The organism is Nocardioides sp. JCM 18998 (assembly GCF_055391535.1).
Genome location: NZ_AP043886.1, coordinates 789,993 through 846,014 on the forward strand (window position 1 = coordinate 789,993; position 56,022 = coordinate 846,014).

The following is a 56,022-nucleotide window of genomic DNA, read 5'->3' on the forward strand; positions in this document are numbered from 1 at the left end:
CAACGAGAACCGCGGCGCCGGCGGCCCGCTCAAGGTCGGCGTCCGCACCTACGACGACGACCTCTCGCCGTTGCTGATGGAGGCCGCCGGCGGCCTGGGCAGCAAGCGCGTCGCGGACATCAACGACTCCGACGAGGAGCGGATCGGCTACACCCCCGCGACCATCCGCCGCGGCAAGCGGCAGAGTGCCAACCGGGCGTTCCTGCAGCCGGCCCTCAAGCGACCCAACCTCACGCTGCGGATGCACACCGAGATCACCAAGATCATCATCGAGAACGGCACCGCCGTCGGCGTCTCGGGCACCTCCGAGGGTGCTCGCGTGGAGTTCCGCGCCACCAAGGAGGTGATCGTCTCCAGCGGCAGCCTCGGCTCGCCGAAGCTGCTCCAGCTCTCCGGCATCGGCCCCTCGCAGGTGCTCAAGGAGGCCGGCGTCGACGTCGTCGTCGACTCCCCCAACATCGGTGAGGGCCTGCGCGAGCACCGCTGCATCTCGATCCAGTTCCGGATCAAGAGCGATCTCGGCCAGAACAAGCTGATCTACAACAGCGCCCACCAGAACTGGGAGGGCATGAAGTACCTCGTCACGCGCAAGGGCCCGATCGCCACGCCGGCGTACGAGATGCTGTGGTTCCTCAAGGCCACCGCCGAGTCCCAGCGACCCGACGCCCAGGTCCTGGTCACCCCGATGTCGATGGGCGTGGGGATCACCAAGTTCGACGTCGAGCGTCGTCCCGGCTTCCAGATGCTCGGCTTCGCGCTGCGACCCGACAGCCTCGGCTCGGTGCACATCACCTCCGCGGACCCCAACGTCCCGCAGCGACTGGTGCCGAGCTACCTCGAGACCGAGCACGACCGGAAGGTGTCCCTGGGGATGTTCGCCAAGATGCGCGAGCTGGCCCAGCAGTCCCCGATCGCCGACGAGATCGTCATCGAGACCGTGCCCGGGCCGCTCATCCAGAGCGACGACGCGGTGATGGCGCACGCCGCGATGTTCGGCGGCCCCGGCTACCACGCTTCGGGCGCGGTCAAGATGGGCCCGAACGACGACGACCCGGTCGACAGCGAGTGCCGGGTGCGCGGCGTCGACAACCTCCGGGTCATCGACGTGTCGGTGCTGCCGCGGATGGTGTCGGGCAACCTCAACGCCCCGATGATGTCGATGGCGTGGCGTGCCGCCGAGATGATCATCGCCGGCCGCTGATCTGCTCCCCGCAGCGGGGACGAAAGAACCGGGCCGCCCGATCGGGCGGCCCGGTTCTTCGTTGTTCGGGGACGTCGGAGACGAGGAGCTCAGTCGATCTCCACCGCGACGGTGGTGATCGCCTTGGTGCCGGCGATGACGTCGTTGCGGTAGCCGACGAACTTCGCCGGGGCGCCGAAGGAGACGACGCCGACGAGGTTGCCGCCCTTCCTGTAGCCGATCACGGTGCCCTTCACCGGGCCTCCCTCGAGGCCCTCCCCGTCGAGCGTGACGACCTCGTCGGCGATGTCCGTACGGCCGAGCATCTGGAGCTTGAGGCCGAACTGGTCCGACCAGACGTACGGCGGCGCCAGCGTCGGCGTGTCCTTGAGCAGGATGTCGGAGGCGACCATCTGGGCCTGGTCGCTGGCGTTGGTCCAGTGCTCGTTGCGGGCGTAGCCGCGACGCGGCTGGTCCCACCACGAGGTGGAGTCGCCGAGCGCCCAGACCATCGGGAGGGGAGGCACCCGACCGGTGCCGCCGGCGAGGATGCCGTCGCCGACCGGGAGCTCGGTGCCGCGCAGCCAGTGCACGTCGGGGACCGAGCCGATCGAGACGAGGATGGTGTCGGCGCTCAGCTTCTCGCCGCCCTCCAGCTCGACCGTGGTGGCGTCCAGGAAGCCGACGACCTTCGTGTCCGTGCGCAGATCCACGCCCGCGTCGCGGAACAGGCGCGCGACGAGCTCGCCGCCCTGCGTGCCGATCTGTCGCTCGCACGGCTGCGCCAGCGCCTCGACGACCGTGACCTCGACGTCAGCGGCGCGGGCCGCGGTCGCGACCTCGGCTGCGATGAAGCCGCCGCCGACGATGAGCAGGCGCGAGCCGGCGACGAGCCGCTCCTTGATCGCGAGCGCATCGGCGACGGTGCGCAACGTGAGCACGCCGTCCGGCTGGCCCGGCAGGGTGCGGGGCACCGCGCCGGTGGCGATGATGGTGGCGTCGGTGCGCAGCTCGGCGCCGTCGCTCAGGTGCACGGTCCACACCCCGAGCCCGACCGCTGACACGCCGAGGCGCAGGTCGACGTCGAGCTCCTTGAGGGCGGCCTCGTCGCGGAACGTCACCCGCTCGGCCTCCCATGCACCGGTGAGGACCTGCTTCGACAGCGGCGGGCGGTCGTACGGGAGCGCGTCCTCCTTGCCGATCAGGGTGAGCGTCCCGGTGTAACCCTGGGCGCGCAGCTGCTCGCAGGCACGGAGCCCTGCGAGCCCGGCCCCGATGACGGCGATCGACTTGGGAACGATGTGAGCCACTGTCTCTTCCTTACTGCTTCTGCTGCTTCATGGGTTAGAGCGAGATCCCGACGAGCTTCACGTCGAGGTACTCGTCGATGCCTTCGGCACCACCTTCACGCCCCAACCCGCTGGCGCCGGTGCCTCCGAAGGGCGCCTGGGCGCCGGTGGGATTGATGTCGTTGATGCCGACGATGCCGAAGTGGAGCGCCTCGGAGACGCGCACGGCGCGGCTCAGGTCGGTGGTGTAGACGTAGGACGCCAGGCCGTACTCGGTGTCGTTCGCCCGCGCGACGACCTCGTCCTCGGTGTCGAACGGGATGATCGCCGCGACGGGACCGAAGGTCTCCTCGCGATAGATCGTCATCGACTCGTCGACGTCGGCGAGCACGGTCGGGGCGAAGAAGAACCCGCGGTCGAGGCCATCCTCGGTCAGCCGCCGGCCGCCCTCGAGAAGACGGGCCCCACGGGCGACGGCGTCGTCGACCTGGCGCTGGACCTTGTCCAGCGAGGGCTGGTCGATGAGCGGGCCGATGCTGACCGTGGGCTGGTCGCCCTTGCCGGCGAGGAGCGCTGACGTACGGGCCGCGAGCACCTCGCTGAAGCGCTCGACGATGCTGCGCTGCACGTAGATGCGGTTGGGGCTGATGCAGGCCTGTCCGGTGTTGAGGAACTTGACCAGCGAGGCGCCCTTCGCGGCGTGCTCGGGATCGGCGTCGTCGAACACGATCATCGGGGCGTGGCCGCCGAGCTCGAGGGAGACCCGCTTCATCGTCGCCGCGGCCCGGGCCGCGAGCTCCTTGCCGACCTCGGTCGATCCGGTGAAGGTCAGCTTGCGCACCCGTACGTCGTCGAGCAGCCGGTCCCCCACCTCGGCGGGGCGGCTGGTGGTGACCAGGTTGGCGACGCCGGGCGGAAGACCGGCGTCCTCGAGCACCTTGAAGATCGCGGCCGCGCACAGCGGGGTCTGCTCCGCCGGCTTGAGCACGATCGTGCACCCGGCCGCGATCGCGGGCGCGACCTTCCGCGTGATCATCGACATCGGGTAGTTCCACGGGGTGATGCCGGCGACGATGCCGACCGGCTGCCGGAGCACGAGGAACCGGTGCCCGTCGCGGTTGGACGGGATCGTCTGGCCGTAGACCCGCTTCGCCTCCTCGGCGAACCAGGCCAGGAAGTCGGCCGCGTAGCGGACCTCGTTGCGCGCCGCCTTGAGCGGCTTGCCCTGTTCCAGCGTCATCAGCCGGGCGAGCTCCTCGGCCCGCTCCAGCATCAGCCGGTGCGCGCTCCAGAGCACCTCGGCTCGGCGGTACGCGGTCTCCTGACCCCAGCCCCCCAGCGCGTCGGCCGCGGCCGCGATGGCCCGGTCGGTCTCGGCCGCCCCGGCGTCCGCCGCGCGCCCGATGGCCGCGCCGGTCGCCGGATCGGTGACGTCGAAGGTGGCACCGCCGTCAGCGGCGTGCCACTTGCCGTCGATGAAGAGCGTCTCGGAGCCGATCGACTCCAGTGACATCGCGTCCATCGCCGGTCATCGCTCTTCGTTGCGCAGCAGGATCGCGCCGCTGGGGGTCAGGCCGCCGCTGCTCACGACGGCGATCCGGGCATCGGTGACCTGACGCTCCCCGCCGTCGCCCCGCATCTGCACGACCGCCTCGTGGAAGAGGCCCATGCCGTGGGTGCGGCCGGCGGAGAGCTGGCCGCCGTGCGGATTGAGCGGGAGGATCCCGTCGAGGGCGATGTTCTTGCCGCCGTCCAGGAAGTGCTTGGCCTCACCGATCTCGCAGAAGCCGAGCGCCTCGATCCAGGAGAGGCAGTTGAAGCTGAAGCCGTCGTAGAGGAGCGCGACGTCGACGTCGGCCGGCTTGAGCTCGGTGCGTGACCACATGTGGGCCGCCGGACCGATCGTCTGCGGCTCGTGCCACGAGGTGCTCTGCATCCACTCGACCGGCTCGATCAGCTGGGTGCCGAAGGCCTCGAAGTAGACCGGCTTGTTCGGGGCGTCCTTGGCGTGGTCCTTGGCGGAGATGACCACCGCGATCGCGCCGTCGCACGGGACGTCGTTGTCCAGCAGGCCGAACGGCGTGGTGATCATCCGGGCGCTCAGGTAGTCGTCCATGGTGATCGGGTCGCGGTAGATGGCGTGGGGGTTGCGCCCGGCCATGGTCCGCTGGTTGATCGCGATCCAGCCGAGCGTCTCCCGGGTCGCGCCGTAGCGCTCGAAGTAGCGGTTCGCGTGCTGCGCGAGGATGTGCGAGGCACCGGTGGCACCGGCCGGCACGCCCCACGCGGAGTCGTGCGCCGAGGCGCCACCGCCCATCGTGATCTTGCCCTCGCGCATCAGGGTCTCGTTGCTCGACTGCCACAGCGTGCGGAAGCAGAGCACGTGCTTGACCAGCCCGGAGGAGACCGCCATCGCCGCCCCGATGATCGAGCCGCCGGGGCCGAAGGTCTCGCCGCCGCCGTTGAACCAGGTCGGCTTGATCCGGAGGGCCGCCTCGAGAGCGGTGACACCGCCCTCGCCCATGCCGTACTCCAGGCCGCCGCCGGGGTACGTCGAGTAGCCGTCGATGTCCTCGGGGGTGAGGCCGGCGTCGGCGATCGCCTGGAGGCAGGCCTCCACCGTGAGCGAGAGCGGGTCGACCATCTGGCGACGGGCGACCTTCGACATCCCGATCCCGGAGACGAAGGAGTCGTGCTCGTACCGCTTGCCGGTCGCCGGCGGCCGTACCAGCGAGCGGATCCGCTCCGGCGTGAGCTCGTCCTCCGGGAGTTCCTGGCGATCCCCCGGCACCGGGTGGAAGGTCGGGACGAACTTCCCGTCGTCGGTCGGTGCCATCGTGACCTCGACCGGCATCCCGTGCTCGACCCCCTCCGGGTCGATGTCCGTGATCAGGCCCTGCACCTTGACGTACGGCGCCTCCTCGAGCGAGACAGTTCCGGTGACGTACGGCGGCTGCGGCAGCCCGGGCATGGAGAAGTGCACGTTCACGCTGTAGCCGAACAGGATGCCCCGTCCGGAGACCACCTCGGGCACGACGTTCGTGCTGCGGCACTTGTCGCAGATGGGCTTCGGCGGATGGATGTAGTGGCTGCAGTCCTGACAGCGCTTGATCCGCAGGTTGCCGTCCCCGCCGTCGTCGAAGAAGTACTCGTTGCCGGGGGCGACGAAGGGCGTACGGACGTGCAACTCGGTCACGGGGATCTCCTGGTCATGGGGCTGCCGGGGCAGGTGGATGGGGCTCAACCGACCTCGGCGACGCGCGCGTTGCGCGTGACGGGCTCGGCGAGACGCTGCTCGTCGATCACCTTCTGCATCTGCGCCATCGTCTCCTCGAGGTTCGGTCCGAGACGCTTGCCCGGCGTGAACGTCGCCTTGAGGTTCTTCATGCCGTTGATGACGCCGGTGGTGTCGTAGTAGACGGCGCTCTCGGGGTCGACCTTGAAGTCGGGCAGCCGGGTCAGCACCTCGTGCAGCATCGCCTTGAAGACCGAGCGGGCGACGTTGGAGCCGATGCAGCGGTGGATGCCGAGGCCGAAGCTGGCGTGCCGGTTGCCGGTGCGGTCGAGGATGATCTCGTTGGGGTTGTCGAAGACCTCCGGATCACGGTTGGCCATCGCCCACGACAGCCACAGCCGCTCGCCCTCCTTGAACTGCACCCCGTCGATCTCCGCGTCCTGCGAGATCGTGCGACCGTCGCCGGGCGCCGGGGTGACGTAGCGGAGGAACTCCTCGGTCGCGGAGTCGATCAGGTCGTCCCACTCCTCGATCAGGCGCTGACGCTGGTCGGGGTTCGCCGAGAGCCAGTCGAGCGCGTGGGCGGTGAGCGCGGTGGTGGTGTCGAAGCCGCCGCCGATCAGGAGGCCGATGTTGCCCAGCACCTCGGTGTCCTCGGCGGTGCCGCCCTCGACCTGTGCCTGCAGCATGGCATCGACCAGACCGGGGTTGCCGGTCTCCTTGACCCAGGCGTACAGGCGGAGCAACGAGCTCGTCATCTCGCCGAGGCTCGCCTGGAGCCGCGTGCGGGCCTCGACGTCGTCGGGCTTGGTGTAGACCTGTGCGTGGGTCGGCTCGACGAACGGCACGTAGTCGGCCAGGGGCCAGCCGAGCAGGCCCATCGTCATGATCGCGGGGACGATGTTGGCCAGGTCGTCGACGAAGTCGACCTCGCCCGACTCGATGAACTCGTCGACCGTCGCGCGGACGATCTCGTCCAGGACCGGCTTCCACCGAGCCACCGCCGCGGGCGAGAGGTAGGCGTTGAGCGCCTTGCGCCAGTCCTGCTGGCGCGGCGGGTCCATCGCGAGGAAGCTGGGCGCGGCGTAGCCCTGCCGGTACTCCTTCGGCGGCGGCGGGATGGAGATGCCCTCGTAGCCGCGGCGCACGCCGAACGGGTCGTCGTCGCTCGAGAGCACGTCGGCGCGACGGGCCAGGTCGAACAGCGCCTGGTTGCCGGCGATGAACCAGTAGCCGCCGTGCGTGTCGTTCCAGGCGATCGGGCACCTGGCCTGCATCTGGGCGGCGTTGGCCTCGAAGTCGATCCGGTAGCCCGAGTCGTGCCGGTTCATGCTGAACAGCAGAGCCTTCTTCTGGATGTCCTCGGCGCTCTCGGCTTCTTGGGTGCTCATGTCCTACTCCTTGATGACGGGGTGTCCGAGCCGCTCAGCGACCGAGCTCGGCGACGCCCTTGTGGCGGGTGACGGGCTCGGCGATCCGCTGCTCGTCGATGACCTTCTGCATCGCGGCGATGGTCTCCTGGAGGCCGGGGCCGAGTCGCTTGCCCGGGGTGAAGGTGGCCGGCAGGTGCTTCATGCCGTTGATCACGCCGGTGGTGTCGTAGTGGACCGCGCCGGTGGACTCACAGCTGAAGTCGGGCATCCGCTCCAGCACGTGGCGCAGCATCGTCTTGAACACCGCGCGCGCGACGTTCGAGCCGATGCAGCGGTGAATGCCCAGCCCGAAGCTGGCGTGCCGGTTGCCGGTACGGTCCAGCACGATCTCGTTCGGGTCGTCGAAGACCTCCGGGTCGCGGTTGGCCATCGCCCACGACAGCCAGACCCGGTCGCCCTCCTTGAACTGCACGCCGTCGATCTCGACGTCCTGCGAGATCGTGCGACCGTCGCCCTGGGCGGGCGTGTAGAACCGCAGGAACTCCTCGGTCGCCGAGTCGACCAGGGTGTCGTACTCCTCGATCAGCCGTTCGCGCTGCTCCGGGTGCTCGGAGAGCCACTCCAGCGCATGCGCGGTCAACGCCGTCGTCGTGTCGAAGCCACCACCGACGAGCAGGCCGACGACACCGAGGATCTCCATGTCGTCCGGTGCCGGCTGGTCGCCGAGCTCGACCTTGACCAGCGCGTCGATCAGGCCGGGCGTCTCCTTCTCGCGGATCGCGGCGAGCGACTTGTACATCTCCATGCCCATCGCGATCTGGGTCTCACGGACGCGTGCGATGTCCGGGTCGTCGGGCGAGGTGTAGATGCTGGCGTGGGTCGGCTCGACGTACGGCTCGTACTCGTCGAGCGGGACGCCGAGAAGGCCCATCGTCATGATGGCCGGCACGATGTTGGCCAGGTCGTCGACGAAGTCGATCGAGCCCGATTCGATCTTCTCGTCGATGCAGGAACGGGTCAGCTCGTCGGCGATGGGCTGCCAGCGTGCGACCGCTGCCGGCGAGAGGTAGGCGTTGAGCGCCTGGCGGTAGTGCTGCTGGCGCGGCGGGTCCATCTCCAGGAAGCCCCCGACCGTGCCGCCCCGTGTCTCGAGCGGCGGAGCCGGGATGCTGATCCCGAGGTAGCCCTGACGCTCGCCGTTGATGTCGGCGTCGTTGGACAGGACGTCCGAGCGACGCGCGACGTTGAAGAGCTGCTGGTTGCCCGCGACGAACCAGTAGCCGTCGTGGGTGTCGTTCCAGGCGATCGGGCACTTGGACTGGATCGTCCGGGTGTTCTCGACGAAGTCGACGCGGTAGCCCGAGTCGTGGCGGTTCATCGAGAACAGCAGCGCCTTCTTCTGGATGTCCTCGGCGCTCTCGGCGGCGTGGGTCGTCATGTCGTACTCCTGGTGACGGTGGGGTTCGCGACCGCTCGGCGGTCGATCTCGGCGACGCTCATGTGGCGGGGTACGGGCTCGGCGACCCGCTGTTCGTCGATCACCGGGTGCATCGCGGCGATCGTGGCCTGGAGGCTCGAGCCCAGGCGCTCAGAAGATGGTGATGGCCTGCTCGGGGCAGGAGCGCGCGGCCTCCAGGGCCGATGCCTCGAGCTCGGGCGGGACGTCCTCGGAGATGGGGCTGGAGTGGCCGTCCTCGTCGTTGAGCTGGAACACCTTCGGCGCGGCCATCGCGCAGAGGGTGTGACCCTGGCAGATGGAGCCGTCGACCTTGACCTTCATGGATGAGCCTCTTTCTCGGTACGGATGGCTGTGACGCGCGTCACGCTCAGGGGACCTGGCTGGACGCTACTCAAGTCCTATCGAACAGTCAATGATCTAACTGGATAAAAGGTTCGACCTTATTAAATACATCACTCAGTGCAGAATCCGACGTCGCCGTGGACTGCATCGGTCTTCCCTCATGATCGAGCAATTAGTTATATTCTTCAACTGTTGATTTGCTCGCTCGACGAATAGGAGCCGACCGTGAGCCAGGACCTCGCCGATCTCCCCGCGCTCGACGACGGCGAGCTCAGCCACCGCGAGATCATGCTGGCGATGTCGGGGACCATGCTCGGCATGTTCGTCGCGCTGCTGTCCGGCGCGATCGTGATCAACGCGCTGCCGCGGATCGTCCCGGAGCTCGGCGGCAGCCAGACCGGCTACACGTGGGTCATCGTCGCGAGCTTCCTCACCCTGACCACGTTCAACCCGGTCTGGGGCAAGCTCGCCGACCTGTTCAACGTGCGCCAGCTGGTCACCATCGCGCTGGCCATCTACGTCCTCGGCGGGGTGCTGGGCACGACGGCGCAGAACATCCCGATGCTGATCGGCGCCCGAGCCGTCATCGGCCTCGGCATGGGCGGCATCAGCACCCTGGGGCAGGTCGTCATCGCCCGCCTCGCTCCCCCGCGGCTGCGCGGCAAGTACGCGGGCTACTCCGGCATCTCCTACGCCCTGGGCACCGTCTGCGGGCCGCTCGTCGGCGGCATCATCGCCGACTCGCCCCTCGGGTGGCGCGGCTGCTTCTGGGTCCCGCTCCCCCTCGCCCTGGTCGCCGTGCTGCTCGCCCGCCGCACGCTGAAGATCGAGCACGTCCGGCGCGAGGCGCGCATCGACTACCTCGGCGGCACCCTGCTCATCACCGGCATCGGGCTGCTGCTCGTGCTGCTCTCGCTGGGCGGGGAGAAGTTCCCCTGGGCCTCCGGCACCTCGTTCGCCCTCGCCGGCGGGTCGGCCGTGCTGCTCGCGGCGCTCGTCGTCGTCGAGCTGCGGATCGCCCCGGAGCCGATCATCCAGCTGCGCTTCTTCCGCAAGCGGACCATCTCCCTGATGGTGCTGTCCGCGGGCCTGATCGGCATCGCGCCCTACAGCGCGACCGTCTACCTCTCGGAGTACTACCAGTACGCCCACGGACTGACCCCGACGCAGGCCGGCCTGCTGACCATCCCGATGATCCTAGGCATCACCGGCACCGGCGTCGTCTCCGGGCGGATCGTCGCCCGTACGGGCAGGTGGAAGCCGGTCGCGCTGACCGGTCTCACCGTCCTCATCACCGGGATGCTGCTCATCGGCACCGCCGATCGGCACACCGCCGTCGGCCTGGTCTCCGGGTTCAGCTTCGTGCTCGGCGTCGGGATGGGCTCGACGACGCAGAACATGGTGCTCGCGGTGCAGAACGTCGTCGCGGACTCGGTGGTCGGCTCGGCGACCTCGCTGGTCTTCTTCGCCCAGTCACTGGGCGGCACCGTCGGCATCACCATCCTCGGGGCCACCCTCAGCCGCCGCGTCGCGGCGAAGCTGCCCGAGCTGGGCGGGAGCCTGCCCGACCCGGCCCACCTGCCCGAGGCCATCCGCGAGACCTACCAGGTGGTGATGGGGCACAGCATCACCCACCTCTTCGCCCTGATGGCGCCGCAGGCGCTGCTCGCCGTCGGGCTGTGCCTGCTGACCGCCGGCACCCGGATGCGCACCAGCCGGGCGCTCGACGAGGCCGCCTGAGTCGACGACAGCACGAAGGGGCCGGTCATCCGACCGGCCCCTTCGTGCTGTCGCAGCGGCTCAGCCCGCGACGTGCCGCGCGGCCGCGTACCCGAAGATGATCGTGTTCGCGATGCTCGCGCCCGGGCCGGGGTAGGTCCGGCCCATCACGGTCGCGGTGATGTTGCCGGTCGCGTACAGCCCCGGGATCGGCTGATCGTCCTCGCCGAGCACGCGGGCGTGCTCGTCGGTGATGACGCCACCGCAGGTGCCCACGTCGGCCGGGATGATCTTGGCCGCGTAGAAGGGTCCCTGCAGGATCGGGCCGACCGCCGGGTTGGGGACCTTGCCGTTGGGGTCGCCCATGCACCGGTTGTACGCCGACTCACCACGGTGGAACTGCGGGTCCTTGCCGTTCACCGCATCCTTGTTCCAGGTCGCGACGGTCTCGGCGAGCACGGCCGGCGGGACGTCGATCTGGGCGGCGAGGGCCTCGATGGTGTCGGCGCGCTTGAGCGCACCGCTCTCGATCACGCCGGGCGGCAGCGCACCGGGCTTGCCCTTCCCGTTGACGTACCGCTTGCGGTAGTCGTCGTCATGGATCAGCCAGGCGGTGCCGTCGCTCTGGGCGAACATGCCCTTGGCCACCTCGACCATCGAGTTCGCCTCGTTGACGAAGCGACGCCCGCTGTTGGTGACGAGGATCGTGTTGGGCCGCTGACGGCCCTGGCCGACGGTGGTCGCGGCCAGCTCGGGGAGCGTGTTGGGCAGCCACCAGGCCTCGTCGAGCAGGTCCGTCTTCGCACCGAGCGCGATCGCCTGCTCCAGGACCTCGCCGGTGTCGCCGGGGTTCGAGACGGAGTACGTCGCGTCGGCCGGCTGGGTGTTCTCGCTGAACTTGCGGCGCATCTCCCCGTTCCGGCTGAAGCCGCCGGCGGCGAGCAGCACGCCCCGGTTGGCCCGGATGCGGACCGGGCGACCGTCCTTGATCGCCACGATGCCCACGACCCGTCCGCCCTCGACGACGAGCTCCTTGACCGGCGTCTCGAGCCAGATCGGGATCTGCTGGCGCTGGGCGATCTGCACGAGATTGGCGATCAGCGCCGAGCCGTTGGTGAGCAGGCGCTTGCGCCGCACCTTGCCCCAGACGGTGCGCATGCCGATCCGCATGGCGACGACGAAGGCGCGCAACGAGCGATTGACGTACTGCACCGAGCGGAGCTCGTTGGTGTAGACCGTCATGCCGATCATGCTGGCGATGCCGGGCAGCATCCGGTCGGCGTAGTCCGGGATCTGCCGGGCATCGAACGGCCTGCACTCGACCGAGCGGCCGCGGTCGACGCCGCCCTCGAGGCTGCTGTAGTAGTCGGAGTATCCCTCGGCGCGGATGAAGCGCACGCCCTTCGCCCGCAGCACGTCGATGACCTCGCTGCCGAGCCGGATATAGGTCTCGCGGCGGGCACGGGAGGAGTACGGGCCGACGTCGCCGATCACGGAGTCGAAGTACGCCATGCCGTTCTCGAACGAGTCCTTGACGCCGTCCTCGCGCATGAGCGGGTTGTTCGGCACCCACAGCACGCCGCCGGACATCGAGGTCGATCCGCCGACGTGCGGCATCTTCTCGACGACGAGCGTCGAGAGCCCGGCATCGCTTCCCGCGATGGCCGCCGTCAGCCCGCCACCGCCGCTGCCGACGGAGATGAGGTCGACGGTCTGGTCCCACTCGGACATACAAGCCCTCCCATATAAAGGCAGATGATTTGAACAATATGCCACATCGCAACGGATGCGAGAATGGCCTCATGGCAGGCGCGAAGGGACGGTCGGGGCGACCGGCGACCACCTCACACGACGAGATCGCCGCGACGGCCGTGGCGCTGTTCCAGGCGAAGGGCTACGCCGCGACCTCGATCACCGACATCGCCGCCGGAGTCGGCATCGCGCGCCGCACCTTCTTCTCCTACTTCGCCTCGAAGTCCGACGCGTACTGGTGGGACGACGACAAGAGCTACGCGGCCGCCGAGGCCGCGCTCACGGCACTGCCCGCCGACGACACGACCCCACCCCTGCAGCAGGTCATCGACACCGCGATGAAGGCGCCCTCCTGGCTGAACACGACCAAGGAGGCCACCCGTGCGCGCTACCAGATGATCGAGGAGAACCCCGAGCTCCAGCCCGGGGCACTGCGCTCACAGCAGCGCTGGAGCAAGCTCATCACCGACCACCTGCGCCGACGCATCGGCACCACCACGGCCGACCTGCTGCCGGCGGTGATCGCAGCCGCGCTGATCGGCGTCGCCCAGGCGGTGGTGGTGCGCTGGGCGTACAGCGACGACGAGAGGCCGCTGCCCGAGATCTTCGACGACAACGTCGGCATCGTGCGACGCGCCTTCGAGGAGTCGGTCAGCGACCACCTCATCCACTGACACGGGGGCTGCTCAGGTGGCCGCGCCCGCGATCTTGAGGTCGAGGATCTGCTCCTCGGAGAGCCCGAACTCGGCGAGGATCTCGTCGGTGTGCTCCGCGAAGAGCGGCGCACGGCTGGTCGGCAGCGGGGTGTGGTCGAACATGATCGGGTTGGTCACCAGCCGACGCTCGACGCCGTCGGCGTCCGTCACCGTCTGGATCTGACCGTTGGCGATCAGGTCGGCGTCGCTGGCCATGTCCCAGCCGTCCTGGACCGGCGCCCACTGGCCGTTGAGCTCCTGCAGGATCGCGACCCACTCCTCGAACGTCTTGGTCGCGAACTGCGCCTCGAGGAGGTCCCGCGCCTCGACCGCGTTGGCCATGATGTTGTCGGCGGAGCTGAACCGCTCGTCGTCGATCAGCTCGGGCAGGCCGATGGTCTTGCAGGTCTCGGCCCAGTAGGCGCCCGGCTGCAGCATCATCAGCGTGATCCAGCGCTCGTCCTGGGTCCGGTAGGTCCCGGTGAGCGGGTTGCCGCCCTCGCGCTTCATCGGCCCCTTCGGCAGGTGGCCGCCGACCATCATCGCGAGGTTGATGTTGAACTGCGTCGCCCAGGCGCCGAGGCCGAGCAGGGAGACGTCGACAGTAGTGGCCTCGCCGGTGCGCTCGCGGTGGAAGAGCGCCGTGACGATGGCGCCGGCGATGGTGAGGCCGCCGATGTTGTCGCCGTACGCGCCGCCGGGCTGGTTGGCCAGGTACGGCGAGTCGGACGGGGTCGCACCCTCGGCGCTGCCGCCGCGGGCCCAGAACGCGCTGCCGTCGTAGCCGCCCTTGCGGGCGTCCGGGCCGAGCGGGCCGAAGGCGCTGCCGACGGTGTAGATGATGTTCGGGTTGACCGCGCGGATGTCCTCGAGCGTGATGCCGAGCTTCTCCCGGGCGGCCGGGGTGAAGTTGGTCAGGAACACGTCACAGGACTTCGCCATCTCGAGCAACGCCGCGCGGCCCTCGGGCTTCTCCAGCGCGAGGCCGACGCTGCGCTTGCCGCGGTTCGGACCCTCCATGATCGGCACGAAGGAGGAGCCCTCCGAGGCGCCGGCGAGACCGAGCACCGTCAGCAGGCCGCGCTGAGCGTCGCCCTTCTCCGCGTGCTCGACCTTGATGACGTCCGCGCCCCACTCGGCGAGGACCGCGCCGGCGACCGGCACGAACGTGAACTGCGCGACCTCGAGGACGCGGATGCCTTCCATGGGGCGGACCACGGCATTACTCCTTCATGCTGCGGCGGGAGCGACGACCGCTCCGGCCTGGATGTGACGCAGGCAACATAACGTGATGAAACCATCGAACGGAAGAGAAGGGTCCAATCATTTCACTGATTGATCACATCTGACCGAGCGGGATGCGGATGTTCTTCACCTGGAGGAACTCGTGCAGGCCCTCGAGCCCGCCCGCGCGGCCGACGCCGCTCTGCTTGTAGCCGCCGTACGGGCTCTGCGGCTGCATGTCGCTGTAGGTGTTGACCCAGACCGAGCCGGCCTCCAGGCCCTTCGCCATCCGGTGCGCCCGGCCGAGGTCCTGGGTGAACACGAACGCGTTGAGGCCGTAGTCGGAGTCGTTGGCGAGCGCGAGCGCCTCGGCCTCGTCCGCGAACGGGATCACCGAGACGACCGGGCCGAAGGTCTCGACCTGCGCCAGCGGCGAGGTGTTGTCGACCCGGGAGAAGACCGTGGGCTCGATGAAGTAGCCCTCCGCGAGCTCGCCGCCGAGCCGCCTGCCGCCGAGCACCAGCTCGCCGTACCGGCGATCGACGGCCTCGTCGATGACGCCCATGATCCGATCCACCGCCGCCTGGTTGACCACCGGGCCGACCAGGGTCGCCGGATCCCACGGGTCGCCCACCTTCGCGGCGGCGACGACCGCCAGCATCCTCTCCAGGAACGGGTCGTAGACGCTCTCCTGGACGAGGATCCTGCTGCCGCAGGCGCAGCTCTGCCCGGACTGGGTCAACGGACCCTGGAACGCCGCGATCTGGGCCGCGACGTCGAGATCGGCGTCGGCGAAGATCACGTTGGCGTTCTTGCCGCCGAGCTCGGTGGCGACCGGCGTCAGGTTGTCGGCGGCCGCGTGGATGATCCGGCGCGCTGTCGCCCCGCCACCCGTGAAGTGGATCTTGTCCACCCCGCGGTGGCGCACCATCAGCTCGCTGCCCTGGGGCCCGGCGGGCAGGACGTTGACCAGCCCGGCGGGCAGGCCGGCGCGCAGCGCCAGCTGCCCGAAGTGGTACGGCGCGAACGGCGTGAGCTCCGGCGGCTTGATCAGCACGGCGTTGCCGGCCGCGAGCGCCGCGCACGCGTTGATCCCGACCGGCACCATCGGGCCGTTCCACGGGAGGATGGTGAGCACCACCCCGTACGGCTCGTGGTCGACCAGGTTGACCACCTGATCGTTGGGATAGGGCGACACCGGACCGGTCGAGCCTGTCGACTTGTCCACGAAGCCGGCGAAGTAGCGCAGGTAGCGCTCGGTGAGCATCGACGTCGCCGCGAAGCTGATCGGCACCGCGTAGTCGTGCACCGAGAGCCGGCCGAACTCGCCGAACTCCTCGCCGATGAGGTCGGCGAGGTCGAGCAGGCGGTCGCGGCGTCTCTCCGGCGCCCACGACATCCACTCGCGCTGGGCGTCGTGCGCGGTGCGCACGGCGAGGTCGATCTCCGCCTGTCCGGCGAGCGGGATCGTCGCGTCGACCCGGCCGGTGCCCGCGAAGACGTGGTCGTACGTGCCGCCCGTGGTGGCCGCGAGGGTGTCGCCGCCGATCAGGACCGTGCTCGTGGGCAGCTCGCCGCCCACGGCGGCCGCGGTGTCGAGGTCGGGTGCGGTCATGGTGTCCTCAGTCCTCCCGCCGGGGGTAGACCGGCTCGCGGTAGGTGACGTCGCGATCGGGCGCGAGCGCGAAGCCGCCGTCGAGGGGGAAGTTGACGCCGGTGATGTACCAGGCCTCGTCCGAGACCAGCCACGCCACCGCGTTGGCGACGTCGGACGCCTCGAGCATGTCGAAGGGAAGGGCGTTCTCCATGCCGGCGATCGCCGTCTTCCCGCCCTGGCGGGCGTACTCCACGATCGCCCGCATCGAGGGGTTGTCCGTCATCCCGCTGTTGACGGCCGTCGGGTGGATCGTGTTGACCCGGATCCGCTCCGGCGCGAGCTCGAGCGCGAAGTTCTGGCACAGCGCGACCAGTGCTCGCTTGGAGGCGGCGTACGCGTTGCCGGCGCCGCCGATGCTGGCGGTGGCGCGCAGGCCGGCGGTGGAGCTGGTCAGGATGATCGATCCGCCGCGACCGCCCTCCCGGATCCGGTCGGTGGCCACCCGCAGGGTGTAGTAGGCACCGGACAGGTTGGTGTCGAGGACGTCGCGCCACTCCTGGACGACGTCCTCCTCCTGCGCCATCCGCACGATCCCGGCGTTGGCGATGACGATGTCGAGCCGGTCGAACTCGGCGTACGCCTCCTCGAAGGCGGTCTTGAGCGCGTCGTAGTCGCGGACGTCGGCCTTCTTGACGACCATCCGCCGCCCCTCCTTCTCCACGAGGCGCTGGGTCTCGAGGAGGTCCTCCCAGGTCGCGTTGGAGTAGGTCATGGTGGCGACGTCCTCGCAGATGTCGACGCCGATGATGTCGGCGCCGTCCTGGGCGAGACGGATGCAGTGGGCGCGGCCCTGGCCACGGGCGGCGCCGGTGACGAAGGCGACCTTGCCCTCGAGTCCCTTGCTCATCTTGGTGAACCCTTCTGTCGGTTGTCCGGTGGTGGTGAGGAGGTGGTCAGCTGTCGGCTGGCACGGGAGACAGGTGTTCGCGCAGCGCTGACATCCAGCCGCGCCCGTCCTGGATCCGCTCCCAGGCGTCCTCGGCGAAGCGCTGGGTCTGGGCGGCCAGCTCCATCCCGGAGTAGGCGGCGATCGTCGCGATGACGTCGCCCATCTGGTCGCGGTCGAGGTGGCCCGACTGGAGCGCCGACCCGACGTGGTTGAGCATCGGGACGTACGCCTGCTCGACCATCACGCACGGCAGCGTGATGAAGCGGCGCTCGCGCGCGCCGAGGCCCGGCCGGCGCCAGAGGTGTCCGAAGACGAAGCCCACGATGCCGGAGTTGCGGTAGTAGGTGTTCGTGTCCGGTGCCGGGATGAGGTTGACCTCGAGGAACGTCTCGCGACCGGCGTCGAGACGCTCGTCCCAGTCGACCAGGCCCAGGTGCGCGTCGGCGGGGTCCAGCGTGGGCAGCGCCTCGAGGGCCTCGCCACGCTCGGCGCGGAGCCGGTCGTACGCCGCGAGGATCGCGCTCTCGATGGTGGAGGCCTTCGGCCAGCCGCAGTAGATCGCGAAGTGCAGGACCCACTCGAGCAGCTCCTGGACGGTGAGGTCGCCGCTGGCGAGCGCCGCGTAGGCGTGGTCGTCCATCTGCTGGAGGTCCTGCGCCCAGGCGACGCAGACCAGGGTCACGAGCCGGCGCTCGCGCCGGGTGATGTGCGTGCCGTTCCACACGGTGGTGAAGGCGTAGCGCTCGGCCGGCGTCAGCGCGTCCGGCGGCTCGGTGGCCATCACGGCCCGGTAGGTGTCACGGGCGAGTTCGTCGGTCACGATCACTCCATTCGTGGGCGAGGTGCCTTGCTTGGAGTTGCGATCATGCACGAACCGTACGTCTATGTACGTTTAATTGTGAGATTGATCATATAACTTGTTAGCGGAACGAGATCAGCTCTCCGGGAGGCGGAAGAGCGCCATCCGCAGCAGCCGGGCGACCCGATCGAAGCTGTTCGGCAGGCCGCGCTCGATGTCGGCCGCCGTCGAGGTGTCGGCCATGTGGAGCGTGAGCATGATGTCCGCGACGGTGACGCCCGGACGGACGATGCCGGCCTCGCGGCCGGGTCCGAGCAACGACTCGAACGCCGCGATCGTGCGGTCCGAGAGGTCACGGAACTCCTCGGCGCCGACACCGAGCATCACGCGGGTGATCCCGAGGTGCTCGGTCGTGCTGCGCAGGACCGCGTCGTAGAACGCGACGATGCCGTCGGGCCGCCCCGCGAGCGCGCGGGCCTGCTCCTCGTGCCGCAGCACGTTGTCCTCGTAGACCGCTGCGGCGAGCTCCTCGCGGGTGGCGAAGTTGCGGTAGAGGGTCGTCCGGCTCACGCCGGCGGCCCGGGCGATCTCGTCGAAGGCCGCGTCGGGGCCCTGCGCGGCGAAGACCCGCCGGGCCGCGTCGAGCAGGTTGGCGCGGTTCTTGGCCGCGTCCCGGCGCTGGGCCGGTCGGCGTGCCAGCGTCCCGAGCGGCTCACCCACGGCTGCCATCTGGTCCTCCTCGTCTCGGGGGAGAACTCTAGAGCGCCGCCGGCGTCCAGTACGGCGCGCTGGTGTCGTACGCGAGCTTGGCGAACTCCTCGATGGAGTAGGCGTCCGCGCGCTCGCCCAGGAGGACCTCGACGCTGACCGAGCCGTTCCAGCCGGTCGCCAGGATCGTGTCGGCGAAGGCGGCGAGGTCGAGCTCGCCCTCCCCCGGCCAGGCGCGGCGGGTCATGGTCTCGGTCGCGTAGTCGTCGGAGATCGCCGGCAGCGCGTCGTCGAACTGGACGATCCCGAGGAGCTCCGGCTTCAGGTCGCGCAGCATCTCGAGGGTGCTGCCCGCCCGGTAGAAGTGGTAGCTGTCCACCATCAGCAGGGCACGGTCCTCACCGACCGCCTCGACGACCCCGAGCCCGTCGTCGATCGTGTTGATCACGGCGGGGCTGACCTCGAGGCAGCACGGGACGCCGAGGATCTCCGACACCCGGCCGATGCGATCGCAGCTCTCCTCGCTGATCGCCGTCCACAGCAGGGTCAGCACGGAGCCGGCGCCGGTGGCCCGCACGTACGGCGCCATCGCGCGCGCCTGGGCGAGGACGGTGTCCTCGTGCCGGGTGACGATCATCGAGGTGAAGTCGGAGCAGAGGAGGCCGTGCCGGTCGATCGTCGCGGCGACCGTGTCCGGGTCGACGTGACCCATCTGCTGCATGCCGAGCGTGACACCGTCGAACCCGGCCGACGCGACCGCTGCACAGTAGCGATCGAGGTCGGCCGGGCCGGTGATGTCGAACGCCGCGCTCGGGGCGAACGTGATCGGCATCAGGTGACGGCGTTCGCCAGCTTGAGGTCGATCAGCTCCTCGTCGGAGTAGCCGAGCTCGGCCAGGATCTCGTCGGTGTGCTCGGCGAAGGCCGGTCCTCGCTTGATCTGCGGGGCGGTCTCGTCGAACTGGACGGGGTTGAGCACCAGCTCACGCGGGTTGCCGTCGATGTCCTCGACCTGGGCGATGAGACCATTGGCGCGGACCTGCGGGTCCATGCCGGCCTCGTACGCGTTCTGGATGATCGCCCACTGTCCCTGGGCGCCCTTCATCCGGGTGCGGAACTCCTCGAGCGGGATCGTCGCGACGACCGCGGCGATCTCCTCGGCCGCCGCCCAGGCGTTCTCCATCACCTTCTCGGTGGTGTCGAAGCGCTCGTCGCTCAGCAGGTGGTCGGCGCCGATCCGCTGGCAGAAGTCGACCCAGTAGCGGCCCGGCTGGAGCATGCCCAGCTGGACCCAGCGACCGTCGCTGGTCCTGTACGGACCGCCCGAGAGCGGGTTGCGCGCCGAGCCGAACCTGCCCTCCGGGACGTACTTCGGCAGCGGGGCGTCGTTGAGCAGCGCCAGGTTGATGCCGAACTGCATCGCCCACACGCCGACCGAGAGCAGCGAGACGTCGACCACCGACGGCTCGCCGGTCGCGGATCGGGCGTAGAGCGCGGCGGCGATGCCGCCCGCGATCGTCTGACCGCCGATGTTGTCCCCGTACGCGCCCGTCGGCATGCCGATGAGGCGGTCGTAGTCGGACGGGGTGACGGCGTCGGCGCTGCCGGCCCGGGCCCAGTAGGCGGTCTGGTCGTACCCGCCGTTGGGACCCTCGTCGCCCTTGACGCCCATACCGGTGCCGCGGACGTAGATGACCTGCGGGTTGATCGCACGGACGTCCTCGAGCTCGATCCGCAGTGCCTTGCGGGTCGGCTCGCGGAAGTTGGTGACGAAGACGTCGGCCTCGGCGATGAGGCGCGTCAGCACCTCGTACCCGCCCTCGCTCTGGAGGTCGAGGCCGATCGAGCGCTTGCCGCGGTTGGGTCCCTCCATGATCGGGAAGAACTTCTGCGGCACGCCACCCTGGTCCAGGCCCAGGATGGAGACCAGGCCCCGCTGGGAGTCACCGGTCTCGTGGTGCTCGACCTTGACGACGTCGGCCCCCCAGTCGGCGAGGACGGCGCCCGAGGCCGGCGTGAAGGTGAACTGCGCCAGCTCGACGACCTTGACGCCCTTCATCGGTTGGTGCGGCATGGCGGCGCTGCCTCAGTGGCCGGCGGGGCGGGCGCCGGCGGGCAGGAAGCCCTCCGGCACGCCGATGGTCTTGGACTCCATGTACTCGGCGAAGCCCTCGTTGCCGTTGCGACGACCGAGGCCCGACTGCTTGGTGCCGCCGAACGGGCTGGTGAGCCCGAAGTAGCCGCCACCGTTGACGGTCGCCGAGCCGGTGTTGATCTGCTTGGCGATGTCGAAGGCGCGCTGCGGGTCGCCGGCGGTGACCTGGCCGGAGAGGCCGTAGATGGAGTCGTTCGCGATGGCGATCGCCTCCTCCTCCGTGTCGTACGGCGTGACCGAGAGGACCGGTCCGAAGACCTCGTTGAGGTAGAGGTCGGTGCCGGGCCGGACGTCGGCGAAGAGCGTGGGGCGGGTGTACCAGCCGGTCTCGAGGCCTTCGGGCTTGCCGACGCCGCCGGTGATCAGGCGGGCGCCGTCGTCGATGGCCTGCTGGATCATGCCCTGGACCTTGTTCCACTGGACGCCGGCGACCTGCGGGCCGGAGAGCCGGGTCGGGTCCCACGGGTTGCCGACCGGGAACTGCTCGAAGGCGGCCTTGAGGATCTCCAGGCCCTCCTCGTAGCGGCTGCGCGGCAGGAGCAGGCGGCTCGGGAGCACGCAGCTCTGGCCGGACTGGATGCAGGTGATCATGGCCGCGCCCGGCAGGAAGGTCGCGAAGTCGGCGTCCTCGGTGAGGATGTGGGCGGACTTGCCGCCGAGTTCGAGGACGGTCTTCTTCACGGTCGGGGCGGCGGCCTCGAGGATGCGGCGACCGGTCGCGGTCGAGCCGGTGAAGGAGATCATGTCGACGCGGGGGTCGCGGCTCAGCGCCGCGCCGACCTCGTTGTCGTTCGACGACACGACCTGGAAGATCCCGGCCGGGATGTCGGTCTCCTCGGCGATGATCCGGCCGTACGTGGTGCCGGAGTACGGCGTGAGCTGGGCCGGCTTGAGCACGACAGCGTTGCCCGCCATCAGCGCCGGGACGGTCTCGGCGATGTTGAGGTAGAGCGGGGTGTTCCAGGGGGTGATCGAGCCGACGACGCCGATCGGCGACCACTGCGTGAGCCGGCGCGACTTCATCCCGTAGCCCTCGTGCAGGCCGGTGTCCTCGAGGTAGTTCCAGCCCTTGCCCTTCTCGGCCCAGAAGGCCGGCTCGAGCAGCGGGGAGTCGATCTGCGCCATCGTGATGCTGACCGGGCAGCCGACCTCGCTGATGACGACGCGGCGAAGCTCCTCGCGGTGCCGGTCGAGCGCCTCGCTGAGCTGCATGAGGCAGTGGTGGCGGAAGTCGGCGTCCTCGCGCCACTGGCGGTTGGTGTCGAAGGCGTTGCGCGCGATGCCGATGGCGCGCTCCATGTCCGCCACCGTGCCGTCGGCCACCGTGCCGATGATCTCCTCGGTGGCCGGGTCCTCGACGTCGAACGTACGGCCGCCCTCGGCCTCGACGAGCTCGCCACCGATGAGCATCCGCTCCTCGCCGGCGAGAACACCACTCTCGTTCTGTACTGCGGTCATGCCGTGTGCTCCTTCGGGGATGGTGGGGTCCGGCCGCGCGGCGCGGGAGGGTCAGTCGGACGCGGGGAGGGGCTTGGCTTCCTTGATGACGAGGTCGTTGCCGGCGATGGTCAGCGGACCGGGGCCCGGCTTGACCACGAGGATCTCGATGCCCGAGGCCTCCTCGACGTAGCGCTTGCCGATGGCGTAGGACGCCTCGCCGGCCGGGCCGGGGGTCGCGTCGGTGCTCATCGGCTCGCCGGCGGCGAGCAGGTCCGCGTCGTGGGCGGGGGCGGTCACGACGACGACCTCGAGCGAGGAGGTCGAGGTCTTGAGGCGGGCTCCGGCAGTCAGGCTCACGTTCTTCTCCCTGTAGTGATCGGGTGTGACGAGGGTAATATATGAAATCGAAAGATTCAACTGATTATACTTAGTCGAGACGGAGTGTCCGAGGTGACGGCGATTCCCGGTGGCAGCACGATGCTCGACCCGACCCCGCGCGGAGCGCGACGGCGGACGACGACCCTGCTCGTCGTGCCCCGAGGCACCTGGAGCGCCGGCCAGACGATCACCGCGATCGGCCGCGACCTGGCCCTCGACGAGGATGGCACTCCACGCAGCGACCGGGAGCGGTTCGCGTTCGACGTCGACCCGGACGGCCGCGTCGTTCCGCTCCCCGAGGGTCACACCGTGCCCGAGGAGCTGCGGGGCGCGCCGGCCCAGCGGGGCCTGCGCAAGAGGCTGGCCCAGCTGCGCGCGGCCCGGAGCGACGGCGGGCTCGGCATCCTCGGCGCGCCGTACGGCCTCTACGAGACGATGCTCGACGACGTCGTCGGCACCTCGCTCGCCAGCGGCTACGGCCGGCTCTACGAGGGCTCGATCCGCGCCGACGACGAGGCGACGGGCACGGGGCGAAGCGCGGAGCCGCTCGCCGCGATGATGCAGATGACCTGCGTCGGCTTCAGCACGATGCATCGGCGCGGCGAGGAGTTCGACGTCCAGCGCTACTTCGAGGCCAAGCCGCCGAGCGTCGAGTTCGTCCCCGGCGACGAGCTCGCGTGGCACCAGGACCTCCCGATGCCGCCGAGCTCCTTCCGCCGGCGCCGGATGCTGCAGGTCTCCCCCGGCGAGGCCGGCCGGATCGCGGTGACGGGCTACTTCCGCGACACCTTCATGCGGCCCGACGGCATCGAGATGGTGGTGCACGAGTACGGCCTGACGGCGACGGTCTCGGGCGAGCCACCGGTGCTCGAGCGGGTGGAGGCCGTCCCCGGCAACCTCCCACTGGACCACTGCCCGCTGGCCGCGGACTCGGCCCTGAGGCTGACCGGTCTTCCCCTGACCGAGGTCGAGGCGACGGTCCGGCGCGACGTCGCGGGCCCGAGCGGGTGCACCCACCTGAACGACGAGCTGCGCTCGCTGCGCCTGGTCCGCGCGCTGCTGTGACGTCTCGCCGGCGGACGGACTAGTCGAGGCTCGCCAGGAAGTCGCGGACGGCGACGGTGAACCGGTCGTTGTCGTCGCCGGCGACCATGTGGCCGGCCTTCGCGACGACGGCGATCTGTGCGTGCGGGATCGCCTCGAGGAGCTCGTCGATCCCCTGGTCGCTGACGATGTCGGAGTCCTCGCCACGCACGATCAGGGTCGGGACGGTGATCCGCCGCGCCGCCTCCTCCAGCGGCTCGCCGGGGATCGGCGGCAGCTCGCTGATGTCGGTGGTGCGCGGCGTCATCGCGGGGTCCCAGTGCCAGTAGAACCGTCCGTCCTCGCGCTGCCGGACGTTCTTGCGCAGCCCGGAGATGTCCTTCGGCCGCGGACGCCCCTTGTACGCGGCCACTGCGTCCGCGACGTCCTCGAGCGTGTCGAAGCCGTCGACGTGTCGCATCATGAAGTCCCGGATCCGGGCCGCTCCGGCGACCTCGACCCGGGGCACCACGTCCACGAGGACCAGCGCGCGTCCCCACTGCGGCTCCTGCGCCTGGACCATCAGCGAGGTCAGGCCGCCGAGCGAGGCACCCACGTAGACGATGCCGGGGCCGATCCGCTCGGCCACGCGCACGATGTCGCGGACGTTGCCCTCCGGGCCGTAGTCGGCCTGCGGGTCCCAGTCGCTGTCGCCGTGCCCCCGCAGGTCGAGGGACCAGGTGGACCATCCCATCGCGGAGAGGACCTCTGCGGAGTGCCCCCAGGAGTGCCGGGTCTGGCCGCCGCCGTGCAGGAGCAGGACCTTCTTCGTCGGCTCGCCGGGGTAGAAGTCACCGCGGACGGTGAGCTTGTCGGCAGCGAACTCGACGGGCCGGTGGGTTGCAGCGGTCATCAGATGCGCACGTACCCTCCGTCGACCGACAGGGTCTGGCCGGTGACCCACTCCGCGGCCGGGGAGGCGAAGTACGCGACCGCCGCCGCCACGTCCGAGGGCTCGCCGAGCCGCTTGACGGCGTACTTGCTGGCGAGCTTGGCCGCCATCTCGTCACTCATCCCCGGCATCCTGATCGTGCTGAGGCTGATCGAGTTGCAGGTGACGCCGAAGCGGCCGACCTCGCCGGCGACCGAGCGCATGATCGCCGCGGCGGCAGCCTTGGAGCCGGCGTACATCGCCAGATTGGGGTCGCCGACCCGGGCCGAGTCGGAGACGATCGTGACGATGCGTCCCCAGCCCTGCTCGATCATCGCGGGGAGCGCCGCGCGGGTCATGAAGGCGACGCCGTAGACGTTGATGTCGACGAACTGTCGCCAGCTCTCGGTGGTCTCCTGGACGAAGGACGACAAGCCCATGCCCTGCGGCGGGATGCCGGCGTTGTTGACCAGGACACCGACGGCGCCGAGCTCGTTCGCCCGGGCGAAGATCTCCCGCACGGTCGCCTCGTCGGTGATGTCGCCCGCCGCGGCGACGGCCTTGCCGCCGGCCTCGGTGACGGCCGCGACCGCCTCGGCGGCACGCTCGGCGTTGATGTCGTTGATCGCGACGGCTGCGCCGCGTGCGGCGAGCTCGAGCGCGATGCCGAGGCCGACCCCGCGTCCGGCGCCGGTGATGAGGGCGACCCTGCCCGCGAGATCCTGGTCCGTCATGTCTCTGGACGTTAAGACGACGACACTTCTGTGTCAATGATTGAAATATATGCCCCATGCGCGACGATGACTCCATGAGCGAGCCCACCGACGAGATGATCCAGGTCGCACTCGAGCTGTTCGACGCCGCCCGAGCAGGACAGACGACCCGCGTGCTGGCGTACGTGGATGCCGGTGTCCCGGTGGACCTCACCGATCACCAGGGCAACACCCTGCTCATGCTCGCCGCCTACCACGGCCACGCCGAGCTGGTCGACGGCCTCGCCGAGCGTGGCGCGGACGTCGACCGCGCCAATGACCGCGACCAGGTCGCCCTGGCCGGTGCGCTGTTCAAGGGGTACGACGACGTCATCGCCACCCTCCTGCAGCGCGGCGCGAGCCTCGACGCCGGCACGCCGACGCCGCGCGAGGCCGCGACGATGTTCAATCGCGTCCTGCCGGAGGGCTGAGAACGGCGCCATCGTTGACACCTGCGACTTTCGGGATAAAGATCTGACTTATTAGACTTTTCTCGGAGTGCGCAGAGAGGCGAACACGATGGCGTACGGAGAGGCCACGGACGGGCTGACCCACGAGGACGAGCTGCGGCTGGGGAGGATCCAGGCCTGGCGCGCCGAGAACCCCCGCGCGGCGTTCGCCGCCGCACGGGCCAAGGGCCCGGTGCTGACCGGCGAGAGCCAGCAGAGCGCCGTCGAGGTGCTCGACCGCGAGCACATCGAGTGGGTGCTGCGCAATCCGCAGATCTTCTCCAGCGCCGTCCCGATCATGGGCAGTGCCGAGCCGGTCATCCCGGTCGGCACGGACGCTCCGCTGCACACCGAGTACCGCCGCCTCCTCGACCCGGCCCTGTCACCGCGCAGGATGGCCGCCCTGCAGCCGTCGGTCGCCGAGCACACCAACCGCCTGATCGACGAGATCATCGACCAGGGCGCCGTCGACTTCTCGCAGCACATCGCGGTGCCGATCCCCTGCCTCACCTTCCTCGACCTGCTCGGCGTCTCGCACGACGAGCTCGACAGGCTCCTCTACTGGAAGGACGTGATGATCGCCGCCCGGCGGATCGCACCGACCATCGAGGAGCGGATGCGGATCGCGGGCGAGGAGGCGCCGAAGATCTATGCCTACCTCTACGCGCTCGTCGACGAGCGTCGCAACGGCCCGACCGGCGGCGAGGACCTCATCTCGCGCCTGATCGAGACCAGCATCGAGGGTGAGGACGGCGCCCGGACGCTCTCGGACAACGAGATCGCCCGCTGCCTGTTCCAGCTGATCGCAGCCGGCCTCGACACGGTGACGATCACGCTCGAGTGCGTCCTCAACCACCTCGCCTCCCACCCGGAGGACCTGCGGATGGTCGTCGAGGACCCCGACACGATCGACAACCTCATCGAGGAGCTGCTGCGCTGGGAGACCCCGGTGCAGTCGACGGCCCCGCGCCGGGCGACGGTCGACACCGAGATCGCCGGCTGCCCGATCAAGGCCGGCACGATCGTCTCCGCCGTGATCGCGGCCGGCAACCTCGACCCGGCCATCCCGGGCCAGGACGTCGTGGACGTGCGCCGCGGCGACAAGCGCCACCTCGCCTTCGGCGGCGGCCCGCACCGCTGTCTCGGCTCGCACCTCGCCCGGATGGAGCTGCGCACCGTCGTGCGCGAGTGGGTCCGGCGGATCCCGGAGTTCGGCTACCCCGAGGGCTACACCCCGGAGTGGAACGCCTCGCCGATGCGCGGCATCGAGAGCCTGCGGCTCAGCTGGACCCCCAGCACCACCCGTACCGCATCCAGCATGGAGGTCACCGCATGAAGGTCAGCATCGACACCTCGCTCTGCGCCGGCCACGGCCGCTGCTACGAGATCGCCCCGAGCATCTTCGAGGACGACGACGCCGGCTACGGCACGGTGAGGTCGGCCGAGATCGGCGAGGCCGACGTAGCGCTCGCCCGGCAGGCGCAGATGGCCTGTCCGGAGCAGGCCATTGTGCTGATCGACTGAGGGCACAGGCCATCCCATGACCGCCGAGCCGCTCAGCCTGGCACGCGTCCGGGTGCCCAAGACGGCGGAGGTCGTCGCCCACAACCTGCGCTCACAGATCGTCCGCGGGGAGATCCCGGAGGGCTCGCCGCTGCCCAGCGAGGCCCTGCTGATGGAGCGGTTCGGCATCTCGCGGCCCTCGCTGCGCGAAGCGTTCCGCATCCTGGAGTCCGAGCGGCTCATCGAGGTGCGCCGCGGCTCGCGCGGCGGCGCCCGCGCCGCCCGACCGGACATCGGCGTCGCGGCCCGTCACCTCGGCGTGATCATGCAGTTCGACCGGGTCGCGCTGAGCGACGTCTTCACCGCTCGCGCGATGATCGAGCCGCTCGGCTTCCGCCTGCTCGCGGAGCACCCGGACCGCAAGGCCGTCACCCGCGAGCTCCGGACGTTCCTCGACGCGCTGGACGAGCAGAGCGACAACACCCGGTTCCTCGAGATGTTCATGGAGTTCTTCCAGCTGGTCTTCGCCCGGACGGGCAACCGGCCGATGGAGCTGATGTACGGCGCCCTGTCGGAGGTGATCGGCACCGAGCTGCTCGACGCCGTCCCGGTGGCCGAGGCGCCCGATCCGATCACGGAGAGGCCGCGCGCTCCGATCCGCGCGCTGCTGAAGGTGCTGAGCCTGGTCGACCAGGGCAGCGGCGCCAAGGCCGCGGAGTACTGGACGGCCCAGATGCTCAGCGTCTCCGAGAGCGTCTTCCAGCGCCACCAGAGCCGCACCCTCGTCGAGGTCACCGACAGCTACTGATCACTCCTCGCGGCGATCAGTGCACGAGGCGATCAGTGCACGAGGACGTCGCGCGGCGCGGGCGCGGCCCGCCCGCGCAGGAACAGCGAGACCACGCTCATCAGCGCGGTCAGCACCAGCCCGCAGAAGAGCGCGCTGTGGATGCCGTCGCCCAGGGCGATGTCGTCGGCCGCGCCCGCGCGCAGGCTGCTCAGCTCGCTGCGGGTCATCACGGTGATGAAGAGCGCCGTGCCGGCAGCGCCGGCGAGCTGCTGGAGCGCGTTGAGGATGGCACTGCCGTGGCTGTAGAGGTCCTCGGGCAACGAGCCCATCGCGAACGTGATGCACGGCGTGAAGAGCAGGCCGAGGGCGAGGCTGAGGATCACGTGCGCGGCGACGACGTACCACGCCGCGGTGTGCGGACCCACGCGCAGCAGCATCGCGACCGAGCCGCAGAGCATCACCGAGGCCGGGACGACGAGCAGCTGCGGACCGTGCCGGTCGTAGAAGCGGCCCGCGCCGGGCGCGACCAGACCCATCACCAGGCCACCCGGCAGGAGCATCAGTCCGGTGGTGAGCGAGCCGAGGTGCAGCACCTCCTGGACATAGAGCGGCACCAGGATCAGCACGCCGAAGAGCGCCGCCATCGCGAGCAGCAGCACGACCAGGCAGAGCACGAAGCTGCGCTGCTTCAACGGCCGCAGATCGAGGAAGGCCTCGCCGCGTCCCTGCAGCCGCAGCTGGCGCCACACGAAGAGCACCGCGCCGACCAGGCCGACGGCGGTCGGGACGATCGGCGGGATCGGAACATCGCCCTGCGCGGCCTCGCCGATGCTGGCCAGACCGTAGACGAGGCCGCCGAAGGCGACCAGCGAGAGCACGAAGGAGACCAGGTCGAACCTGCTGCCCGCGGGCTCGGCCAGGTTGCGCACCCGGAGCAGGCCGACGACGAGTGCGGCGACGGCGAACGGCAGCACGCACAGGTAGATCAGTCGCCACGAGGCGAAGGAGAGGATGAGGCCCGAGAACGTCGGCCCGACCGCCGGCGCCACCGCGATCACGATCGAGACGAACCCCATCGTCCGCCCGCGCCGCTCCTCGGGGACGAACGTCATGATCGTCGTGGTGAGCAGAGGCAGGATGACGGCGGTGCCACACGCCTGGAGCACGCGCGCGACCAGCAGCACGGCGAAGGACGGCGCCGCTGCGGCCGTCGCGGTGCCGAGGGTGAACACCACCAGCGCCGCGATGAACACCGTGCGGGTGCTGAACCTGTCCAGGATGAAGCCGGTGGCCGGGATGACCACCGCCATCGTCAGCAGGTAGACGGTGGTGAGCCACTGCGCGGTCGCGGCGCCCACGTCGAACGCCGCCATGATGTGCGGCAGCGCGACGCCCATGACGGTCTCGTTGAGGATCATCACGAAGGCCGCGCCGAGCAGGACCCCGAGGACGACGCCGACCCGCTGGTCGACCTCGGGCTCGAGCGCCGCGGCCTCCGGGGTCAGCTCCGCCGCGTCCACCTACTTGCCGGCCTGCGGGCGGTACGTGGTGGCGAGCAGCCCGCCGGTCGCCACCACGGCGACGACGAGGGTGATCCAGAAGCCCGACCAGCCGTAGAGGTCCAGGCCGAAGGCGTGGAAGTCGTACGCGTTGTCGATCGAGACCTTCCCGGCCGGGAAGGTGCCCAGCGCCAGGGCGAAGACGCCGAGGGCGAGCACGTACTCGCAGCCCTCCTTGAAGATGAAGAATCCGTTCTTGCGGTGGTAGAGCAGGCCTGCCACCAGCATCACGCTCAGCACCGCAGCCGCGGCGAGCGGCGTCAGGAGGCCGAGGATCAGCAGCACGCCGGCGCCGATCTCGGTCACCACCGACGCCCAGGCCTGCAGCACGCCATGTCGGAGGCCGAGGCTCTCGAACCATCCGGCGGTGCCGGCGATCCTCCCGCCGCGCCAGCCGTGGTTGTAGCCGTGCGCGATCATGATGCCGCCCACGGTCACCCGCAGCAGCAGCTGGACAAGGTCATATGACTCCACGTCGCTCCCTTCGGTCCTACTCGTCTCACATGGCCTCGTAGACCATCAGCGTCGGCTTGTTCTCGCCGTGGTCGAGCGCCTCGGACTCCTGCAGGGTGGGCAGCGCCTCGGCGAGCTCGGCCATCACCTCGAGGGCGGGCTTCGAGAGCTCCCAGACGGTCACGTACGGCCTGAGGCCCGGCGTGCCCTCGACGTTGCGGTAGCGCGTGGCCGCGGCGAACCCGTCCACCTTCTCGAGGAGCTCGGGGATGTGCACCTCGGACTGCCACGCGTTGAACTCGTCCTCACGTCCGGCCACCGGCGCGGTGAAGACGAGCAGCTTGGCGCTCATCGCGCCGCCTCCGTCGCGGCGTCCCGCGACGACGTCGCGGCTCGGCCGGGCGCATGCGGGTCCATGGTCTACCTCCGTCATCGGCGTGCGGCTCAGCACTCGTACAGGATAATAAACTAGATAATATGTCTTCTACAACGATGACGGAGGTCTGCATGACCGAGAAGCCGCCGGTGGTCCTGGTCCACGGCATGGGCAGCAACTTCGAGCACAACTGGCGCCGGCACGGCTGGGTCGAGATGCTCGAGGAGACCGGACGACGCGTCGTCGGCTTCGACATGCCGGGGCATGGCGCCTCCCCCGTGCTCGCGGAGACCGGCGACACCGGTGCCGGGCGACTGGCGCGCCTGTGCGAGAGCCTCGCCGCGGGGCCGGCCGGCGTCGACATCGTCGCGTTCTCGGCCGGCTCCGTCCTGGCCCTGACCACCGTCACGCTGCGCCCCGAGCTCTTCCGGCGCGTGGCATTGCTCGGCCTGGCCGACACCCAGCTGAACATCTCGTTGGAGTCGATGCGGGCCGGCGCCCGCGACGTCTCCTCACCGGTGATGCGTACGGTCCTGGTCGCCGCGCAGCGCGCCGGCAACGACCCCGACACGGTGCTCGACTGGGCACAGCGCTCGGACGCGCCGCCCTCGTTCACGGATCTGGCACGGGTCAGCGCGCCGGTTCTGCTGGTGCTCGGCGAGCAGGACTTCCTCGGAAGCCCCGCGCAGCTGCTCGCCACGCTTCCTCAGGCGCGGTTGGTGACGCTGCCCGACACCGACCACTTCGCCACGACCTCGCGGGCCGAGGCGAAGTGGGCGGTGCGGGACTTCCTCGTCTCCTAGCGCGGCCGGGACCGGACGCCTACGCGTCCGCCGACTCCTCGTCGGCCGCCGCGGAGAAGCGACCCATGTACTCGTCGGACTGGGTCCGGCGGCCGTACGTCGTCGAGTGGTGCACGAAGGTGTCGACGCGCTTCCAGAGGAGCTCGCGCGTCGCCGCGAAGTTGTGCATGTGCGCGGCCTCGGGAAGCAGGAAGGTGTCCACACCCTTGGCGGAGGTGAACACCGCGGCCTCCTCGTCCAGGCTGCCGGTGACATCGCGCTCGCCGGCGGCGACCAGGACGAAGCCCGTGATCTCGCCGGCCCTGCTCGTCGCGACCTCGAGCAGCTCCAGGACGCAGCTCGGCACCGTCCGACTGGCCCACGGCGCATCGCCGTTGCGCACCGGCACTCCGATCGCCACGTCGATCCCGGCGAGGGTCTCCAGGTCGGTCGCCGAGGCCGCCGGATCGACCGCGGGGATCTCTCCCCAGTGGAAGACGTACGCGAAGTCGGCCTCGGCGACGTCGGTGGTCGAGCCGCCGGAGCGGAGCGGGAATCGCGTGCCCGCCATGCTGGCGCCCAGCAGCGCGATGCCCTTGAACGTGTCGTGCTCGGCCTGGGTCGCGACGAGCAGGTGACCGCCCAGGGACTGCCCGGCGCCGACCGTGGCGCCGAAGGCCACCGGACCGAGGCCCGACAGCAGCGTCCCGGCCCGCAGCCCCTCGGCGATGTAGTCCACGGCGCCGTTCAGCGCCGCCGTGGCCGCCGCCACCGAGGCGTCGTCCGGCACGCTGCTCTCGCCGACGCCCAGGGGATCGATCGCCACCACGATGTTCCCGCGTCCCGCGTGATACATCGCCTGGCTCCCCCCTGCCACCGGCAGGTTGAAGTAGCCGCGGCTGTAGCCGCCGCCCGGGAGCAGGACCAGCATGTTGGAGCCCGACGCCAGCGCCAGCGGCGGCGGCAGGAAGACGGTGGCGGCGATCTCCCACGCCTGACCCGCGGGGCCGGGCGTAGGGATTCGGATCTCGTGGATCTCGATGGGCATCAGGCACTCCTCGACAGAAGGGTTCGGTGATCGGACTGCGCAGTTGTCGCCCAGCACACATTGCCAAGGGCGCGCATATGGGTAATCGTATTAATGATTGAACTAAGGCACAACAACGAGGAGGATGTCATGGTCGAGGCCGTCATCGTCGACGCCGTCCGCACGGCTGTCGGGAGAGGGAAGCCCGATGCGGGCTGGCTCTCCCAGATCCATCCCGCCGATCTCCTCGCCGACGCACTCGCCGGCCTGGTCGCCCGTACGGGCGTCGACCCGGCGCTCATCGACGACGTGGTGATCGGCACCGCCGCCCAGATCGGCCCGCAGACCGCCAACATCGGGCGTACGGCGGTGCTCTCGGCCGGATTCCCGGTGAGCGTTCCGGGCGTGACCCTGGACCGCGCCTGCGGCTCCTCGCAGCAGGCGGTCCACTTCGCCGCGCAGGGCATCCTCTCCGGGACGCAGGACGTCGTGGTCGCCGGCGGGGTGGAGTCGATGAGCTGGTGCCCGATCGGCTCGGGGGCAGCCGGCCGCTCGCCGTTCGGCGCGAAGTACTACGAGCGCTTCCCGCAGGACAAGCCGCACTCACAGGGCATCGCCGCCGAGATGATGGCGGTGCGATGGGGCGTCACCCGGCAGGACGCGGACGAGTACTCCGTGCGCTCGCACCAGCTGGCCCACCAGGCCACCGAGGCCGGGCTGCTCGCCCGCGAGATCATCCCGGTCAAGGCTCCGCAGGCCGACGGGTCGGTGCTCGAGGTGACCACCGACCAGGGCATCCGGCCCGGCACCACCACCGAGGTCCTGGCCGGCCTCAAGCCCGCCTTCTGGGTGCCGGACTACCCCGACGAGCTGCCCTGGCTGGTCACGGCGGGCAACTCCTCGCAGATCAGTGACGCCGCCACGGCGGCGCTGCTGATGTCGGACGCCAAGGCCGCCGAGCTGGGCATCGCACCCCGTGCGCGGATCCACGCCCTCGGCCTGGCCGGCGACGACCCGGTCGCGATGCTGACCGGCATCATCCCGGCCACCCGCAAGGCGCTCGCGCGCGCCGGGATGACCGTCGACGACATCGACGTCTTCGAGGTCAACGAGGCCTTCGCCTCGGTCGTGCTCGCCTTCCAGCGCGCGTTCGACATCCCGATCGAGAAGATCAACGTGCACGGCGGGGCGATCGCGATCGGGCACCCGATCGGCGCGTCGGGCACGCGCCTGTTCGCCTCGCTGCTCAACGCCCTCGAGGCCAAGGACGGGCAGTACGGCCTTCAGGTGATGTGCGAGGCCGGCGGCCTCTCGAACGCCACCATCGTGGAGCGGCTGAGCTGACCCTCCCCGTCGCGAGGCCCGTCACGAGGCCCGTCACGTGGTCCGCCATGAGGCCCGCCATGAGGAACGGGCCCGCGGCGTCTCACACCAGAGACGCCGCGGGCACCGCCACGTCCGGGACGGCATCGCGGCGCAGCCCGCGGATCGCCGCCGCGATCTCGGCCCCGACCGCGGCGGCGAGCGCGGGCGTGGTGTCGCCCGCCGGCTCGGGGACGACGTGCTGGACGGCGCCGTCGGCGAGCAGGTCGACGGCTCGTACGCGCTGTCGCTCCGCCATCTCGGCGGCGTGATCCGTGTCGCCGTAGACGATGACGCTCGCACCCTCGGCCGGGAGCGGGGTGAGCCAGGCCTGCTCGGTCGCGATCACCCGCTGGGCGGCGAGCAGCGCGAGCGCGCCGCCCCCGCAGCCCTGGCCGAGGATGACCGCGACGGTCGGCACGCTCATGGTGGCCATCTCCCCGAGACAGCGGGCGATCTCGCCGGCCATCGCGTGCTCCTCGGCGTGCGCCGACAGCTCGGCGCCGGGGGTGTCGATCACCGTGACCAGCGGAAGACCCAGCTCCTGCGCGAGCGCCATCGCCCGACGGGCCTGGCGCAGCGCGGCCGGCCCCATCGGCGATCCGGGGCCCTGGCGGGTCCGGTCCTGGCCGATGAGCACGCACGGCTCGCCGTCCACCCGGGTCAGCACGGTGAGCACCGACGCGTCCGACTCACCCGTGTCCGTGCCGGAGAGACGCACCGTGGAGTCGGCGGCATGCCGCAGCAGGTCGCGGACCCCGAGGCGGGACTCGGCCCGGGTCGCGTTGATGGCGTCCCAGGCCGAGCGGCCCTGGTCGAGCTCGCCGACGCGACGGTGCAGCACGCTCGCAACGGGCGCGTCGAGCAGCACCGCGAGCGCCTTGTCGACCACCGCGGGCAGCTCCTCGGCGGCCACCACGGCGTCGATCACGCCCTTGCCCGCGAGGTTCTCGGCGATCTGCACGCCCTCGGGGAACGGGCGTCCCTCCAGCGCCTCGTAGACCTTGGGCCCCAGGAAGCCGACCAGGGCACCGGGCTCGGCGACGGTGACATGTCCGAGCGAGCCCCACGAGGCGAAGACCCCGCCGGTGGTGGGATGACGCAGGTGGACGAGATACGGCAGCCCGGCGCCGCGGTGCGCCATCACGGCCCGTGAGATCTCCATCATCTGCACGAACGCCGGGGTGCCCTCCTGCATCCGGGTGCCGCCCGAGGAGGTGCTCGCCAGGACGGGCAGCCCGAGGGCGGTGGCGCGCCGGATCGCCGCGACGATCCGGCCGGCCGCGGCCTTGCCGATCGAGCCGGCCAGGAAGCCGAACTCGTTGACCACCACCACGACGGGGCGGCCGTGGACCAGCCCGCGTCCGGTGAGGACCGACTCGTCGGTTCCCGCCTTCGCGGCGGCAGCGGCGAGCTCCTCGACGTAGGCCGGCGACAGGCCGGCGGTGTCGACCGGGGTGTCCCAGGACTCGAAGGAGCCGGCGTCGAGCACCAGCGCGATCAGCTCCCGAGCGGTCCAGCGTCGTCCCATGGCGTTGCCTCCTGATGCATGCTGGTCGACCGGTCCCCACCGGATGCACATATGGTTCAATGAGCATACTGTATAATGATCATCACGCGAACACCTGCGAACGAAGGACCGCCACCGTGGATTTGTTGACACTTCTCGAAATGACGGCCGGGGGCATGGGCGATCGCGTCCTGCTCGGCAGCCGCAAGGACGGTCTCACCGGCCAGGAGCTGCGCGACCGCGCGGCGGCCGCCGGTGCCTTCTTCACGGACAAGGGCGCCGAGAAGATCCTCTACGTCGGTGGCAACGGCCCGGACTTCGCGATCTCGCTGTTCGGCGCCGCCGCGGCACACAAGCCGTTCCTCCCGCTGAACTACCGGCTCTCCGACGCTCAGCTGGGCGAGATCCTGGCCCGGCACACCGGCCTGCTCATCGCCGACGACGTCGAGCGCGCGCGCCGGCTCGCGCCGGACACGACCGAGGTGATCAGCAACCAGGACATCCTCGCGATCGCGCCCGACCCCGACGCCCCGATCATCCCGGCCGAGACCGAGGACATCGCCGTGCTGCTGATGACCTCGGGCACGACCGCGGCGCCGAAGAGCGCCGTCCTGCGCCACCACCACCTGACGTCCTACGTGATGCAGACGGTGGAGTACGCCGGTGCCGACGAGAACGACGCGACCATCGTCTCGGTGCCGCCGTACCACATCGCCGCGGTCGCCAACCTGATCTCGAACCTCTACGCCGGACGCCGGATCGTCTACCTGGACAGGTTCACCGCCGAGGAGTGGGTGGACGTCGTCACCGACGAGGCGATCACCAACGCGATGGTCGTCCCGACGATGCTCGCCCGCATCGTCCGCCACCTGGAGGAGAGCGGCCGCAAGGGCCCCTCGACCCTGCGTGGCCTGTCGTACGGCGGCGCCAAGGTGCCGCCGACGGTCCTCGAGGCGGCCCTCCAGCTCTTCCCCGACACCGGCTTCGTGAACGCGTACGGCCTGACCGAGACGTCGTCGTCGATCGCGGTCCTCGGCCCGGACGACCACCGTGCCGCGCTCGCCTCCGACGACCCGAAGGAGCGCGCCCGGATCGGCTCGGTCGGCCAGGTGCTCCCGGGCGTGGAGGTCACGATCCGCGACGAGGCCGGCAACGAGGTCGCCGCCGACGTCCCGGGCGAGATCTTCGTCCGCGGCGCCCAGGTGGCCGGCGAGTACCTGGAGCAGGGCTCCAAGCTCGTCGACGGCTGGTTCCCGACCCGCGACCGCGGCTGGATCGACGCCGGCGGCTTCCTCTTCGTCGAGGGCCGCGCGGACGACACGATCATCCGGGGTGGCGAGAACATCGCACCGGCCGAGATCGAGGACGTCCTGGTCCGCCACGACGCCGTCCTCGAGGTCTGCGTCGCCGGCGTCCCGGACGAGGAGTGGGGCAACGCGATCGCCGTCTTCGTCGTGGTCAAGGACGGCCGGAGCTGCACCGTGGACGAGATCAAGGCGTTCGCGCGCGAGCACCTGCGCGGCTCCAAGACCCCCGACCAGGTGTACTTCCTGCCCGAGCTCCCGGCCACGCCGACCGGCAAGATCCTGCGCAAGGACCTGATCGCCAGCGTCAGTGTCGGCGTCAGCTGAGCCTCTCCCCACGCAACGCCGAAGGCCCGCTCCGAGAGGAGCGGGCCTTCGTGGTTCTCGTCAGGTTGGAGGGGAGCCAGAGCCTGACGAGGGTCTAGCGTCCCTGCCGCACCTCACGGAAGGGGACGTCGCGATCGGCCGCGAACTCGCGCGGCATGCCGAGCACGCGCTCGCTGATCAGGTTGCGGGCCATCTCGCTCGACCCACCGCCGAGCGAGCCGCTCTGCCGCATGAGGTAGTCCTCGAGGCCCTCGGTGATGGCGCCCGCCGCGGGACCGTTGGGCGCCACGCCCAGGCCACCGGAGATGTCCACCATCACGTCGCGCAGCAGCCACATGTTCTCGGCGTGGAACAGTCGCATGATCGAGGCCGCCGGCGGAGGCAGCACGCCCTGGCGCATCGCCTGACCGACCCGCTTGTTGATCTGCTCGTGGATGACCTCGTACGTCCGGGCCGCGCCGACCCGGTCCTGCACGTAGGGGTCGTTCTCCTTGCCGAGGGCCTTCGCGAGCTCGGCGGGTGTCATCTGGTCGCGGGTCGCCGGGCGCGGCATCCGCGGGCCCTGGGTGTACTGCGAGCCGCCGCCGACGGCGGTCCGCTCGTAGACGAGCTGACGCGAGGCGACCGTCCAGCCGTCGTTCTCCTCGCCGACCAGGGCGTCGGCCGGCAGGACGAGGTTCTCGAAGAACTCCTCGCAGAAGTCGGAGTGCGCGGTGACCATCCGGATGCGGTTGAGCGTGAAGCCCGGCTGCTCCTTGATCGGCACCATCAGCATCGACAGGCCGCGGTGCTTGGGCGCGTCCCAGTCCGTGCGCGCCAGGCAGATGCCGTAGTCCGAGCCGTAGGCGGCGGTCGACCAGATCTTGTTCCCGTTGAGCACCCAGGTGTCGCCGTCGCGCTCGGCCCGCGTGATGACGCCGGCGAGGTCGGAGCCGCCGCGCGGCTCGGACAGGAACTGCGACAGCACGATCTCGCCCTTGAGCGCGCCGCGGACGTACTTCTGCTTCTGCTCCTCGGTGCCGAAGTCGAGGATCACCGGGGCGATGATCGAGAACGTCGGGATGTTGAGCCGGACCGGCAGCTGGTAGCCGACGGTGGCCCGCCCGTACGCCTCCTGGTACTCGGTCGACAGCCCCAGGCCGCCGTACTCGGTGGGGAAGCAGATGCCGGCGAAGCCGCCTGCCCACACCAGCTTCTGCAGCTCGCGCTGGCGGTTCCAGTCCTCGAGGTCGTCCTCGAAGTGCGGCGGGTTGTCCGGGTCGTCCTGGGGAAGGCTCTCCGCGGCCCAGGCGCGAACGCGTGCCTCGAACTCCAGAGGCGTCTCAGTCGTCATCGGTCTCGTCTTTCGATCGTGGGTGGCGGGTCAGGCGGAGATCAGTCGGGCGATCCGACGGCGGTGCTCGATCGGCGTGCCGTACAGGTGCTTGTTGATCGTCGCCTTGCGCAGGTAGAAGTGGATGTCGTGCTCGTAGGTGATGGCGATGCCGCCGAAGAGCTGCACGATGTCCTGGAGGATCTCGGTCGACTTGTCGCCGACGTAGTTGGCCGCGACGCTGACCAGCTCCGACGCGCGCGGGTCGCGGCGGCCGACCGCCTCGACCGCGGCCTCGGTGGTCGCGAGGATGGCCTCGATCCAGGTCTTCTGGTCGGCCCAGCGGTGCTTGAGCGCCTGGTACGACGCCAGCGGCCGACCGAACGAGTAGCGGTCGAAGGCCCACTGGTAGGAGAGCTCGAAGGCCTTCTCGATCAGGCCTGAGGTCTCCGCGCACTGCAGCGCCACCGCGACCTGGAACTGGCGCTCGACGACGTCGGGCGTGCCGGCCAGCGTGCCGACGATGTTCTCCGCGGGGACCTCGACGTGGTCGAACCGCACCTCGCCGAAGGGACGGGTCAGGTCGACGCCGTCCTGGCGTGTCACCGTCACCCCGGCGGCGTCGGCCGGAACCAGGACCTGGATCGTCCCCTCGGGGCCCGCGGCGGTGACCAGGAAGAGGTCGCACGAGCCGGCGTGCTCCACGCGGTCCTTGACGCCGTCGACGACGATGCCGGACGGCTCGATCTTCGCGAGCACGGCGGGGTTGAGCGGGTCCCACTCCTTGCCCGGCTCGTAGACCGCCCACGAGGCGATCATTTCGCCCGCGAGGAGCCCGCCGATGGTCTCGGCGTGCTGCGGCTGCTCGCCGACGACCTCGACGAGGCCGGCGATGACCGTGTTGACCGCCTGGAGCGGGCCGGGCACCACGCCGCGGCCGAACTCCTCGGCGATGATCGCGAGATCGCGTACGCCGTCCCCGGAGATGGTGCCGCCGTCGAGCTCCTCGGGCACGAGCATCGCCGCCCAGCCGAGCTCGGCACCGGACTGCCACCACCCGCGGTCGAAGGTCGCACCGTCCTCGACCATCTGGCGGATCCTCGCCAGCGGGATCTCCTTCTCGAGCGACCGCCGGGCGGTCTGCTGGAAGGTCTTCTGGTCGTCGGTGAGGTCGAGCTGCATCGAGGCCTCCTGGTTGGGGTGTGCCGTGGCGCGACCACGCTCCGGCTGGTACCGTCTAATTATCTTACTTTATAAACCGTATCAGGAGGACTCGATGGCGGCCAAGCCCTTCACCAGCATCGCCGAGGTCGACGATGCGCTCCGGGCCACCGGCTACCTCCCGAGCGAGGCCATCTCGACGGCGGTGCTGCTGGCCACCCGCCTGGGGCGCCCGCTGCTCGCCGAGGGACCGGCCGGCACCGGGAAGACGGCCCTCGCCAAGGCGCTGGCCGCCGCCACCGGTGCCCGGATCGTGCGGCTGCAGTGCCACGAGGCGATCGATGAGTCGCGCGCGCTCTACGAGTGGGACTACCGCAAGCAGCTGCTGGCCATCCAGGCCGCCCGGGAGGGCGCCGAGGAGGCGACCGTGCACGGCGTGTACGGCGAGGACTACCTCCTCGTCCGCCCGCTGCTCGATGCCCTGCGCGCCGAGGACGACGTCATCCTGCTCGTCGACGAGGTCGACCGGCTCAGCGTCGAGGCTGAGGCCCTGCTGCTCGAGTTCATGGCCGAGAGGCAGGTGACGGTGCCCGAGCTCGGCACCATCCGGGCCCGGTCGATCAGCCCGGTGATTCTGACCTCCAACCACACCCGCGAGCTCTCCGAGGCGCTGCGGCGCCGCTGCGTCTTCCTGCACATCGACTACCCCGACCCGCAGCGCGAGCGCGACATCGTCATGGCCGACGTCCCCGGGCTCGGCGCCGACCTCGCCGAGCAGGTGACCACGACGGTGGCCACGCTGCGCTCCCTCGACCTGCGCAAGAAGCCATCGGTGGCCGAGACGCTCGACTGGGCGAACGCACTCCTCGTGCTCCCCCAGGAACGCATCGACCTCGCCGCCATCAAGCAGGCCCTCCCGCTGCTGCTCAAGAGCCAGAACGACGTCGACCTCGCCCTCGCCGAGCTCGACCGCGCCTGACGGCGTCCGTACGCCCCGATCCGAGAGACCCCGATGACCTACTCCCCCACCGACGACCAGCTCGACCCCGAGCTGGAACAGGAGATCCGCGAGGAGCTCGATCTCCAGGCACACACCTCGGACCACCGCGCGACGCTGGAGATCCTGGTCATCGGCTTCGCCACCATCACCTGCTCGCTCTACCAGTCGGTGCTGGTCCCGCTCCTCGGCGTGCTGCCCGAGAAGCTCGACCGCTCATCGTCCGCCGTCGAGTGGCTGCTGACCGCGACCCTCCTGGTCGCGGCGGTCTCGACGCCGGTGATGGGTCGCCTCGGCGACATGTTCGGCAAGCGTCGGATGCTCCTGATCGCGGTCTCGTTCGGCATCGTCGGATCGCTGCTCTGCGCGCTCACCAGCAATCTGGGCGTGCTGATCGCCGGACGCGCCTTCCAGGGGGCCTCGATGGCCTCACTGCCGCTGGCCATCAGCCTGGCCGCCTCCCTGCTGCCGCCGGAGCGGCGCGCCACCGGCATCGCGATCATCAGCGCGACGCTGGGCTTCGGCGGCGCGATCGGCATGCCGCTGTCGGGCGTCGTCGCCGACAACATGGACTTCCACTGGCTGTTCTGGATCACGTTCGCGGCCGGCATCGGCAGCTTCCTGGCCATCCGGGCGGTGGTCCCCGAGTCCCCGATGCGCAGCGGCGGCCGGCTCGATGTGTTCGGTGCCGTGCTGCTCAGCGGCGCCCTCGTCACGTTCCTGCTGCCGCTGGCGGAGTCGGGCGAGTGGGGCTGGGGATCGGTCCGCGTGCTGGGTCTCTTCGCCGTCTCCGCGCTGGTCTTCGGGCTCTTCGGGCTGCGCCAGGTGCGCACCCGTGAGCCGCTGGTCGACCTGGTCGCGGCGCGGCGCCGGCCGCTGCTGATGGTGCACGGCGCCTCGATGCTGATCGGCGTCGCGACGTTCGCCTCCTACCTCGGCACCACGGTCTTCGTGGAGATGCCCACCCGGACCGGGTACGGCTTCGGCGCCTCGGTGACCGTGGGCGGGCTGTGCATGCTGCCCGGCGGGCTCATCATGATCCCGGGCGCGACCGTCGCCGGGCGCCTGATCAACCGCCGCGGCCCCACCTTCGTGCTCGCGCTCGGTGCGACGATCATGGCGACCGGGTGGATCCAGCGGATGCTGATCTCCTCCACCTACGCGTGGGTCATCCTCGGCACGATCCTGGTCGGGATCGGCATCTCGATGTGCTCGGCCTCCCTGCCCTCGATCGTGAACGCGCACACGCCGATCCAGGCGATGGCAGCAGCGAACAGCCTCAACAACCTGGTCCGCAGCGTCGGCGCCTCGATCGCGAGCGCCATCGGAGGCACCGTGATGGCCTCGCTGGTGCTCGACCTCGGCGGCGTCGAGCTGCCGAGTGCCACCGCGTTCCGCACCCTGTTCGCGATCTGCGCCGGCGCGTCCCTGACCGCCCTGCTGCTCGCCGTCTCGATGCCGAAGGCCGAGCTCCCGGCCGCTTGACGGCGGCGCCGACCACGAGGTTCAGCGAGCCAGGAGGCTCACTGGCCCAGGAAGTCGATCACCGCCTCCTGGGCCTCGAACCGCTGCGTGGTCGAGAAGTGGTCGGTACGCCGCAGCGTGACCAGCCTGCCGTCCGGCACGGCCTCCAGGAGACGCTCGACCGGGCCGACGAAGTCGTTCTCGCCGAGGATGAAGAGCACGGGGCAGGTCACCGCCCCCATCGCCTCGAACGACGGGACCGGGTCGGTGTCGAACGAGGAGGCCATCACCTGCTCGAAGTCGTTGCCGGCACGCTCCGCCGCCAGCCGGACCCCCGACATCGTCGGGCTGTCCATGCTCGCCGCGAGGCTCGCGCGCTTCTGCTCGAGGGTGACCCGGTAGGACCGGTCGCCGGTGCCCATCAGGACGAGGCGGCGGAAGAGCTCGGGGCGCTGGGTGGCTGCGGTGAGGCTGAGGACGGCTCCGGCGGAGAAGCCGACCACGTCGGCGTGTCCGCCCAACGACTCGATCTGGGCGTGCAGCCTGCCCGCACCGGTCTCGGCGGGACGCTCGATCAGCGGCACGCCGGCGTGCCCGGCCATGTTGTGCCCGACCGGCGTACGCCCCTCGGCCTCCAGGAGGTCGCGCCATCCCGACTTCACCCAGTTCGCCTCGTAGGTACTGCCGAGGCCGTGGACGAAGATGACGGGTGGCTTGACCATGCAATTCACTCTATCATCTAACTTATTATGTCGTACGACGTGCTCGCGCTCGCCCAGCACCTCCGGTCCATCGGCGTCCCGGTGTCGACCGAGGCGATCCGCGACGCCTACACCGCGCTCGACCTGCTCGGCCCCGAGCACGGCATCCGCGCCCTCGAGATGGTGCTGGTCAAGGACGACGCGTCACGTCGCGCCCTGGCCGGCATCGCCCCGCTCTTCGCGGACGCCGTGCGGAGCGACGCAGCGGGCGACGCTGCCGACCCGGTCGCGCTGCACCTGCGTGGCCTCGACGACGAGGCCCTGCAGGCACTCGCCCAGGACGCGCTCGCCCGCCTCGACACCCACACGATGGCCGCCGTCGCCCGAGAGCTCGTCGACCGGCACGTCACGATCCAGCCCGGGGCCCCGGTCGCGGGCAACGTCCACGTGATGCGCGCCTACCGGGCGGTCCACCCCGATCGGCTCCGTACGGGGCTCGACGCCTCGTTCACCAGCAGCGAGCACGATCCGCTGGCCGGCCTGCGGCAGCGGCACTGGCGCGACGAGATCGAGCGTCGGCTCGAGCTGCTGCGCCTGGAGATCGAGACCGAGGTACGGCGCCGCCTCGTCCTGGACCGCGGCGCGACGTCCGTGGCCGAGGCGATCCGTACGGGCCTGCCGGACGACGTCGACTTCCTCACCGCGTCGACCCAGGAGATCCGCCGGCTGTCGTCCGTGCTGGAGACGCTTCCCACACGCCTGGAGCGCCAGCTGCGCCGGGCCGACGCCCGGCCACCGAGGGGCCACCTCGACATCCGCTCGACCATGCGCTCCTCGATGGCGACCGGCGGCGTGCCGGCCCGCCCGGCCTTCCACCCGCGGCGGCCGCCGAAGCCCGAGCTGGTCGTGCTCGCCGACATCTCCGGATCCGTCGCGTCCTTCGCCCGCTTCACCCTCTCGCTCGCGCACGGCCTGCACGCCCGGTTCCACAGCGTGCGCAGCTTCGTCTTCGTCGACGGCGTCGACGAGGTCACCGATCTGCTGCGCGACAGCACCGACCTGCGCCGCACGGCGGAGCACATCGACACCCAGGGCCTCGGCGTCCACCTGGACGGGCACTCCGACTACGGACGGACCTTCCAGCAGTTCTGGACCCGCTACGGGCACCAGCTCAACCCGCGCACGATCGTGCTGGTGCTCGGCGACGGTCGCGGCAACTATCGCAGCGCCCGGGATGACAGCCTCAAGGCGATCGGCCGGCGGGCCGGACGGCTGTTCTGGCTCAGCCCGGAGCGCAGCGCGACCTGGCCGGACGGCGACTGCCTCATCGACACCTACCGACCCCACTGCGACGGCGTCTTCGAGGTGCGGACCATCCGCCAGCTCGAGGAGTTCGTCGTCCACCACGCCCGATGACAGCCATCACCACAGCCATCACCACAGAAGGAGAGACAGTGTCCGAGTCCACCATCACGGCGTCGCACATCTCGGAGGCCATGCGCGCCGCGGTCGGCACCGAGATCGGCCGCAGCGTCAGCTACCCGGTCGGCGAGAACGACATCCGCCGCTGGGCGATCGCGACGTACTGGCCCGACGAGCCGCCGGCCCGCTACCTCGAGGCGCCCGCCGACGGCAGCGCGATGATCGCGCCGGAGGAGTTCAACGTGATGTCGACGTCGTGGCGTCCCGCGTCCTCGGAGCGGTCGGCGAAGGCGATCGAGAAGCCGGAGCTCACGATCAACCCCGACATGACCGAGAACCAGGTCGGCGTCGAGGGTCCGGGCCTGAAGAACATGCTCAACGGCGGCATGACGGTGGAGTACGGCGCGCCGGTCAGGGCCGGTGACGTCATCACCAGCGTCCGCACCCTGGGTGAGTACGCGGAGCGCGAGGGCCGTCTCGGCCTGATGCTGTTCAGCACCAGCGTCGACACCTGGACCAACCAGGACGGCGCGTTCGTGAAGCGCTCGACCATGACCCTGATCCGATACTGAGGAAGGACCGACGATGACCCAGACGCGAACCCTGTCCCCCGCACCCGAGGTCGGCGCCGAGCTCACCCCGCTCGTCCGCGACACCGGCTTCCACAACTGGAACCGCTATGCCGCGGTCAACTACGAGTTCGTCCCGATCCACATGGACGACGAGGCCGGCAGGGCGGCCGGCATGCCCGGCGCCTTCGGCATGGGCAACCTCCAGTGGTCGTACCTGCACGTCCTGCTGCGCGAGTGGCTGGGCGAGGAGGGCCGGATCGCCAGCCTGCGCTGCGACTTCCGCACCCCGAACATCAAGGGCGTGGTGACGGCGAAGGGCACCGTCACCGAGGTCGCCGAGAGCAACGGCAAGCAGGTCGTGACGCTCGACGTGTGGACCGAGAACGCCGACGGCAAGAAGATGGCGCCCGGCACTGCGGTGGTCGAGATCGGCTGATCGCGCCGCGCCGCCCGAGAGGGCGACGAGAGAGGGCCCGGGCGATGCCCGGGCCCTCTCTCGCGTTCGGGGGATCAGCAGCCGTCAGCCGGTCACTGGGCGAACGGGTCGCCCTTGATCTCCTCGTCCGACAGGAAGATCGGCGCGTTGAACGTGTCGTTGGGCTGGAGGACGAGCAGCCCCGGGCGCGGGCGGCTGGTCTTGACGTCCTTCTGCGCCAGCCACGCCTCGGCGGAGTCGACGTCGCGCACCTTGAAACGGAGGCTGTAGATGAAGTTGCCGTACTTCTCGACGTGCTGGCCCAGGTCCGAGGTCGGCTCGAGCGGCTGGGCGATCTGCAGCAGGCAGTCACCCAGGTGCAGGGTGGCGTACTTCGCGCCGAGGTCCTCGTCGATGCCCTCCTCGAGCGGGATCGCCTTGAACGCGTTGACGTAGACCTTGACCGCCTCGTCGAGGTCCCGGACGCCGAGCGTGACGTACGAGAAGCGCTCGATCGTCAGCGGGTGGTGCTCGGTGACCTTGGCCAGCGAGGACCACTCCTCCTTCTCACGCGGGTCGTTCGGCATCGGGTGCTTGGAGATCTCGACCATCAGCCCGGCGGTGAACTTCGGGCTCGGGTAGAAGTACATGAGGCTCGGGTCGTCCATCTTCTCGACGGCGCCACCACCCGGCTTGCCGATGTAGATGCCGTTGTCGATCATGTGGTTGCCCAGGCCGACGATGTCGTCGACGAAGTAGCCGACCGAGTGCAGGTGCTGGCCGAAGCGGGAGTAGAACTTGCCCACCGGCAGCTGCGGGCTGTTGACCTCGCCCTGCTCGTTGAACGCCGGCGCCATCACCTCGATGCAGAGGTCGCGGACCATGAGCAGGCACGCGTGCCGGTCCTCGATCGGGAGGTAGTTGGGCTCGTCGATGCCCATGTAGCTGAAGCCGCCGAAGACGTCCTCCCACCACGCCTGCAGCTTGCGGACGTCGTCGGTCATGTGGATGACGTGCACCATCTGGCCGATGCCGTACTCGCTGGTCTTGGTGACCGGCTTGATCGCCATTCTTCTTCTCCCTGGTGTGTGGTGGCTGGTGTGTGGTGGCTGGTCGGGTCGGCCGGGCAGCTCAGACCCGGATGAGCACGGCCCCGCCCTGGCCGCCGCCGGCGCACATGGTGGCCAGGCCGAGACCGCCGCCGCGGCGGCGCAGCTCGTGGATGAGGGTGTTGAGCATCCGGGTGCCGGACGCGGCGACGGGGTGGCCGATCGAGCAGCCGCTGCCCGAGATGTTCACCAGCTCCTCGTCGATGCCCATCTCCTGGCAGGCCACGACCGGGACGGTCGCGAAGGCCTCGTTGATCTCCCAGAGGGTGATGTCCTTGACGCCGAGCCCGGCGCGCTGCAGCACCTTGTCGGCAGCCGCGAGGGCGCCGGTGCCGGTGTATTTCGGGTCGACGCCGGCGGAGCCCCAGGCCACGATCTCGGCGAGGACGTCGAGCCCCTCGGCGGCGGCGAGCTCGTCGCTGGCCAGCGCCAGCGCCGAGGCCGCGTCGTTGGAGCCTGCCGCGTTGCCGGCGGTGATCGAGAAGCCCTCGATCTCGGGGTGGAGCGGCTTCAGCGAGGCGAGCTTCTCCATCGTGGTGTCGCGGCGCGGGTGCTCGTCGACCTTGAACGCCACCGTCTCGCCGAGCTTGTTCTGCACGGTGATCGGGGTGATCTCCTCGACGAACCGGCCGGCGTCGATCGCGGCGATCGCGCGCTGGTGGGAGCGCAGCGCCCAGGCGTCGAGCCGCTCGCGGCTGATGCCGAACTTCTGTGCGAGGTTCCAGCCGACGGTGAGCATGACGTCGTCGTCGACGCCGTCGCGGTGGTGGAAGGTGGGCGGGATGCGCTGCTCGTACTCGGCCTCGGTGTGCGCCTTGCGCCAGCTCGAGATCGGGCCCATCGAGCTGGCCTGGACGCCACCGGCGATGATGGCGCTCTCCATCCCGGACATGATCGTGGCGGCCGCGAGGCCGGTGGTGGTGAGGCTGCTCGCGCAGTGCCGGTTGACCGAGATGCCGGGGACGGCCTCCAGGCCGACGGCGTCGGCGGCGTAGCGGCCGAGGTCGCCGCCGCCGTAGAGCACATCGCCGAGGTAGACGTCGTCGAAGCGCTCGCCCGGCAGGCCCGAGCGCGCGATGACCTCGCGGACGACGTGGGTCGCGAGCGTCTCCGCGGACGTCTCGGACAGGGTCCCCCGGCGGGCGGTCCCGACGGCGGTGCGGGCTGCACCGATGACGACGGCCTTGGGCATGGCTGGGCACCTCACTCTCTCTGCCTGGTGGTCGCCCGACGCGCAGTCCGCGGCGGTTTCGATGATGGCGACACGCGGCATCGGCATGCTACGTTGAGAATCGCATTGATGTAAACAATTAATCTCTTTAGCCTGCTCATGAAAGTGGCCGCCGTGGACCTCTGCAACGCCTCCGCCGTCGTCATCGGCGGCACCGGGAACTTCGGCTCGCACACCGTGCGACGCCTCGTCGCCGCCGGAGTGAAGACCGTCATCGCCGACATCAACGACGAGCGCGGCAAGACCTTCGCCGACGAGCTCGGCGAGAGCGCCAGCTACCGCAACACCGACGTCGGGAGCGACGAGTCGCTCGCCGAGACCTTCGCCGCGGCGAGCGCGCTCGCGCCCCTGCGTGCGGTGGTCATCGCGTACGGCGCGATGGTCGGTGGCCCCGGTGGCCGCCTCCTCGACCGCGACAACCGGCCGCGCCCGATGGAGGGCTTCGAGGGCCTGGTCAAGGCCTACCTCAACGACAACTACCGCGCCCTGCGCCTGGCCGCCGCCGAGATGGCGAAGAACGAGCCGGCCGACTCCGGGCAGCGTGGCGTCATCATCCAGACCGCGAGCATCGCGGGGTACGAGGGCATGGTCGGCCAGACCGCGTACGGCTCGGCCAAGGCCGGCGTCATCGGTCTCACCCTGCCGGCCGCCCGCGACCTGGCGCCGGTCGGGATCCGGGTGCTCTCGATCGCGCCCGGGACGTTCTACACGCCGGCCTACGGCATGAGCGAGGAGGACGCGACCGCCAAGTACGGTCCCGACATCCAGAACCCGAAGCGAATGGGTCGCGGCGACGAGTACGCGAAGCTCGCGATGGCCATGATCGACAACGACTACCTCAACGGCGAGGTGGTGCGCGTCGACGGCGCCCTCCGCTTCCCGGCCACCCCGCCCAAGGCCTGAAGACCAGGCCGGAAGAGCTCAGCACCGAGAAAGCAGGTCACCCATGGATCTCACCGGTTCCTCCGCCGTCGTCATCGGCGGCACCGGCGGCTTCGGCTCCGCCACGGTGCGCCGCCTGGTCGCCCAGGGCGTGCACACGGTCATCGCCGACATCAACGACGAGCGCGGCAAGACCTTCGCCGACGAGCTCGGCGAGCTGGCCCACTACGTCCACACCGACGTGTTCAGCGACGAGTCGATCACCGAGACCTTCGCGACCGCGCAGGGCCTCGGGACGCTGCGCTCGGTCGTGATCGTGCACGGCAGCAGCCAGGGCGGCGGTGGCCGCCTCGTCGGCCGCGACGGCGAGCCCGTCGCCCAGGAGACCTTCGACAAGACCATCGAGATCTTCCTCCTGGCGACCTACCGGGCGCTGCGGCTCGCGGCGGCCTCGATGGCGGCCAACGAGCCGCTCGACTCGGGCCAGCGCGGCGTGGTCATCCAGACCGCGAGCATCGCCGGCCTCGAGGGCCAGGTCGGGCAGACCGCGTACGGCGCCGCCAAGGCGGGCGTCATCGGCCTCACCCTGCCCGCGGCACGCGACCTCGCGCCGGTCGGCATCCGGGTGATGACGATCGCCCCGGGCACCTTCTTCACCCCCGCGTTCCGGATGAGCGAGGAGGAGGCGTACACCCGCTTCGGCCAGGCGATTCAGAACCCGAAGCGGATGGGCCGTGCCGACGAGTACGCCCAGCTCGCGGTGCAGATCATGGAGAACGACTACCTCAACGGCGAGACCATCCGGATCGACGGCGGGCTGCGCTTCCCGGCCAAGCCCTGATCCCCGATCACGCGACGAGAGGTCACCTGTTGCGGATCGAGTGTCCATCGCTCGGACACTCGACCTGCAACAGGTGACCTCTCGACCGTCGGAAGGTGACCTCTCGAACGGCGGCCGGGCTATCCCGCGACCCGCGGGCCACCCATCGAGGTGCCGCCGTCGGCGGAGAAGGTCTGACCGGTGACGTACGCCGAGGCCTGCGAGCTGAGGAAGAGGATCGGGTACGCCACGTCGGACGGCTCGCCGAGGCGACCGAGCGCGCTGCCCTTGCCCATCGTGCTCTGGTCGAGGTTGGCGATCTCCCACGCGGCGACGGAGCGCTCCGAGGCGACGGCGCCGACGGCGATGCAGTTCGCCCGGATGCCGAAGCGGCCCCACTCGGCCGCGGTCACCTTGGTGAACATCTGCAGCCCGGCCTTGGCCGCGCTGTAGCCGGCGCCGCCGAAGACGCCGTTGACGCCCGCACCCGAGGAGATGTTGACGAAGACCCCGCCATTGCCCGCGGCGATCATGTGCCTCCCGGCCTCGCGGGTGAGCAGGAAGGGGCCCTTGGCGTTGAGGTCGAAGACGGCGTCCCAGCCCTTGGTGGGGAGCTCCTCCAGCGGGCCCATCCGGGTGCCGCCGGCGTTGTTGACCACGATGTCGATCCGGCCGAACTCCGCGATCGTCCTCTCGACCAGGCTGGTGACCGACTCCTCGTCCTTCATGTTGGTCGGCACCGGCAGGACGCGTACGTCGGCGTTGCCCACCTCCTTGGCGATCTCCTGGAGCTCGCCGGCGACCTTCTGCAGGTCGGACTCGGTGCGGGCGGCCAGGACGATGCCCTCGACGCCGGCCCGGACGAAGACCCGGGCGGTCTCGGCGCCGATGCCGGTGCCGCCACCGGTGACGATGGCGACCTTGCCCTGGAGGCTGAGGGGGTCCTCGAGAACGGTCATGGGTGCTCCTGCCGGCAGGTGGATCGGGTCGGACGGATGGGCTAGGACTCGGCGAGGCGCCAGCGATCGACCTCGACGCCGAGGTTGACCGCGCCGCCGCGGCGGCTGAGGGTGGCCAGGTGGGCGAAGGTCTCGGCGACCGCACCGCGGCGCATCTCGCCGATCTCGGCCCAGGGACGCGACCAGGTGAGCCGGCTGGCGAGCTCCCAGGTGGTCGCGTCGGGCTGTACGGCGATCGCGTCGGCCACCTCCTGGAGCCGCCTCTCGTGGTGGGCGATCAGCTCGTCGACACGCTCGTCCAGGCCGTCGAAGCGGTACTCGTGGGCGGGCAGGACCTCGGTGACGGGCAGTCCCTTGAGCAGCGCGAGCGAGTCCATGAACTGGGCGAGGGGATCCTCACCGTCGTCCTCGTACAGCGCGATGTTGGGGCTGATCCGCGGAAGCACGTGGTCACCGGTGAGCAGCATCCCTGCCTCGGCGTCGTGGAAGCAGAGGTGGCCAGGCGTGTGCCCCGGCGTCCAGATGGCTCGCAGGTCGACGTCGGGGAGCAGGGGGCTCTCGCCGTCCTCGATGAAGACGTCCGGCCGGCAGCCGGCGAGGTCGTCGAGGTCGAAGGGCGGCGCCGAGGGACGGGTGACCTCCTCGGGGGCGCCCCGTCGCTGCAGCCATGACCACACGATCAGCTTGGAGTCGCTCTGCTCGCGGCCGACCCCGAGCATCCGCGCGTCGGCGCGATGCATCCCGATCCAGGCACCTGATGCCTCCCGCAGCCGACCGGCGAGGCCGACGTGGTCGGGATGGCCGTGGGTGACCAGGATCGAGCGGACGTCGGTGACGTCGGCGCCGATCGCCGCGAAGCCGGCGACCAGGTCCTCCCAGGCAGCGTCGGCCGGCCAGCCCGGGTCGACGACGGCGATCCCGTCGGCGACCTCGAAGACGTACGTCAGCACGTAGCGCAGCGGGTTGTTCGGAATGACGACCGGCACGGACCACAGCCCGGGCCGGACCTGCTCGACCGGCGGCAGCACGCCGTCGACCCATGCGCGCTTCTGCTCGATCCCTGTCACCGTCACAGCCGCACTCTAGTGCAATCATATTATTAATGGCACTCTTGTTTGCATGACGACCCCCGGAGCGCTCGACGGGATCCGTGTCCTCGACCTGACCTGGGGCGGTGGTGCCGCCGTGGGCATCACGATGCTCGCCGAGCACGGCGCCGACGTGATCAAGGTGGAGCCTCCCGGGGGCGATCCGTTCCGCGAGTACCACGGCAGCGCGGTATGGCACCGCAGCCGCCGCTCGATCGCGCTGGACCTGAAGGACGCCGCCGACCAGGCGGTCCTGTGGGACCTGATCGCGACGGCGGACGTGCTCGTCGAGAGCTTCCGGCCGGGCACGATGGAGCGTCTCGGCTTCGGCTACGGCACCGTGCACGCACGGCATCCCGCGCTCGTGTACGTCTCGATCTCGGGCTACCCCGTGGGTCACCGGCACGCGGGTCGGCCGGGCTGGGACGCGCTCGTGCAGGCGGCGGGCGGTGCCGAGTACGAGCAGCCGGCGTGGCGGATGGGCCCGGTCTACAACCACGCCTCGACCCCGAGCCTCGGCGCGATGTTCCTCGCCCCGATCGGCCTGCTCTCAGCGCTGCACCAGCGGGCGGCGACCGGACGGGGTCAGCACGTCCGTACGTCCCTGCTCCAGGGACTCTTCCTCTACACGACGCAGATCTGGCAGGACGTCGAGCACGTCAACCCGGGCTTCCACGAGCTGATGCAGAAGTCCTACCCACCCGGCATCCATCAGGCGATGATCTACGAGACCGCCGACGGCTGGGTCCACTTCTGCGTCAACTCCGGCATGACCCCGATCCGCAGCGTCGAGGAGATCCTCGGACTCGACCAGCCGCACCCCTACCTCCAGACCCAGGCGAGCCCCGAGCAGCAGGCGACGTGGCGCGAGGAGCGGGCGGCCGCGTACCGGACCTGGAAGACGGCGGAGCTGGTCAGGACCTTCCAGGAGAACAACCTCGCGATCGAGCCGATCATCAGCGCCGAGCAGGCGCTCGCCGATCCGCATCCGCAGCTCGCCGCGAACCAGATGGTCGCCCGGGTCGAGGACCCCCTGCTGGGCACCACCACGCAGATGGGCGTCCCGATCCACCTGCTCGGCACCCCGGGCGCGATCACGTCGGGCCGTCCACGGCTCGACGAGCACGGCGCAACGCTGCGGGCCGAGATGCGGGCCGAGATGCGCGCCCAGGTACGGGACCGCGCGCTGAGGCCGCCGGCCGCCCCCTCGACCCCGCCGCTGCACCCCACCGCGCTCGGGGGCCTGCGGCTCCTCGACTACGGGCAGTACCTCGCCGGCCCGTTCGGCCCGATGATCCTCGGCGACCTGGGCATGGACGTCATCAAGATCGAGCCGGTGACCGGGGACAACATGCGAACGGCGCAGGCGCCGTTCCAGGGGTGCGCCCGCAACAAGCGCTCACTGGCGCTCAACCTCAAGGATCCACGCGGCAAGGAGATCGCCCTCGAGATCGTCCGTGGCGTCGACGTCGTGCACCACAACATGACCAAGGGCGTCGCGACCCGGCTGGGCATCGACTACGCCGCCTCCAAGGCGGTGCGGCCGGACGTCATCTACTGCAACACCTACGCGTACGGGCTCGACGGTCCGCTGTCGCACTCGGGCGGCCTCGACCCGCTCTACCAGGCAACCAGCGGCATCGAGTGGGAGCAGGCCGGCACCCACCGCGGCACCCCGCCGTTGTACGTCCGCTACGGCTTCACCGACCAGGCCAACGCCGTGCTCTCCGCGGTCGGGGTCCTGCTGGCGCTCGCGCACCGGGACCGCACCGGCGAGGGCCAGGAGCTCTGGACGTCGCTGCTCGACGGCGGCGCCACCTTCGCCTCCGACGCGCTGCTCGTCGACGGCGAGCCGCGGGAGCGTCCGCACATCGACGCCGGCTTCCACGGCCTCGGCCCCGGCTACCGGCTCTACCGGTGCCAGGACGAGCAGTACGTCCAGGTCGTCGCGACCAAGCCGCACGAGTGGGACGCCCTGATCGCGACCCTGGGCCTGCCGACGATCGACCGGAACGGCCCGCGCGAGACACTCGAGGCGACCCTCGAGCGGGCGTTCCTCGCCCGGACCGCGGGGCAGTGGAAGCGCGCGCTCGACCTCGCCGGCGTGCCCGTCGAGCTCCCGCTGGACACCCAGGGCGGGATCGCGCCGCTCTACGACGCCGACAACGTGCGGCTGGGCCTGGTCACGTCGTACGAGCACCCGCTCTTCGGCCGGACCCGGCAGCTCGGGAACCTCATCGACTTCTCCGAGACCCCCGAGCGCGAGCACTTCCCGGCCCCGCTCGTCGGCCAGCACTCGCGCGAGATCCTGGACGGGGTCGGCCTGACCCAGCGGGAGATCGACGAGCTGATCGGCGCGGGCGTCGTCTACGAGCCCGATGCCGACTATCGCCGGCGCTTCACCAACTGAGGACGACGCGGAGGCACGCAGTCTGGTGGTGGTCGTCATCGGAATGGGCGGCACGCTCGGTCGAACCTCCTCACCCTCCGAGCGACGGGACTACTCTTCAGCGCGATGAGCACACCCGACGACGCCGCCGCGGCCTGGGCCCGCTCCGGCGCGATGTGGCTCAGCGGTCGCGCGGGCGAGGCTCCCCTGCTCCCTCCGGGCGATCCCGCGGGACTGGTCGAGCGACGTCTCGTGCAGTACGCCGAGGCCACCGTCGCCCGTACCGGCACTGCGCCCGGGATCGGGTCGCAGCCGCCCGACGCACGGCTCCTGGGCGAGCGCGCGGCCCTCGCGGGACTCGCCCGGCAGGCGCCGCTCTCCGTGGGCGGCGCGCTCCGGGCGGTGCGGACGACGGACGGCTGGCTCGGGATCTCGCTCGCGCGTCCCGACGACATCGACCTCCTCCCCGCCCTCACCGAGGGCCCCGTCGGCGAGGCGTGGCAGGCGGTCAGCGCATGGGCGCAGCACCTCAGCGCGCAGGAGGCGTGCGAGCGCGCCCTCCTGCTCGGTCTCCCCGCCGGCGCCTGGCCGCCGGAGCCCCCGACCAGAGGGGCGGTGCTCCGTACCTCCGGCGGACGACGCGCCCTCTCCGAGCGGCCGCTGGTCGTGGACCTGACCTCCCTGTGGGCCGGACCGCTGTGCGCCCACCTCCTCGGCCTGGCCGGGTGCCGGGTGGTGAAGGTGGAGTCCTCGCGCCGTCTCGACGGCGCCCGTCGTGGCAGCGCGGACTTCTACGACCTCCTCCACATCGGCCACCAGTCCGTCACCCTCGACTTCACCGACCCGTCCGACCAGCGCCGGCTCGCCGACCTGCTGCACCGCGCCGACGTCGTCCTGGAGGCCTCCCGCCCGCGGGCGCTGCGGGCACTCGGGATCGAGGCGGAGAGCTACGTCGCCGAGGGCGTCACCTGGCTCTCCATCACCGCCCGCGGGCGAGCCTCCGACGCGGTCGGCTTCGGCGACGACGTCGCCCTGGCCGCCGGCCTGGCGGTGGCCGACGGCGGAGAGCTGCTGCCGGTGGGCGACGCGCTGGCCGATCCACTGGCCGGGGTCGCTGCCGCCGCCGCCGCCTCGGGTGCCCTGCTGGAGGATCACGCCCAGCTCCTCGACGTCTCGATGATCGACGTCGCCCGCGAGGCCGTCGGCCCCGCGCCCGACGCCGCCGTGGTCCGGATCGGCGACGGCTGGTGGGTCGAGACCGCCACCGGCCGCCACCCGGTCGCCCCGCCGTACGCCCGGTCCACGAGCGGTCGTGCCGCCGCGCCCGGCGCCCACAACCCGCAGTGGCTGCGATGAGCATCCTGCTGCGCAACGCCGAGGTCGATGGCCGCCTGCGGGACGTCACGATCTCGGGCTTCGGCGTCGGACTGCTCGACGGCGCCGTGCTCGACCCGATCGCCGACGACCCGGTAGTCGACGACCTGGTGATCGACGCCCGCGAGGGCGCCCTGCTGCCGGGCCTGCACGACCATCATCTGCATCTGCTGGCGATGGCGGCCGCGTCGGCGGACTGCAGCACCGTGGCCGACGAGGCCGGCCTGCGCGCACTGCTGCGCCGGACCCCGGGCGCCTGGGTCCGCGCCACCGGCTACCACGAGTCGATCGCCGGGGATCTCGATCGACGCGCGCTCGACCGGCTGGTCGGCGATCGACCGGTCCGGGTGCAGCACAACAGCGGCGCGCTGTGGATGCTCAACTCGCTCGCGCTGGACGAGGTCGCGCCCGTCCTCGACGACAGCGCCGATGTCGAGCGGGACGCCTCCGGCGTGCCGACGGGACGCCTGTGGCGCTACGACGCCCGGCTGCGGGCGGGCCTCCCGGCCACCGAGCCCGATCTGGCGGCGGTCGGGGCCCGGCTGCTGCGGCTGGGCATCACCGGCGTCACCGATGCCACCCCCGAGCTCGAGCCGAGCGCGATCGCCCTGCTCCTCGACGCCCGCCGACGCGGCGCCATCCCCCAGGACCTGGTGCTGCTCGGCGCCCCGGACGACTTCACCGCTTCCCGTTGGGCGAGCGCGGGTCCGGCCAAGCTGCTGCTGCGCGATCACGACCTGCCGGATCCCGAGACGATCGCGGCCTGGATCGCGCCACGACACGCCGCGGGCCGGTCCGTCGCGGTCCACTGCGTCACCAGCGATGCGCTCGTCCTGACCCTCGCCGCCTTCGACCTGGTCGGCACCAGGCCCGGCGACCGGCTCGAGCACGCCTCCGTCGTGCCGGTCGGGATGCGCGAGGACATCGCCCGCCTCCGACTGCGGGTGGTGACCAACCCCGGCTTCCTGCACTCCCGCGGCGACTCCTACGCCACCAGCGTGCTTCCGGCCGAGCTGCCGTTCCTCTACCCGCATCGCTCCCTCGTCGAGGCCGGGATCGCGGTCGCCGCGGCCAGCGACGCGCCGTACGGCGATCCGGATCCGTGGCAGGTGATCCGGGCCGCCGCGAGCCGGACGACGATGCGCGGGCGGGTGCTCGCGCCCGACGAGCGGGTGACCCCGGCGCAGGCACTGGCCGGCTACCTCTCCCCGCCGCAGGCTCCGGGCGCCGCGCCCGTGACGCTGCACGAGGGTCGCCGCGGCGGGCTGTGCCTCCTGCGCGCGCCGCTCGCCGACGTCCTGGCCGACCCCCATGCGGAGCAGGTGCGCCTGGTCGTGACCGATGCGCGGATCGAGCGTTGTCACGGCAGCTGAACGACCGTGCCGAATCACATCGGTGTCGGGAAGAAGTAGACTAATGATTAAGTTTGCTGTTATCGCTGCTCGAAGGAGACCGAAGTGAGCCTCGCCGACACCACCTCGTCCGCCCGCGTGCGGGTTCCGAAGACGGCGGAGGTGGTGGCGCGGACCCTGCGGACGCAGATCGTGACCGGCGAGATCGCCGAGGGCGAGCCGCTGCCGAGCGAGGCCGCGCTGATGGAGCACTTCGGCATCTCGCGTCCCTCGCTGCGCGAGGCGTTCCGCATCCTCGAGTCCGAGCGGCTCATCGAGGTCCGCCGGGGCTCG

General features: G+C 70.5%; 52 protein-coding genes (2 of these 52 running past the window's edge). 22 read left to right on the forward strand and 30 right to left on the reverse strand.

Features of this window, described 5'->3' with window-relative positions; all coding sequences use genetic code 11:
• Positions 1-1,201: the 3' portion of a GMC family oxidoreductase gene (locus ACZ5L9_RS03775; RefSeq protein WP_464534076.1), read on the forward strand. 392 nt of this gene lie to the left of the window's left edge; 1,201 of the gene's 1,593 nt are visible here — the last part of the coding sequence; its start codon lies beyond the left edge, outside the window; the stop codon is at positions 1,199-1,201.
• Positions 1,202-1,290: 89 nt separating this feature from the next.
• Here ACZ5L9_RS03775 and ACZ5L9_RS03780 read toward each other — a convergent pair whose 3' ends face one another.
• The 6 genes from ACZ5L9_RS03780 to ACZ5L9_RS03805 form a co-directional block, all read right to left on the reverse strand.
• On the reverse strand, positions 1,291-2,490 hold the full coding sequence (locus ACZ5L9_RS03780) for an NAD(P)/FAD-dependent oxidoreductase (RefSeq protein WP_464534079.1): 1,200 nt from the start codon (positions 2,488-2,490) through the stop codon (positions 1,291-1,293).
• 34 nt (positions 2,491-2,524) lie between these two features.
• A complete protein-coding gene (locus ACZ5L9_RS03785) occupies positions 2,525-3,991 on the reverse strand; it encodes an NAD-dependent succinate-semialdehyde dehydrogenase (RefSeq protein ID WP_464534082.1) in 1,467 nt (488 codons plus the stop codon).
• 6 nt (positions 3,992-3,997) lie between these two features.
• The gene (locus ACZ5L9_RS03790) at positions 3,998-5,665 is read right to left on the reverse strand and encodes a thiolase C-terminal domain-containing protein (protein WP_464534084.1); all 1,668 of its coding nucleotides are present in this window, start codon (positions 5,663-5,665) and stop codon (positions 3,998-4,000) included.
• 44 nt (positions 5,666-5,709) lie between these two features.
• A complete protein-coding gene (locus ACZ5L9_RS03795; protein ID WP_464534086.1) occupies positions 5,710-7,095 on the reverse strand; it encodes a cytochrome P450 in 1,386 nt (461 codons plus the stop codon).
• Between the two features lie 34 nt (positions 7,096-7,129).
• Entirely contained in the window at positions 7,130-8,515 is a 1,386-nt protein-coding gene (locus tag ACZ5L9_RS03800; RefSeq protein WP_464534089.1) for a cytochrome P450, read from the reverse strand.
• Positions 8,516-8,665: 150 nt separating this feature from the next.
• Positions 8,666-8,857, reverse strand: coding sequence for a ferredoxin (locus ACZ5L9_RS03805; RefSeq protein WP_464534091.1), 192 nt, complete (start codon positions 8,855-8,857; stop codon positions 8,666-8,668).
• A 246-nt stretch (positions 8,858-9,103) separates the two neighbouring features.
• On the opposite strand from ACZ5L9_RS03805, the gene ACZ5L9_RS03810 reads away from it, so the two are divergent.
• On the forward strand, positions 9,104-10,618 hold the full coding sequence (locus tag ACZ5L9_RS03810) for an MFS transporter (protein ID WP_464534093.1): 1,515 nt from the start codon (positions 9,104-9,106) through the stop codon (positions 10,616-10,618).
• A gap of 60 nt (positions 10,619-10,678) precedes the next feature.
• Here the strand turns inward: ACZ5L9_RS03810 and ACZ5L9_RS03815 are convergent, their stop codons facing one another.
• Positions 10,679-12,328, reverse strand: coding sequence for an FAD-binding protein (locus ACZ5L9_RS03815; RefSeq protein ID WP_464534096.1), 1,650 nt, complete (start codon positions 12,326-12,328; stop codon positions 10,679-10,681).
• Between the two features lie 71 nt (positions 12,329-12,399).
• Between ACZ5L9_RS03815 and ACZ5L9_RS03820 the strand changes: the two genes are divergently transcribed.
• Entirely contained in the window at positions 12,400-13,023 is a 624-nt protein-coding gene (locus ACZ5L9_RS03820) for a TetR/AcrR family transcriptional regulator (protein WP_464534099.1), read from the forward strand.
• Positions 13,024-13,035: 12 nt separating this feature from the next.
• Here ACZ5L9_RS03820 and ACZ5L9_RS03825 read toward each other — a convergent pair whose 3' ends face one another.
• From ACZ5L9_RS03825 to ACZ5L9_RS03865, 9 genes are all read right to left on the reverse strand, one after another.
• Complete coding sequence (locus tag ACZ5L9_RS03825) at positions 13,036-14,262, reverse strand: CaiB/BaiF CoA transferase family protein (RefSeq protein WP_464534104.1); 1,227 nt, start codon at positions 14,260-14,262, stop codon at positions 13,036-13,038.
• A gap of 121 nt (positions 14,263-14,383) precedes the next feature.
• The gene (locus ACZ5L9_RS03830) at positions 14,384-15,883 is read right to left on the reverse strand and encodes an aldehyde dehydrogenase family protein (protein ID WP_464534108.1); all 1,500 of its coding nucleotides are present in this window, start codon (positions 15,881-15,883) and stop codon (positions 14,384-14,386) included.
• A 7-nt stretch (positions 15,884-15,890) separates the two neighbouring features.
• Positions 15,891-16,772: a mycofactocin-coupled SDR family oxidoreductase gene (locus tag ACZ5L9_RS03835; RefSeq protein ID WP_464534112.1), complete on the reverse strand. Its 882-nt coding sequence runs from the start codon at positions 16,770-16,772 to the stop codon at positions 15,891-15,893.
• Positions 16,773-16,818: 46 nt separating this feature from the next.
• Entirely contained in the window at positions 16,819-17,634 is an 816-nt protein-coding gene (locus ACZ5L9_RS03840; RefSeq protein ID WP_464534115.1) for a carboxymuconolactone decarboxylase family protein, read from the reverse strand.
• Positions 17,635-17,748: 114 nt separating this feature from the next.
• Entirely contained in the window at positions 17,749-18,342 is a 594-nt protein-coding gene (locus ACZ5L9_RS03845; RefSeq protein WP_464534118.1) for a TetR/AcrR family transcriptional regulator, read from the reverse strand.
• Between the two features lie 28 nt (positions 18,343-18,370).
• Positions 18,371-19,153: a sugar phosphate isomerase/epimerase family protein gene (locus ACZ5L9_RS03850; protein ID WP_464534122.1), complete on the reverse strand. Its 783-nt coding sequence runs from the start codon at positions 19,151-19,153 to the stop codon at positions 18,371-18,373.
• Positions 19,153-20,394, reverse strand: a complete 1,242-nt coding sequence (locus ACZ5L9_RS03855) for a CaiB/BaiF CoA transferase family protein (protein WP_464534126.1) — start codon at positions 20,392-20,394, stop codon at positions 19,153-19,155. Before ACZ5L9_RS03855 ends, ACZ5L9_RS03850 begins: the two co-directional genes overlap by 1 nt.
• A 12-nt stretch (positions 20,395-20,406) precedes the next feature.
• Positions 20,407-21,933: an aldehyde dehydrogenase family protein gene (locus ACZ5L9_RS03860; RefSeq protein ID WP_464534129.1), complete on the reverse strand. Its 1,527-nt coding sequence runs from the start codon at positions 21,931-21,933 to the stop codon at positions 20,407-20,409.
• A 51-nt stretch (positions 21,934-21,984) separates the two neighbouring features.
• Positions 21,985-22,272 (reverse strand): hypothetical protein, encoded by a 288-nt coding sequence (locus ACZ5L9_RS03865; protein WP_464534134.1) that lies wholly within the window; start codon positions 22,270-22,272, stop codon positions 21,985-21,987.
• Positions 22,273-22,365: 93 nt separating this feature from the next.
• Between ACZ5L9_RS03865 and ACZ5L9_RS03870 the strand changes: the two genes are divergently transcribed.
• Positions 22,366-23,358: a DUF2889 domain-containing protein gene (locus ACZ5L9_RS03870; protein ID WP_464534138.1), complete on the forward strand. Its 993-nt coding sequence runs from the start codon at positions 22,366-22,368 to the stop codon at positions 23,356-23,358.
• 19 nt (positions 23,359-23,377) lie between these two features.
• Here the strand turns inward: ACZ5L9_RS03870 and ACZ5L9_RS03875 are convergent, their stop codons facing one another.
• Both ACZ5L9_RS03875 and ACZ5L9_RS03880 read right to left on the reverse strand, forming a co-directional pair.
• Complete coding sequence (locus ACZ5L9_RS03875; protein ID WP_464534142.1) at positions 23,378-24,229, reverse strand: alpha/beta fold hydrolase; 852 nt, start codon at positions 24,227-24,229, stop codon at positions 23,378-23,380.
• The gene (locus ACZ5L9_RS03880) at positions 24,229-24,981 is read right to left on the reverse strand and encodes an SDR family NAD(P)-dependent oxidoreductase (protein WP_464534145.1); all 753 of its coding nucleotides are present in this window, start codon (positions 24,979-24,981) and stop codon (positions 24,229-24,231) included. The genes ACZ5L9_RS03875 and ACZ5L9_RS03880 overlap by 1 nt, the downstream gene beginning before the upstream one ends.
• A 74-nt stretch (positions 24,982-25,055) precedes the next feature.
• Here ACZ5L9_RS03880 and ACZ5L9_RS03885 point away from each other — a divergent pair, with 74 nt between their 5' ends.
• The 4 genes from ACZ5L9_RS03885 to ACZ5L9_RS03900 all read left to right on the forward strand — a co-directional run bounded on the left by ACZ5L9_RS03885 (position 25,056) and on the right by ACZ5L9_RS03900 (position 27,759).
• On the forward strand, positions 25,056-25,430 hold the full coding sequence (locus ACZ5L9_RS03885; RefSeq protein ID WP_464534149.1) for an ankyrin repeat domain-containing protein: 375 nt from the start codon (positions 25,056-25,058) through the stop codon (positions 25,428-25,430).
• An 88-nt stretch (positions 25,431-25,518) separates the two neighbouring features.
• Positions 25,519-26,784 (forward strand): cytochrome P450, encoded by a 1,266-nt coding sequence (locus ACZ5L9_RS03890; RefSeq protein WP_464534152.1) that lies wholly within the window; start codon positions 25,519-25,521, stop codon positions 26,782-26,784.
• On the forward strand, positions 26,781-26,972 hold the full coding sequence (locus ACZ5L9_RS03895) for a ferredoxin (protein WP_464534154.1): 192 nt from the start codon (positions 26,781-26,783) through the stop codon (positions 26,970-26,972). Before ACZ5L9_RS03890 ends, ACZ5L9_RS03895 begins: the two co-directional genes overlap by 4 nt.
• Before the next feature lie 16 nt (positions 26,973-26,988).
• Positions 26,989-27,759, forward strand: a complete 771-nt coding sequence (locus tag ACZ5L9_RS03900; protein ID WP_464534156.1) for a FadR/GntR family transcriptional regulator — start codon at positions 26,989-26,991, stop codon at positions 27,757-27,759.
• Between the two features lie 32 nt (positions 27,760-27,791).
• On the opposite strand, the gene ACZ5L9_RS03905 is transcribed toward ACZ5L9_RS03900, so the two are convergent.
• Genes ACZ5L9_RS03905 through ACZ5L9_RS03915 form a run of 3 tightly spaced genes read right to left on the reverse strand, consistent with a single transcriptional unit; the run spans position 27,792 to position 30,105 of the window.
• Positions 27,792-29,261 (reverse strand): MDR family MFS transporter, encoded by a 1,470-nt coding sequence (locus ACZ5L9_RS03905; protein WP_464534158.1) that lies wholly within the window; start codon positions 29,259-29,261, stop codon positions 27,792-27,794.
• A complete protein-coding gene (locus tag ACZ5L9_RS03910) occupies positions 29,262-29,774 on the reverse strand; it encodes a DoxX family protein (protein WP_464534160.1) in 513 nt (170 codons plus the stop codon).
• Between the two features lie 25 nt (positions 29,775-29,799).
• Entirely contained in the window at positions 29,800-30,105 is a 306-nt protein-coding gene (locus ACZ5L9_RS03915; RefSeq protein ID WP_464534162.1) for a hypothetical protein, read from the reverse strand.
• A 155-nt stretch (positions 30,106-30,260) separates the two neighbouring features.
• Here ACZ5L9_RS03915 and ACZ5L9_RS03920 point away from each other — a divergent pair, with 155 nt between their 5' ends.
• Positions 30,261-30,932 carry an alpha/beta fold hydrolase gene (locus tag ACZ5L9_RS03920; RefSeq protein WP_464534164.1) on the forward strand — a complete coding sequence of 224 codons (672 nt, stop codon included), beginning with the start codon at positions 30,261-30,263 and terminating at the stop codon, positions 30,930-30,932.
• A gap of 19 nt (positions 30,933-30,951) precedes the next feature.
• Here the strand turns inward: ACZ5L9_RS03920 and ACZ5L9_RS03925 are convergent, their stop codons facing one another.
• Positions 30,952-31,959 carry a hypothetical protein gene (locus ACZ5L9_RS03925; RefSeq protein ID WP_464534166.1) on the reverse strand — a complete coding sequence of 336 codons (1,008 nt, stop codon included), beginning with the start codon at positions 31,957-31,959 and terminating at the stop codon, positions 30,952-30,954.
• 129 nt (positions 31,960-32,088) lie between these two features.
• On the opposite strand from ACZ5L9_RS03925, the gene ACZ5L9_RS03930 reads away from it, so the two are divergent.
• Positions 32,089-33,282 carry a thiolase family protein gene (locus ACZ5L9_RS03930; protein ID WP_464534168.1) on the forward strand — a complete coding sequence of 398 codons (1,194 nt, stop codon included), beginning with the start codon at positions 32,089-32,091 and terminating at the stop codon, positions 33,280-33,282.
• An 82-nt stretch (positions 33,283-33,364) separates the two neighbouring features.
• Here ACZ5L9_RS03930 and ACZ5L9_RS03935 read toward each other — a convergent pair whose 3' ends face one another.
• On the reverse strand, positions 33,365-34,831 hold the full coding sequence (locus tag ACZ5L9_RS03935; RefSeq protein WP_464534170.1) for a carboxyl transferase domain-containing protein: 1,467 nt from the start codon (positions 34,829-34,831) through the stop codon (positions 33,365-33,367).
• Positions 34,832-34,971: 140 nt separating this feature from the next.
• Between ACZ5L9_RS03935 and ACZ5L9_RS03940 the strand changes: the two genes are divergently transcribed.
• Complete coding sequence (locus ACZ5L9_RS03940; RefSeq protein ID WP_464534173.1) at positions 34,972-36,441, forward strand: class I adenylate-forming enzyme family protein; 1,470 nt, start codon at positions 34,972-34,974, stop codon at positions 36,439-36,441.
• A 94-nt stretch (positions 36,442-36,535) separates the two neighbouring features.
• Here the strand turns inward: ACZ5L9_RS03940 and ACZ5L9_RS03945 are convergent, their stop codons facing one another.
• Together ACZ5L9_RS03945 and ACZ5L9_RS03950 are read right to left on the reverse strand one after the other, a co-directional pair.
• Complete coding sequence (locus ACZ5L9_RS03945; RefSeq protein ID WP_464534176.1) at positions 36,536-37,774, reverse strand: acyl-CoA dehydrogenase family protein; 1,239 nt, start codon at positions 37,772-37,774, stop codon at positions 36,536-36,538.
• Between the two features lie 30 nt (positions 37,775-37,804).
• Positions 37,805-38,935: an acyl-CoA dehydrogenase family protein gene (locus tag ACZ5L9_RS03950; RefSeq protein WP_464534179.1), complete on the reverse strand. Its 1,131-nt coding sequence runs from the start codon at positions 38,933-38,935 to the stop codon at positions 37,805-37,807.
• Between the two features lie 94 nt (positions 38,936-39,029).
• Between ACZ5L9_RS03950 and ACZ5L9_RS03955 the strand changes: the two genes are divergently transcribed.
• The gene (locus ACZ5L9_RS03955) at positions 39,030-39,893 is read left to right on the forward strand and encodes an AAA family ATPase (protein ID WP_464534181.1); all 864 of its coding nucleotides are present in this window, start codon (positions 39,030-39,032) and stop codon (positions 39,891-39,893) included.
• A 33-nt stretch (positions 39,894-39,926) separates the two neighbouring features.
• A complete protein-coding gene (locus ACZ5L9_RS03960; protein ID WP_464534183.1) occupies positions 39,927-41,396 on the forward strand; it encodes an MFS transporter in 1,470 nt (489 codons plus the stop codon).
• Positions 41,397-41,434: 38 nt separating this feature from the next.
• Here ACZ5L9_RS03960 and ACZ5L9_RS03965 read toward each other — a convergent pair whose 3' ends face one another.
• Complete coding sequence (locus ACZ5L9_RS03965) at positions 41,435-42,097, reverse strand: alpha/beta fold hydrolase (protein ID WP_464534185.1); 663 nt, start codon at positions 42,095-42,097, stop codon at positions 41,435-41,437.
• 27 nt (positions 42,098-42,124) lie between these two features.
• Here ACZ5L9_RS03965 and ACZ5L9_RS03970 point away from each other — a divergent pair, with 27 nt between their 5' ends.
• From ACZ5L9_RS03970 to ACZ5L9_RS03980, 3 genes are read left to right on the forward strand one after another with little or no spacing between them, the layout of a single operon-like run.
• Positions 42,125-43,492, forward strand: coding sequence for a VWA domain-containing protein (locus ACZ5L9_RS03970; RefSeq protein WP_464534187.1), 1,368 nt, complete (start codon positions 42,125-42,127; stop codon positions 43,490-43,492).
• 38 nt (positions 43,493-43,530) lie between these two features.
• Positions 43,531-44,070, forward strand: a complete 540-nt coding sequence (locus tag ACZ5L9_RS03975; protein WP_464534189.1) for an FAS1-like dehydratase domain-containing protein — start codon at positions 43,531-43,533, stop codon at positions 44,068-44,070.
• 13 nt (positions 44,071-44,083) lie between these two features.
• The gene (locus ACZ5L9_RS03980) at positions 44,084-44,506 is read left to right on the forward strand and encodes a hotdog family protein (RefSeq protein WP_464534191.1); all 423 of its coding nucleotides are present in this window, start codon (positions 44,084-44,086) and stop codon (positions 44,504-44,506) included.
• 92 nt (positions 44,507-44,598) lie between these two features.
• Here the strand turns inward: ACZ5L9_RS03980 and ACZ5L9_RS03985 are convergent, their stop codons facing one another.
• On the reverse strand, positions 44,599-45,555 hold the full coding sequence (locus tag ACZ5L9_RS03985) for a VOC family protein (protein WP_464534193.1): 957 nt from the start codon (positions 45,553-45,555) through the stop codon (positions 44,599-44,601).
• A 61-nt stretch (positions 45,556-45,616) separates the two neighbouring features.
• Positions 45,617-46,786, reverse strand: a complete 1,170-nt coding sequence (locus ACZ5L9_RS03990; protein ID WP_464534195.1) for a thiolase family protein — start codon at positions 46,784-46,786, stop codon at positions 45,617-45,619.
• Between the two features lie 144 nt (positions 46,787-46,930).
• Between ACZ5L9_RS03990 and ACZ5L9_RS03995 the strand changes: the two genes are divergently transcribed.
• Together ACZ5L9_RS03995 and ACZ5L9_RS04000 are read left to right on the forward strand one after the other, a co-directional pair.
• Positions 46,931-47,728: an SDR family NAD(P)-dependent oxidoreductase gene (locus ACZ5L9_RS03995; RefSeq protein ID WP_464534197.1), complete on the forward strand. Its 798-nt coding sequence runs from the start codon at positions 46,931-46,933 to the stop codon at positions 47,726-47,728.
• A 43-nt stretch (positions 47,729-47,771) separates the two neighbouring features.
• The gene (locus ACZ5L9_RS04000) at positions 47,772-48,548 is read left to right on the forward strand and encodes an SDR family NAD(P)-dependent oxidoreductase (RefSeq protein ID WP_464534199.1); all 777 of its coding nucleotides are present in this window, start codon (positions 47,772-47,774) and stop codon (positions 48,546-48,548) included.
• Between the two features lie 119 nt (positions 48,549-48,667).
• On the opposite strand, the gene ACZ5L9_RS04005 is transcribed toward ACZ5L9_RS04000, so the two are convergent.
• Positions 48,668-49,486: an SDR family NAD(P)-dependent oxidoreductase gene (locus ACZ5L9_RS04005; RefSeq protein WP_464534201.1), complete on the reverse strand. Its 819-nt coding sequence runs from the start codon at positions 49,484-49,486 to the stop codon at positions 48,668-48,670.
• A 41-nt stretch (positions 49,487-49,527) separates the two neighbouring features.
• The gene (locus ACZ5L9_RS04010; RefSeq protein ID WP_464534203.1) at positions 49,528-50,559 is read right to left on the reverse strand and encodes an MBL fold metallo-hydrolase; all 1,032 of its coding nucleotides are present in this window, start codon (positions 50,557-50,559) and stop codon (positions 49,528-49,530) included.
• A 46-nt stretch (positions 50,560-50,605) separates the two neighbouring features.
• Here ACZ5L9_RS04010 and ACZ5L9_RS04015 point away from each other — a divergent pair, with 46 nt between their 5' ends.
• The 4 genes from ACZ5L9_RS04015 to ACZ5L9_RS04030 form a co-directional block, all read left to right on the forward strand.
• A complete protein-coding gene (locus ACZ5L9_RS04015; RefSeq protein ID WP_464534205.1) occupies positions 50,606-52,984 on the forward strand; it encodes a CaiB/BaiF CoA transferase family protein in 2,379 nt (792 codons plus the stop codon).
• A gap of 105 nt (positions 52,985-53,089) precedes the next feature.
• Complete coding sequence (locus tag ACZ5L9_RS04020) at positions 53,090-54,319, forward strand: CoA transferase (protein WP_464534207.1); 1,230 nt, start codon at positions 53,090-53,092, stop codon at positions 54,317-54,319.
• Positions 54,316-55,710, forward strand: a complete 1,395-nt coding sequence (locus ACZ5L9_RS04025; RefSeq protein ID WP_464534209.1) for an amidohydrolase family protein — start codon at positions 54,316-54,318, stop codon at positions 55,708-55,710. Before ACZ5L9_RS04020 ends, ACZ5L9_RS04025 begins: the two co-directional genes overlap by 4 nt.
• Positions 55,711-55,794: 84 nt before the next feature.
• Positions 55,795-56,022, forward strand: partial view of a FadR/GntR family transcriptional regulator gene (locus ACZ5L9_RS04030; protein WP_464534211.1) — the beginning only. The gene runs 519 nt beyond the window's last position; only the first 228 of its 747 coding nucleotides appear in the window; it begins with the start codon at positions 55,795-55,797; its stop codon lies beyond the right edge, outside the window.

Coding starts and splice junctions, on each gene's coding strand:
- ACZ5L9_RS03940 (WP_464534173.1), top strand. CDS start 34,972: ATGACGGCCGGGGGCATGGGCGATCGCGTCCTGCTCGGCAGCCGCAAG.
- ACZ5L9_RS03875 (WP_464534142.1), bottom strand. CDS start 24,229: ATGACCGCTGCAACCCACCGGCCCGTCGAGTTCGCTGCCGACAAGCTC.
- ACZ5L9_RS03850 (WP_464534122.1), bottom strand. CDS start 19,153: ATGCCGATCACGTTCGCCCCGAGCGCGGCGTTCGACATCACCGGCCCG.
- ACZ5L9_RS03880 (WP_464534145.1), bottom strand. CDS start 24,981: ATGACGGACCAGGATCTCGCGGGCAGGGTCGCCCTCATCACCGGCGCC.
- ACZ5L9_RS04000 (WP_464534199.1), top strand. CDS start 47,772: ATGGATCTCACCGGTTCCTCCGCCGTCGTCATCGGCGGCACCGGCGGC.
- ACZ5L9_RS04005 (WP_464534201.1), bottom strand. CDS start 49,486: ATGACCGTTCTCGAGGACCCCCTCAGCCTCCAGGGCAAGGTCGCCATC.
- ACZ5L9_RS03935 (WP_464534170.1), bottom strand. CDS start 34,831: ATGGGACGACGCTGGACCGCTCGGGAGCTGATCGCGCTGGTGCTCGAC.
- ACZ5L9_RS03990 (WP_464534195.1), bottom strand. CDS start 46,786: ATGCCCAAGGCCGTCGTCATCGGTGCAGCCCGCACCGCCGTCGGGACC.
- ACZ5L9_RS03795 (WP_464534086.1), bottom strand. CDS start 7,095: ATGAGCACCCAAGAAGCCGAGAGCGCCGAGGACATCCAGAAGAAGGCT.
- ACZ5L9_RS04020 (WP_464534207.1), top strand. CDS start 53,090: ATGAGCACACCCGACGACGCCGCCGCGGCCTGGGCCCGCTCCGGCGCG.
- ACZ5L9_RS03965 (WP_464534185.1), bottom strand. CDS start 42,097: ATGGTCAAGCCACCCGTCATCTTCGTCCACGGCCTCGGCAGTACCTAC.
- ACZ5L9_RS04015 (WP_464534205.1), top strand. CDS start 50,606: ATGACGACCCCCGGAGCGCTCGACGGGATCCGTGTCCTCGACCTGACC.
- ACZ5L9_RS03890 (WP_464534152.1), top strand. CDS start 25,519: ATGGCGTACGGAGAGGCCACGGACGGGCTGACCCACGAGGACGAGCTG.
- ACZ5L9_RS03800 (WP_464534089.1), bottom strand. CDS start 8,515: ATGACGACCCACGCCGCCGAGAGCGCCGAGGACATCCAGAAGAAGGCG.
- ACZ5L9_RS04025 (WP_464534209.1), top strand. CDS start 54,316: ATGAGCATCCTGCTGCGCAACGCCGAGGTCGATGGCCGCCTGCGGGAC.
- ACZ5L9_RS03985 (WP_464534193.1), bottom strand. CDS start 45,555: ATGGCGATCAAGCCGGTCACCAAGACCAGCGAGTACGGCATCGGCCAG.
- ACZ5L9_RS03920 (WP_464534164.1), top strand. CDS start 30,261: ATGACCGAGAAGCCGCCGGTGGTCCTGGTCCACGGCATGGGCAGCAAC.
- ACZ5L9_RS03970 (WP_464534187.1), top strand. CDS start 42,125: ATGTCGTACGACGTGCTCGCGCTCGCCCAGCACCTCCGGTCCATCGGC.
- ACZ5L9_RS03950 (WP_464534179.1), bottom strand. CDS start 38,935: ATGCAGCTCGACCTCACCGACGACCAGAAGACCTTCCAGCAGACCGCC.
- ACZ5L9_RS03845 (WP_464534118.1), bottom strand. CDS start 18,342: ATGGCAGCCGTGGGTGAGCCGCTCGGGACGCTGGCACGCCGACCGGCC.
- ACZ5L9_RS03860 (WP_464534129.1), bottom strand. CDS start 21,933: ATGACCGCAGTACAGAACGAGAGTGGTGTTCTCGCCGGCGAGGAGCGG.
- ACZ5L9_RS03925 (WP_464534166.1), bottom strand. CDS start 31,959: ATGCCCATCGAGATCCACGAGATCCGAATCCCTACGCCCGGCCCCGCG.
- ACZ5L9_RS03955 (WP_464534181.1), top strand. CDS start 39,030: ATGGCGGCCAAGCCCTTCACCAGCATCGCCGAGGTCGACGATGCGCTC.
- ACZ5L9_RS03785 (WP_464534082.1), bottom strand. CDS start 3,991: ATGGACGCGATGTCACTGGAGTCGATCGGCTCCGAGACGCTCTTCATC.
- ACZ5L9_RS03830 (WP_464534108.1), bottom strand. CDS start 15,883: ATGACCGCACCCGACCTCGACACCGCGGCCGCCGTGGGCGGCGAGCTG.
- ACZ5L9_RS03960 (WP_464534183.1), top strand. CDS start 39,927: ATGACCTACTCCCCCACCGACGACCAGCTCGACCCCGAGCTGGAACAG.
- ACZ5L9_RS03805 (WP_464534091.1), bottom strand. CDS start 8,857: ATGAAGGTCAAGGTCGACGGCTCCATCTGCCAGGGTCACACCCTCTGC.
- ACZ5L9_RS03915 (WP_464534162.1), bottom strand. CDS start 30,105: ATGAGCGCCAAGCTGCTCGTCTTCACCGCGCCGGTGGCCGGACGTGAG.
- ACZ5L9_RS03945 (WP_464534176.1), bottom strand. CDS start 37,774: ATGACGACTGAGACGCCTCTGGAGTTCGAGGCACGCGTTCGCGCCTGG.
- ACZ5L9_RS03820 (WP_464534099.1), top strand. CDS start 12,400: ATGGCAGGCGCGAAGGGACGGTCGGGGCGACCGGCGACCACCTCACAC.
- ACZ5L9_RS03815 (WP_464534096.1), bottom strand. CDS start 12,328: ATGTCCGAGTGGGACCAGACCGTCGACCTCATCTCCGTCGGCAGCGGC.
- ACZ5L9_RS03835 (WP_464534112.1), bottom strand. CDS start 16,772: ATGAGCAAGGGACTCGAGGGCAAGGTCGCCTTCGTCACCGGCGCCGCC.
- ACZ5L9_RS03980 (WP_464534191.1), top strand. CDS start 44,084: ATGACCCAGACGCGAACCCTGTCCCCCGCACCCGAGGTCGGCGCCGAG.
- ACZ5L9_RS03930 (WP_464534168.1), top strand. CDS start 32,089: ATGGTCGAGGCCGTCATCGTCGACGCCGTCCGCACGGCTGTCGGGAGA.
- ACZ5L9_RS03885 (WP_464534149.1), top strand. CDS start 25,056: ATGAGCGAGCCCACCGACGAGATGATCCAGGTCGCACTCGAGCTGTTC.
- ACZ5L9_RS03895 (WP_464534154.1), top strand. CDS start 26,781: ATGAAGGTCAGCATCGACACCTCGCTCTGCGCCGGCCACGGCCGCTGC.
- ACZ5L9_RS03855 (WP_464534126.1), bottom strand. CDS start 20,394: ATGCCGCACCAACCGATGAAGGGCGTCAAGGTCGTCGAGCTGGCGCAG.
- ACZ5L9_RS03900 (WP_464534156.1), top strand. CDS start 26,989: ATGACCGCCGAGCCGCTCAGCCTGGCACGCGTCCGGGTGCCCAAGACG.